This window comes from Nostoc sp. LEGE 06077 (assembly GCF_015207705.1).
Classification (GTDB): Bacteria; Cyanobacteriota; Cyanobacteriia; order Cyanobacteriales; family Nostocaceae; genus Nostoc_B.
The window spans coordinates 115,344-173,014 of record NZ_JADEWI010000006.1 but is presented as its reverse complement, the minus strand read 5'-3'; the positions used below and the strand labels follow the sequence as shown (position 1 = coordinate 173,014).

The window sequence follows — 57,671 nt, the reverse complement described above, 5'->3', positions numbered from 1 at the left end:
AAATAATGAATCTGGCTGTTCTTGAGCCAGTAAAGTTGGTGCAATATCTTTAAAATAAGGTGCAACTTTCGCCCATTGATGTATATTAATTCCTACATGAAATAAATTTTGACTGGAAATATTCTTATTAGAAATAAGCATATAGCCACGACACTTACCAGTTGCAGTATCAATGGGTTGTAGAGCATTCCATAAAACAGTTAGGGGAACCCAGTGAGGTGGGTATTTAAAACGAGCCACATCTAAAAGCAACACAAGGTCTCGTTCCGGATGGTATCCTCCCACTGGTGAAAAGTGTCCATCCCCAGTTTGTCCTACAACTTGTCGTGAATAAGAAACAACTAAATGTAAACCTTGAGGTAGAAAGGTGGCTTGCTTAACAGCTTCTCGGAACTCTTGTAGGTTGCTTTGGTCGTAACGATAGGGTTGTACTTTAGCTCCATTGCAACGCGCTAAACAGACAAATTCGTCAAAAGTAATGCCTTGATTTTTAACTGCACTCAGTGGTTGGCAACATTCGAGAAATTCTTCACCGTACCATCTCCATACACCTTTCCAAATTCGCCCAGGATCAATTGATAAGGCGTTGAGAATCATGACCAACGTACCTAACCCGCAAAAAGCTGGCTCTGATTGGGTATGAAATTGTTCGGCAAGGGGAAAATAACCCTCCATACCCCCTAATGCGATCGCTTCTTGAAAGATTTGTCGCCCATCAGGGGAAGCAAAAGAAATACTAGGAGGAGGTAAAGGACGACGATAAAATCCTTCAGTATCCATGAACAAAGAAAATCTCAACTATGATGGATTGAATTATTGCAGATATCAGATATATCATTGGTCAGTTATCTGCTTTGTTTAGCATCTAATTGTGTAAGTATAACTGCGGCTAATAAAAGCCCAGTTCCTAATAATCTGGGCGCACTGACGATATGACTCATAACCCCAAATAAACCAAACTGGTCAATGATCAGTGACATCAGCATCTGTCCAAATGCTACAGCCATTGTTGTGTTTGTCAAACCTAATTTAGGAATGCTGAGAGTATTGAGCGTTACGTAAGTTGCTCCCAAAGCACCGCCAAAGAAAGCCCACCAAGGAGCTTGAGACAATTGATTGAGGGATAGTGGGCCGATGACTCCCAGCACCATCAGTAGTGCTAAAGTTGTAAATCCAATAGTGAAATTAACAGTAGCAGCACCGATCGCGGAACGAATTACTTGCATTAATCGAACATTAGCAGCACTACCATAAGCAAGCAGTCCGCCAGCAGAACCAGCACCAGCGATCGCTAGCAAAATTTCCATACTAATACTCCAAACTAAAAATTGTTATTTCAAAGTGAGAAAAAAAACGGCTAAGAGTAATAATGCTCCAGCAATGCGTCGGTTAGGCGTGAGACGACGAGGCTGCACTGAGAGCCATCCAAAATGATCTACCAGCATCCCCATGAAAGATTGACCACTGACAATCAACGCAATTGTGAGCGTAGTTCCCAAGTTAGTTGTCAAGTATGCACTTGAGGTTATGTACCAAGCACCCACCAATCCGCCACAAAAAGCCCACCAAGGTGCTTTGGGTAACGCAGACCAATTTGGTCGTCCGAATTTGCCAGTTAATAGAAGACTTACGAGAACTATAGTGCCTACGAAGTAGGAAATATCTCCAGCTAGAGGGAAAGAACCTATTGACCGAGCTAACTGAGCATTAATTGCTGCTTGAATAGGCAGTACGGCTCCATTAAAGAAAGCAATTAACAGAAAAGGTGAAGGGGGACGAGTTAAGGTTGAAACAGTGGGAGATTTTGAAACAGTGGTTTTTGTTGAGGGTAGATGGATGATGCTCATAGCTGTTAGTCCAGTGAATTACAAGTCCGACGCTGAACTATGCCAGAACAGCTGAAATGGTATAACCATAGGCAAATTTTGCCAATAGCGCATTCCAAAAGCTTTCCGAACTTTAAATCAAGCTGGTTATTGTTTGCTGGAGTTTATCTTCAAATATCTAGTTCACTGGAGAGTCAAGAGACTTGAGCAGAAATTTTTCCCCAGTTCAGTTAATGTATGGGAAATAGCTGCAAAGCTAGTTGAGAAAGGACTTTTTGCCTAGTTCCAATTTTTTTCTTCTACCCCCTTGACACTCCAGTTCACTGGAGCATTCAAGATGAAATCAGTCTTGAACACGACTTGATAATTGGAGCTTTGAAATGGAGAATGCCACACTTAAACTACGCGGTATGAGTTGCGCTTCCTGCGCCAGAAGTATTGAAGATGCGATTAGTTCTGTCCCTGGTGTAAATGAATGTAGTGTGAATTTTGGGGCAGAACAGGCAACAGTTGATTATGACCCCAGAAAAACAGATTTACAAGCTATACAAGAGGCAGTAGATGCAGCAGGTTATTCTGCCTATCCCCTCCAAGAACAAAATCTGATGGCGGGAGAAGATGATGAAGAGAAAAGATATCGCCTGAAAGAATCCCGTGATTTACAACAAAAAGTAACAGTAGGGGGCATCATTAGCATAGTGCTGGTGATTGGCTCACTACCAATGATGACAGGGTTAAACTTGCCCTTCATTCCCACATGGTTGCATAACCCTTGGGTGCAATTAGTTCTGACAACTCCTGTACAGTTCTGGTGTGGTTACTCCTTTTACGTCAATACCTGGAAAGCTTTTAAGCGTCATGCCGCGACAATGGATACCTTAATAGCTTTGGGTACAAGTGCAGCATATTTCTATTCCCTATTCGCTACCTTATTTCCTGGCTTTTTTATTGCTCAGGGATTGATGCCAGATGTGTATTATGAAACTTGTGCTGTCGTCATTACCTTGATTTTACTAGGGCGGCTGTTTGAAAATCGTGCCAAAGGACAAACCTCAGAAGCTATCCGTAAGTTGATTGGTTTGCAGGCGAAAACAGCACGGTTGATTCGGAACGGACGAGAAGTAGATGTACCGATTGAGCAAGTAGAAATTGGTGATGTGGTGCTGGTGCGTCCTGGGGAGAAAATTCCTGTTGATGGCGAAGTAGTTGACGGGACATCTACAGTTGATGAAGCGATGGTGACTGGCGAAAGTGTACCCACCAAAAAGCAACCAGGGGATGAAGTCATCGGCGCAACTATCAACAAAACTGGAAGTTTTAAGTTTCGGGCAACAAGAGTTGGTAAAGATACTGTACTGGCACAAATTGTGCAATTAGTACAACAAGCTCAAGGCTCAAAAGCTCCGATTCAAAGACTAGCAGACCAAGTTACTGGGTGGTTTGTACCTGCGGTAATTGCGATCGCCATTCTTACCTTTATCATTTGGTACAACATCATGGGCAATGTCACCCTAGCGTTGATAACCACAGTTGGGGTGTTAATTATCGCTTGTCCTTGTGCATTGGGTTTAGCTACACCAACTTCCGTTATGGTGGGTACGGGTAAAGGTGCAGAAAACGGCATCTTAATTAAAGGTGCGGAAAGTCTAGAAATAGCACACCAGATTCAAACCATTGTCTTAGACAAAACAGGCACAATTACTCAAGGTAAACCCACAGTTACAGATTTTCTGACAGTTAACGGTACGCTCAACGGTAACGAAATTAAGCTGATACAACTAGCAGCATCCTTAGAACGCAATTCTGAACACCCCTTGGCAGAAGCAGTTGTTCGATATGCCGAATTTCAGCAAGTGCCATTAGCAGATGTCAGAGATTTTGAAGCTGTAGCAGGTAGTGGTGTCCAAGGTATCGTTGCTAACCGACTTGTGCAAATTGGTACACAACGCTGGATGGAAGAATTGAGTATTAACACTCAAGCCTTGCAACAAGACAAAGAACGCTTAGAATACCTGGGTAAAACAGCAGTTTGGTTAGCAATTGACGGCGAAATCAAAGGATTGATGGGGATTGCTGATGCCATTAAACCCACTTCTACCCAGGCTGTGAAAGCATTGCAAAGACTCGGTTTAGAAGTTGTCATGCTCACAGGTGATAACCGCCGCACCGCAGAAAGTATTGCCCGTGAAGTTGGTATTAAAAGAGTCATGGCAGAAGTGCGCCCCGACCAAAAAGCCGCGACAGTGCAAGCAATACAAGCAGAAGGCAAGATTGTAGCGATGGTTGGTGATGGTATCAATGATGCACCAGCTTTAGCTCAAGCCGATGTCGGAATTGCCATTGGCACTGGTACAGATGTGGCGATCGCCGCTAGTGACATCACCTTAATTTCTGGCGATTTACAAGGCATAGTTACAGCAATTCAACTCAGCCGCGCCACAATTCGCAACATTCGCCAAAACTTATTCTTCGCCTTCATCTACAACGTTGCTGGTATTCCCATCGCCGCCGGGATTCTCTTCCCCTTTTTCGGTTGGTTACTCAACCCCATCATCGCCGGTGCAGCAATGGCCTTTAGTTCAGTTTCTGTAGTCACTAATGCACTGCGTTTACGCAACTTCCAACCTAAAACACTTGCATAGAGGAAATAACAATGTTCAATCAAACCATATTTTTCGGAACTTTAGCAGGATTTGGATTTCTGCTGGGAGTGATTTCAGGAATTTTAGTGTAGCTAACAACTTACCCACATGCACTTCGGAGATTTTTCAATGGTAAACAAAACAGCACTCATCGGTAGTATAGCCAGTTTAGGAATTGTATTCTCAATTGTATCTAGTGAAGCAGTCGCACAAAAATCCCACCAAACGCACTCATCGGCAACAGTCCAAACTAATCAATTTCAACGTATCGATCAGCCACTAGGGAACAAAATAGCCGTCACTCTCGGCGGATTAGGACTAATCGGCTTACAACTTTGGTGGTTTTTACTCAGTAAACCTAAGTCTCAAAAAGCAGTTGCAACAGGTGGAAGCGTTCAGGAAGTAAGTGTCATTGTTGATGGGGGATACGATCCCAGTCGAATTGTAGTGCAAGTAGGGAAACCAGTAAGACTGAAATTTGAACGCAAAGATCCCAGCAGTTGCTTAGAAAAAGTCGTGATTCCAGACTTTCACATTGCCGCAGATTTACCGCTTAATCAAGTAACCACTGTGGAATTTACACCCAAACAAGCCGGAACTTATCTCTTTACCTGTGGCATGAATATGTTTCGTGGTGAAATTCAAGCCGAAGCTTCAGACATTCAATCAACAGTCATAAAGGAAGAAAAAACGATGAAAGAACCACAACCCAAATCCTTCAGTTCAATCGATGAGCATGAAACAACTGTAGAGCAAAGAATTCAGAAAACCACCATCAATGTAGATAAGGGATATGCACCGAATCATGTTGTTGTTAAAGTGGGGCAAAGAGTAAAGCTCAACTTTCTGCGCGAAAATCCCAGTAATTGCCTTGCGAAAGTGCTAATTCCTGATTTTGGTATTGCTGCTGATTTACCACTCAATCAATTAACCTCAATTGAGTTCACTCCAGAAAAACCAGGTGAATATGCTTTCACCTGCGGCATGAAGATGTTTCGAGGTGCAATTTCCGTCCAAGCCGCAGACGCTAGTGAAGAAAAGGTGTCCACTCAAATTCATTTCTCATAAAAATGACGGAATGATACTGCTCATGCTTGACTCTCCAGCTAACTGGAGAGTTTAGTATATGATCGGTAATCATATTTCACTAAAGATTTGCTAAGTATGTTAGCTCAAGCAGAAGCAAAACAGATTGGTGTAGTTGCCAAAGACAGCGGAGTACCAATTAAAACTATTCGCTACTATGAAGAACTTGGTCTACTCAAATCATCCGGAAGAACAGAAGGAGGATTTAGATTATTTAACTCTGATGTTTTGGAACGACTACACTTTATTAAACGCGCTCAAAGTTTAGGGTTAAGCTTATCAGAGATTAAGGATTTTTTAAATGTTCATGATAGTGGAGAATTACCTTGTGAGCATATCAAAATTAAACTAGAAGATAAGGTAAAAGCTATTGATGAACAAATTCAGCAATTACTGATTTTGAGACAAGAATTATCAGGGTTGCTTTCTGGTTGGGAAATAAAGCCTGATAATGACCATTCAACAATTTGTCCGATTATTGAACATGAATAAATTTTACAAAAAACAATATGAGTGAAACTATAGTTCGTAACCAGTATGACCAGTTAGCTTCTGTTTACGATCTACGTTGGAAAAGTTATATAACTAATACACTATCTTTTCTGAAAGCCTGGGCAGAGATATCACAAACAGATACTATACTTGATGTTGCCTGTGGTACTGGTGAGTTTGAACGTTTACTTCTAGCTGAGTATTTATCACAACGAATTGTTGGGGTAGATATTTCAGAGAAGATGCTGGCGATCGCCAAACAGAAATGTAGTGCTTATCCTCAAGTCTCATTTCAGATTGCAAGTGCATCAACTTTGCCATTTGACAATGATAGTTTCGATGTGATTGTGTCTGCTAATTCGTTTCACTACTTTGATGATCCACTTGCTGCATTAAAGGAAATGAGACGTGTTCTTAAGCCTGATGGTAAAGTCATTATCCTGGATTAGTGTAGAGATTATTTAACTTGTAAAATCTGTGACGCAATCCTGAAAGTTTTTGATCCGGCTCATAAGCAGTGTTATACCCAAAATGAATTTCACCACTTTCTTGAAGATGCAAATTTTGTGGTTTCTCGTGCAACTAAAATTCGCTTTGGTGTTGTGTGGGGATTGATGGTAGCTACTGCAATCCTAAAGGCTTAAGCCAATTTTATGTTTGATTGTTGCTTACTAACTTATAAAAGTTCCTAAAATTAATAGTGATGGAATATTACCACTAAATACAATAATATAAAGTCATCTTGTATATAAAAATACAGATATAGACAGACACATAATTTGTGTTTATCTGTATGTATCTATCTTGAAAAGTTCTGAGTGGAGTCAGCATCCGCCCAGAACTTTTTGTTTGATTTATTTGTGGTTGATTTTTTATTCTTTTTTGATTTTCCTCTTGACTCTCCAGGCAGATGGAGAATTTAAGCTAATTCCAAGTTGAGTAAAACAATTAAAACACTACTCAAACAACCATTTAGTAGGAAAAATCAGGAGTTTCCAGAGATGACAATACAACTTACTGTCCCTAAATTAGCTTGTTCAGCTTGTGTAAATACTATCAATACTGCAATTCTAAAAATTGATGCTGATGCCACTGTAAAAGCTGACACAAAAACTAAAACTGTCAGTGTAGAAACTCAAGCATCAGAGACAGCTATTAAAGAAGCGATCGCCTCTGTTGGTTATCCATCAATCTAGGGTTTTTCAAAAAAATATCAACAGTTAGCTTTTGCTAACTGTTGATAAAAATCTATTAATTAGGAATTATTTCGACTCAATTGAAATTACAGGAAATTGCTCAAACATGAACCCGTTGGAAAACCAAACTCCTATTCTAGATTTAGATGATGATTTGGAAAATCAGACTCCCATTCTAGATGACGATGATTTAGAGGCTGAATCACCATCACCGCGATCGCGGCGACCTTGGCTTTGGCTATTGCTCACTCTACTATTAGCAGGTGGAGGTATTGCAGTTTGGCGTGTCTCTACTCCCAGTGCAAAACCCCCAGTAGCTACAGCTGCTGCACCTCCTGGCGTACAAGTAAAATTATCCTCCCTAAAAGCAAGCACAATTGAACAAAGTTCCAATTTTATTGCTAACCTGCAATCTCGGCGTTCAGTTACTCTGCGTCCGAGAATCCAAGGACAAATCACCCAGATTTTTGTACAAGCAGGGGATGAAGTAAAAGCAGGTACACCCATTCTGCAAATAGATGCAGAAGAACAAAAAGCAGCAGTTAGCGGTGTAGATGCAGCTGCAATGGCGGCGCGATCGCAACTCGAAAATGCAAAAGCGACTCTCAAATCTATAGAAGCTGAACGTTTATCTAAGCAAGCTGATGTGAAGCTAAACGAGTTGGACTACCAAAGGTACTCTTACCTGGCTGCGGAAGGTGCGATATCTCGTCAAACTCAGGATCAATACGCTAACAAACTAGCTACAGCTAAAGCCAGTTTGAATGCAATTGATGCCCAAATTCAAGCCCAAAAAGCAGCTATCTCTCAAGCCGAAAAAGCCGTACAACAAGCTCAAGCAGCTACCAAACAACAACAAGTCCAGTTGAAATACTACAAAATTACCGCACCCTTTGCTGGCAAAGTAGGCGATATACCCATCAAAATTGGTGATTTTGTCGATACCTCTACTCAATTGGCAACTATTACCGAAAATCAAACTCTAGAAGTCAATATTTCCGTACCAGTTCAACAAGCAACCCGATTGCGTCCCGGAATGACATTGCAGTTAATTGACGAACGAGGTAAAAATCTCGGAAACAGTCGCATATTTTTCATAGCTCCCAACACAGCCAATGATACTCAGTCAGTCTTAGTCAAATCATTGTTTGATAATTCCCGCAGACAGTTGCGAGCCGACCAATTTGTTAGAGCGAAAGTGATTTGGGACAAACGCCCAGGCGTATTAATTCCTACTTCAACTGTCATCCGTTTGGGTGCAGAAACCTTTGTTTATGTCGCTGAATCATCACCCAAGCGATCGCAGTTAGTAGCACGGCTCAAACCCGTAGAGCTAGGTAGTATCCAGGGTAATCAGTATCAAGTGCTGAAAGGTTTAACCGTAGGCGAGAAAATTGTTGTTTCCGGTTTACTCAACTTAAGAGATGGTACTCCCATTCTCCCTGAACAGTAGTTACTTACAACTGGTTTTAGTTTCGATTACACTCTTGCCTCTTCTCTGCGCCTCTGCGTCTCTGCGTGAGACAAAAAAGTGTAGTTAATCTAACCAACAATTCCTGTACAACCAGATTTTTACCTACAAAGAAATAAGTCTATGTTTGCGAATTTTTTTATCAAGCGACCTGTATTTGCGATCGCCTGTGCTTTAGTAATGCTCATGGTAGGGATAATCAGCATTCCCCTACTACCAGTAGAACAGTACCCAGATATCAGCCCCGTACAAATCAATGTCACCGCTAATTACATTGGTGCGAGCGCGCAAGTTGTAGAAGAGACAGTCACAACAGTTTTAGAACGACAAATTAATGGTGTTGAAGGTTTGAAATATATCACTTCAACCAGCAGCAGTGACGGTACTAGCAACATCATCGTCACTTTTGACCAAGGCTACGACATTGATACTGCTGCGGCTGATGTGCAGAATCGCGTCTTGCTTGCAGAACCAAAACTGCCAGAAGTTGTCCGACAAACAGGCGTTTCTGTTACTAAGCAATCGAGTGGAATCGTCTTAGCGATGGCTTTATATAGTGAAGGCGATAAGTACGATGATACTTTTATTAGTAACTACGCCGACCTTTATGTTTTAGACCGTCTCAGACGCATCAAAGGTGTAGGTAACATTGCGACTTTTGGCGATCGCCGCTATGCGATGCGGTTGTGGCTTGACCCGACTCAACTTGCTAATCGTAAACTTACCACTGAGGATGTAATTAACGCACTTCACCAACAAAATTTACAGTTAGGTATTGGGAGTATTGGACAGCCACCCGCACCCGATGGGCAAATGTATCAAATTGAGTTGCAAACTCAAGGGCGGTTAAAAGAAGCTGACGAATTTGAAAACATGGTCATCAAAGCGGCTACAGATGGCACATTAGTGAAACTTAAAGATGTTGGTCGTGCTGAACTCGGGGCAGAAAATTACAGTTCCTTTGCTCGCTATAGTGGTCACGTTGCTGTTGGCTATCAAATTCTGCAAATTCCTGGGAGCAATGCTTTAAATATTGCCAAAGCTGTAAAAGTGGAAATGGCGAGAATTGCAGAGGATTTTCCACCTGGTTTGAAATATGAATTTCCCTATGATTCTTCACTATTTGTCGAAGCGTCGCGCAAGGAAGTTGTCAAAACTTTATTAGAAGCCATTGTGCTGGTTGTCATCGTAATTTTTATTTTCTTGCAAGACTGGCGCACTACGATCATTCCTGCAATTACAATTCCGGTTTCATTAATTGGAACGTTTGCTTTTGTTAAGGTTTTCGATTTTTCGCTTAACAGCTTGACTCTGTTTGGTTTAACCTTAGCAAGTGGCATGGTTGTAGATGATGCGATCGTTGTTGTTGAAGATATAACTCGGTTGATTCAAGAAAAGGGTTTAAGCCCCCATAAAGCTGCATCCCAATCAATGCACGAACTATTTGGGGCGGTAATTGCTACATCCCTTGTACTCTTGGCTGTATTTGTTCCTGTGGGATTCTTCCCTGGAACAACGGGACAACTATATAAACAATTTGCACTGACGATCGCATTCTCAATTGTACTTTCAACTTTTAACGCGATTACCCTCACGCCTGCTCTAGCGGCTATGTTGTTGCGGAAAACTCAAAAACCACGCGGTTTACCAGGCTGGATTTTTGCGGCGATTAATTGGTTACTTGACTGGGTGCAAAAAGGATATCAACAAATTCTGCGGTTGCTCATCAACTTCAAAATCGTTGTTGTGATACTGTTTATTGCATCTTTAGTGTGGACAGGCTGGCTTTACCTGCGCGTCCCGACAGCATTTTTACCAGAAGAAGACCAAGGCTATTTTATTAACTTAATGCAGGGGCCAGATGGCACTTCACTCAACTACACCCGTGAAGTTGCCATGCAAGCAGAAAAAACACTGCTGAAGATACCAGAGATTCAAGGTACTTTTGCAATGGGTGGTGTTGGTTTTAGTGGTAATACTCCCAACAGAGGCTTGATATTTGCACCGCTAAAATCTTGGGATGTGCGAAAAACAGCCCAACAAACAGCATCAGCAATTGTAAATCGAGCTAGAGGCGGGCTGTCAGCAATCAAAGACGCAGCCGTGTTTGCGGTGAATCCTCCTACTATCCAAAGTTTAGGTAGTGTGGGTGGTTTTGTGTTTCAACTGCAAGATAGAGGAGACAGAAATAATAGTGATATCAATAATTTAGTCAAAATCAGCCACGATTTGATCGGCAAAGCAAATCAAACACCAGGACTACAAGGAGTATTCAGTACCTACACAGCTAATGCACCACAGTTACTTATCGGCGAAAATAGAAGGTTCGTGTCATCAAGTGCAGCCTGTGGCTAGAACACTTGATATATATGGATTCTAGCCTTTGAATAACTTTTTTCTCTTAGCCCCCTTTTTACCTCTAATTCATAAGTTTTCTAAATATATTTTTTTTAAATAGTTGACAAATAGTCTAAAATCTGTGTCGTTGATTGATTTCTTATAGTGCAACAATCTTTTCTCATATACTCGCTTGAGAAATACTCAGGCTTTCAAATGATGGGAAGAAGATGAATGGTCAAGCCAAATTGGGATACAGAAGAATTAATTGAAAACTGGACACTTCTGCCAACGGAATTAGAATTAGTCAGAAACAAAGTCGGCGGTAATCAGATTGGGTTTGCTTTGTTCTTAAAACATTTTCAGATTTTTACCTATTTTCCTGATGAAAAATCGTCTATTCCTCAAATTATTATCTCTTACATAGCAAATCAACTTAAAATTCCTGAAAGCTCATACTCAGATTATGATTGGCAAGGACGAACCGCAAAAGTTTATCGTGTTGAAATTCGTCGTTTATTTAATTTTAGAGTAGCTACCGTCCAAGATTCAGTAGAAATGAGCGACTGGCTAATTAAAGAAGTATTACCTCATGAACAAAAGTTTGAATCACTAGTTGAAAGTGTCTATCAAAGATGGAGAGAATTGCAAATCGAACCGCCCACATCAGGAAGAATTGAGCGTTTGATTCGTAGTGCTATCAGTCAGTATGAAAGTGACTTCTGCTATCATACACTTTCTGTGTTATCAAAAGAAAACCTGGCTGAAATTGATATTCTCTTAATCACAGAACATTCTCTGAATGCAGAAGAAAAACAGGATTCTCTGAAACTAAAAACTTCTGAGTTTGCCTTTCTCAAAACAGATCCGGGGCCTGTTGGCTTAGAAAGTTTCCTAACTGAAATCGAAAAACTCAAACGGATTCACGGTATTGGTTTACCCCTTGACTTATTTGAAGGAATATCACCCAAACTAATTAAAACCTACCGTCATCGGGCGGCTACAGAAACTCCTTACCTTTTACGGCAACATCCCCCGGCGATTCGCTATACTCTGATGGCAGCGTTTTGTGTTCAACGCGCTCAAGAGATTACTGATAATCTCATCGAATTACTAATGTCAATTATTCAACGAATTGGGACAAGAGCGGAAAGGCGGATCAACAAAGAATTAGTCTCGGACTTTAAAGAAGTAACCGGAAAAACTAATATTTTATTTCGCATTGCAGAAGTAGCTGTAGCTGAACCTTCGGGAGTTATTGAAAAAGTTATATATCCTGTAGTTTCTCAGAAAACTCTTAGAGATTTAGTGGCTGAATATAAAGCAACTGGTACAGCTTATCGTCAAAGAGTACATACTGTAATGCGTTCTTCTTTTGCTAGTCACTATCGACGGCTGATTCCTCAACTATTAGAAGTCTTAGAATTTTGTTCTAATAATGATATTCATCGCCCTGTAATTCAGGCATTAGAACTACTAAAAAAATATGCTCAAAGTAAATCCCGATATTATGACAACGGAGAAACTATACCGATTGATGGAGTTCTCAAAAGTGGTTGGAAAGAAATTCTCTTAGAAAAAGATTCTGATGGCAAAGATAGAATTAACCGGATTAACTACGAAATTAGCGTGTTACAAGCTCTGAGAGAAAGACTCAGTTGTAAAGAAATTTGGGTAGTAGGAGCATCTCGTTATGGTAATCCAGATCATGATTTACCTACTGATTTTGAACAACACCGTCAAGTCTACTATCAGGCTTTAAGTCTTCCATTAGATGTAGAAACCTTTATCTCAAACTTACAAGCACAAATGGCACAGGGGCTAGAAAAATTAGATAAAGGAATGCCCAAGAACCAAGATGTTACTATTATCGGAAAGAAAGGTCAAAGTTTTATTAGACTTAGCCCTATAGACTCTGCACCTGAACCCATTAATCTTAAACAACTCAAGGGAGAAATTAACAAAATTTGGGAGCATACCAGTCTTTTAGACATTCTCAAGGAAACGGATTTAAGAGTAGATTTTACCCGTAACTTCACAAGTATGGGTGCGAGAGAGATTATAGACAGAGAAACACTACAAAAGCGATTATTACTGTGTCTTTATGGCATGGGAACTAATACTGGATTAAAGAGAATTAATACAGGTATTAATGGCGAAAACTATCAAGATTTACTTTATGTACGTCGTCGGTATATTCACAAAGACCAGTTACGCAGTGCAATTGGTGATGTTATTAATGCTATCTTCTCTATTCGCTTACCTCATATTTGGGGAGAAGGAACTACTACCTGCGCCAGTGATAGCAAACATTTTGGCGCATGGGATCAGAATCTTCTAACCCAGTATCATCTCCGTTATGGGGGTCGAGGAGTGATGATTTATTGGCACGTCGAGAAAAAATCTACCTGTATTTATTCCCAACTCAAAACTTGTTCTAGTAGTGAGGTGGCGGCGATGATTGAAGGGGTTTTACGCCACTGTACTAATATGAATGTGCAGAAAAATTATGTTGATAGTCATGGTCAAAGTGAAGTGGCGTTTGCCTTTACTCACTTATTGGGATTTCAGTTAATGCCCAGATTGAAACGGATTAAGGTGCAAAAGTTATATCGTCCTCACGTTGGACAAAGTGATGCTTACCCTAATCTACAACCGATTCTGACTCGCCCAATCAACTGGGATTTGATTCGTCAACAGTATGACCAGATGGTGAAGTTTACTACTGCTTTAAAGTTGGGAACAGCTGAAACAGAGTCAATTCTCAAACGTTTTAGCAAAAATCCCTTTAAACATCCTACTTATCTGGCATTATTGGAATTAGGTCGGGTGATAAAAACGATTTTTCTGTGTCAGTACCTTGACTCAACAGAGGTACGGCGAGAAGTTAATGAAGGATTAAATGTAGTAGAAAGATGGAATGGGGTTAATGATTTTATCTTCTACGGTAAGGGTGGAGAGTTTGCTTCTAATCGCTTGGAAAGTCAGGAGTTATCAGTTTTATCTTTGCACCTATTGCAGATATGTTTAGTCTATGTGAATACTTTGATGATTCAGAGTGTTCTGGAGCAGAAGCATTGGCAGCAAAAGTTAACTGAAGTCGATAAAAGAGCAATTACTCCTTTGATTTTCAGTCATGTCAATCCTTATGGTACATTTAAGCTGGATCTCAACGAGAGAATTGCTGGTTTGACACAACAACTGGTTGCTTAATCCCTCCAGAACTTTTCAAATCTTTGAGGTGACATTTGAGTATAACGAACTGTGTGGTGTATATTCTTATGTCCTAAATAGTCTTGAATCGCTCTGGTATCATGACCAAGGGATGCTAAATAGTAGCCACAAGCATGACGTAGTTGATGAGGATGAACTGTCCAAGCGATTTTAGCAATTTCTCCCGCTCTGGCTATGATATGACGGATTGAACGAGTTGATAGAGGTGCTTTGCGTTCAGATACGAAAACGTAACTCGAATCGGGGTAATCTCTTTGAATTTGACGCAAAGCTCTTAATTCGGGAGAACGTAGAGGATGTATGCTGTCATGACCATTTTTGACACGATGTATCTCTATATAACCTCCTACTAAATCCATTTGCGACCATTTCAAAGCCACTAATTCGGCAGTTCTTAGTCCGTGACGAAACATCAATAAAATGATTGCTCCATCTCTAACACCATGACGACCTACTTTTTGAGCAGCACCAATCATGGCGTTGACTTCTGATGGCCGCAGATATTCTCTTTCCCTCTGAGATGATTTTTTGGACGGGGGAGTATTTTGAGAAAATATCTTTGCCGAAAATGGATGTTGGATAGTGATAGATAGCATGGGTCAAGTCCTCATGCTGAGGTCTATATTTTCATTGTACTTTGCCTATAAGGAGACAAACTAGGCAATGTTCTCATTTGTATTTCTTATCAATTAACCCTGAAAAATCGGTCATTTTTACATAACTTTACAAGGCTGCACCTGGTGACACGAACCTTCTATTTACGCCTTATCGAAGTAGACCGAGAAAAAGCCGAAGCCTTACAAGTCCCTGTCAGAGACATTTTCAGCACCTTGCAGACTTTCATCGGTTCCCGCTACGTCAATGACTTTAATGCTTTTGGTCGCACATACCGAGTCTATGTCCAAGCAGATCAACAGTTTCGCTCTAACCCAGAAGATATTGGACAACTATATGTGCGTTCTGGACGGGGTGAGATGATTTCCCTAAGTAGTTTGGTGAAGGTTACACCAACCACCGGGCCGCAAACAATTAATCACTATAACCTCTATCGGTCAATAGAAATTAATGGTGCAGCTGCTCCTGGTTTTAGCTCTGGACAAGCAATAGAAGCGATGAAAAATTTAGCGGCTACTGTCTTACCGAAAAACATGGGTTACGAATGGTCAGGTATTTCTTTAGAAGAATTAGAATCTGGTGGACAAGCACCAATTATTTTTGGTCTAGGGATTTTCTTCGTTTTCTTAGTGCTAGCTGCTCAATACAATAACTTCGTAGACCCTTTGATTATTTTATTATCAGTTCCCTTAGCCGTTTTAGGAGCATTGTTAGCTCAATCATGGCGTGGCTTGTATAACGATGTTTACTGTCAGGTTGGATTAGTCATGTTAATTGGTTTAGCCAGCAAGAATGCAATTTTAATTGTCGAATTTGCTAACCAATTACGCGAACAAGGTTTTTCGATTACCAAAGCCGCCGTGAAAGCTTCTGGCGAACGCTTACGACCAATTCTCATGACTGCTATTTCAACTCTACTAGGAATTTGGCCGCTCGCTGTGGCGACAGGTGCAGGTTCAGCTAGTCGTCAATCTCTCGGTACGGCTGTCTTTGGTGGAATGTTCGTTGCAACTTTCTTGAGTTTGTTTGTAGTACCTATCCTGTATATCGTTATTAGCCAGATTCGTCTGCAATTTGCAGGTGTACCAAAGTCAAGGAATCAAGCAGGTAAGTTAACAAAACAATCAGGAATTGACGTACTCCGTTGAAAATAACCGAGAATTCTTAACTTGGCGTACATCCCCTGGCTTGAGCTTAGGGGGTTTTCACTTTACCCCATTATTTTTAATCGAATTGATACTTGACTCTCCATCTGACTGGAGAATCTAGGATAAAGTAGACGATTAAATTTAAGAGAAGTAATTATGCTAGTTCAAGAAAAGTCAAAACAGATTGGTGTAGTTGCTAAAGAAAGTGGCGTACCAATTAAAACTATTCGCTACTATGAAGAACTTGGTCTACTCAAATCATCAGGCAGAACTGAGGGTGGATTCAGATTATTTAATACTGATATTTTAGCTCGCCTGCACTTTATTAAACGCGCCCAAAGTCTGGGGTTAACTTTAGGCGAAATCAAAGAATTTTTGAATGTTCATGATCAGGGAGAATTACCGTGTGAACATATAAAAACCAAGCTTGAGGATAAGGTACAAGCTATTGATGATCAGATCCAGCAATTACTTATTTTGAGACAAGATTTGTCAGGGATGCTGTCTGGCTGGGAAATTCAATCCGAAACATATTATCCAACAATTTGCCCCATTATTAATTAAAAATTAGGTTTAATCTAAAAAAAAATTTTAACAATACGTTCACTAGAAAATGAACGTATTTTTTATTAATTCAAATCAAAAAACTAAGAATTTCTTGATTTTTCCTATTGACTCTCCACTCAACTAGACAATTTAAACTCACTTTATGTTGAGTAGATGATTCATAAATCACTCGCTCATCTTCAAAAATCAGTCATGTTCGATGAGGGTTAAACATTATGAGCATACAATTTACTATTCTTGAGCTAGTTTGTTCTGTTTATGTGAATACTGTTACCACAGCAATTAAATTTATCGATTCTATAATCACATTTCCAGCTAAACCAACCACAAAACTTGTAAGTATAGCAATTCAAACATCTGAGACACAGATTAAATAACTAATCAATAGCTGATGTTGGCTATCTATTTAGTTTTTGAGTTTTGTCTAGTCTCAGTAATTATCAAAATGTTAATTACTGATAGTAGACAAAGCTCAATTCAGAAAAGCCCTTTTGCTTTTAGTAAAAGAAGTAATTTCTATGGGCTTACTTTTTCTGATTCCGCTAATGATTGCTTTAGGAGTTAGTTATCTGTTTAAAAATTCTACTGATGAACTAGTAGAATTAACAGGTTTATTTACAATTGGTTGCCTAATTGTCAGTGTAATCTTAACACCTTGGCAACTAAAGATTTTGATTTTAATACTTGTCATCTTCAAGGCATAGCCCAAGACAAGATTAGGAAATTATCTATTTCTAATCAACAAAACTCTTGCTTCTCGTATAGCTTTACTACTCAATTTGAGTCTTTTGAATAACTTAGTCCGTCACAAAAAGGAGAAAATCAATGAATAGATTTCTAAATGCGATCGCTATCACTACTACTTTGGTACTAGTTCAAGCTTGCTCATCATTACCTAAAGCTGAAGAAAAAGCAATGTCTGTTAGTACACATCAGCATGAGGAGCGTTCAATGAGCGAGAGCCATCATGGAGAACATTCAACAAGTAGCACAGTTCATGGTGAGAAGAAAGCGTTGACTCAAGCAAAACTTAAAGTTTCCAGTAACATCACCCCAAATAAAAATATTTCGCTATTGATTGATGTTCAAGATTTAGAAGGAAAGGCGATCGCCAAGTTTGACAATTTCCAAGAAAAGCTCATGCACTTAATTATTGTCAGTGACGATCTTCAGTTTTTCAGCCATCTTCATCCCACATATAAAGATAATGGTCAGTTTCAAGTAGAAGCTAGTTTTCCAAAAGCAGGTGGTTACACATTCTTTAGTGACTACAAACCTGCTGGTCAGTCAGAACAAATTTCAGTATTAAAAACACAAGTTCCAGGAATCACTATTGCTGCTCCAGAAATTGACATTAAGCGTAGTAAAACTTTCAATGATACTCAAGTCAATCTCGCTCTTTCTGAACCCACTGTAAAAGCAGGTAAAGAAGTCACTTTAATGTTTAAATTACAAGATGCTTCTAATAATCAACCACTTACAGACTTACAGCCTTACTTGGGAGAAAAAGGACATTTAGTTATCTTGCGACAGTCAAGCTCATTAACAGCAGCAGATTACATCCATGCTCACGCACTCAACAATACTCCAACTGGACAGGTTCATTTTATGACTAGCTTTCCGCAAGCAGGAAAGTATAAACTTTGGGGACAATTCAATCGCAACGGTAAAATTATTACCGCTGATTTTTGGATTAATGTGGTTTAATTTAGCTGATGTTTTCTTAATAAAACAAGAAGGGCAAAACTTCCTGCCTTCCAACTTTGGATGTACATAGTACCTATGTGAATTCACCACCTAAATAGGTGGTGAATTCTTGTTTCTGACTATCTCTAATTTAGGAGTTGACCTATGCTAACAACTAGCAATTGCGTTAAATTCGGTTTCTCAGTTCAGACAAGTTATCCATTGATGCGATCTCTTCACTACATTTACTCCAAAATGTTGAGCTTTTTTCTGCTCTTATTTGATGCTTTATATCAATTTGCTAGTTCTAAACTAGATTTAAATCTCCAGTCAAGCAGAAGAGTAAGTGGTTAATCTGTATTATTTGGATCAAGGATAAGTCTGAATCTGAGCTAAACCAAGTGGAATTTCTTGCGTCAATCCAACTTTTTTAGCATAAACTTGGTACTGCCAAGTTGCACCATAGCCTGATTCATACGCTTGAGTATTGACTCCTCTCATTAAAACTGAGAGCTTTGTTTCAGGAGCTATTGGTTGTGAAAAAGCTACTGTAGCTTTTTGTCCATTAATAGAAACTGTCGTAGAAATTTCCTCCCCTGATTGATTTTTAACTTCAATTCCCTTATCAATTCTTACTCCGTCAGGTAAATTAATTGCGAGTTCTGCCAAAGGTTTACCTTGTACATGAACTTCAAATTTATGAGTAGCATCTGTGACATAAGTAGTATTAGGAATGGCAGCACCTCTGAGCAGATGAGAAGTTCTAAAATCACCTGGTTTTCCACTTGCCCATACAGCAGGAACTGAAAAAGATGTCACTGCTAAAGTAAATGCAGTCAGATAAATCAATCTTTTCATTTTGTTTCTCCTCAAAAATTACGTAAATTTTGTTCCTATTATCAGTTTCACATCCATAAATGAAATCTCCATGAAATTCCTTAATTTGTTATTAGAAAAAGATTCGATTAGTAAATACGAAACCAAGCAACACCTATAGGGATTTCTGCATCAATACCAACCTCTCTAACTGAGAAACTGTAAACAGAACCATTACCAAGATTTTGTCTTTTTATCTTGTTAAGGTCAATATCAAACTTAGTATTAGGGGCAACTGGTTCAGCAAAAGCTAGTAGTATTGTTTTACCGTTGACAGATACATTAGTATTAATTTTCTGTCCCTTTTCATCCACAACATCGATATCCTGAATGTCATTACTTATAGTTACATTGTCTGGAACTTTGATAAGTAGTTGAGTAACAGCTTTACTATTTTGGGGAACGTGCAACTGGAAAGTATGTCTAAAACTTCCCCAACGTGTAGGGGGAAATTGTGTATTTCTATCAATATGGGGAACCTTACCATTGTCTGTTCTAGGACTTGCTTAGCTGGGAAAAATAATAGCTGTGCTACTCAGAGTAAACACAACAGCGTAAATCAATGATCTCTTCATATTTACCTCCAAAATAATCAAATACATCAGCTAGCAGAGCATTATTTATGAGTTAATCTGTTCTTAATAGATACATCAAACTTGGCAAAGCTATATTTAACTACCTCATTGATACTCTGATCAATCACGAGAAGTAGCCTGTTAAGTTGCCCTTATTACGTTAAAATTATTGGTAATTTTTCGCTGACGATCTATATTAACTCTATCTACTAGCATGACAAGTCATAATGAAATCAAGATGAAATTTCAGTAGTTATCATTAAAATTTACAAATAGATTAATATGAAGAAACTTGAACTTCATCAAAAGAAATTTTTACGTCACGGCTAACGACTTTAGCCGAAAGATGATAGGTGAAATTATAACTAATACTTGGTTATAGTAATGTGTTTAAGCTTATTCGCAAGTAGCTAGTGCTAGAAATAACTGCATAGCACTATTAATTTTAAGAATACTATTACAACATAAGGATTAAATTACTGGATTTGGTTTTGAAATGCAATAATTTAGTTTTAATTTAGTGAAAAAATATAATTATTTTTTGTAGCAAGTAACTTAATTTCTCAAGAAAATAATCTATTTAATAAAATTACTTATAAAATAACAAATCTTTTAATTAATAAGAAATCAAGCTTTTTAGTCATGTTGAAAGTGGCATGACTAAAAAGCTTGGTGGGGTGTAAACATGAGGAGCATGTTTCTATTTAGATTATACAAAGTATAGATGAAATCAAGATGAAATTAGGATTTATCAATGTATTTAAATAACGGTTACCCAAAAATCAGCAGTAATAATTTTCCCGTTTCGATTAAATTGTCCCCACATTTTATATTTTCCCGGTTTTGGAAAACGGGTGATAAAATGAACCTCATAATCTGGAGTATTTTTCATAGCATGAGCATGGATATAGTCTGCTTGCGTTAACGGTGATGATTGCTTAAGAATAACTAAATGTCCCCTTTCTCCTAAATAAGGTTTTAAATCTGTAGGTGGTTTTTTAGTTGCAGCATCCTGTAAATTGAAAATTAAATGCACCTCTTGTCCAGCTTTAATGGTGGATTGAGATAAGTTGAGATTAACTTGAGTATTATCAAAAGTTTTAATAGTAGCTAAATCAATTTTTGGTTTAGCTGGTGATTGACCTGGAACTGGTGCTTTGAGGACTGACACTTGTTCTGCTTTTCCTGCTACTTTGTAATCACTGAAAAGAGTGTAATTAGAAGAATAGGGAAAATAAACTTGAACTTCAAAGCGTCCATTTCCTTTATATTCAGGATGAATATGTTGGAAAGATTGTAAATCATCACTAACGACAATTAAGTGCATTAATTCTTCTTGAAATTTGTCAAAATTAGCAATGGCTTTACCATTTTTGTCTTTTATTTCAATCGCTATAGGAACAGGAGTGTTAGGAGTTATTTTGCTGGGAAGGATAAGCTTTGCGGTAGCGTTCGCAGGTTCTAACTGGGAATGACCATGCTCATCATGGGAGTCCCCCATATTATGTCCGTCATGAGGATTATCTTTTTCTTTTGGTTTTTTAGAATTCTCCATATTGTGACCAGTATGGGGATTCGCATTACTTATGCTGGTGGGATTAGTGTCTGAAATTTCCCCAGATTTAACTTGTGAAGCACAACCTTGAGTCAATGCAAGAGTTGAAGTGATAGCCAGTGCAGTCAAAAAACTTTTCATTTTGATGAAAATAGTATTTGTATGTAAAAATGTACGGTTGAAAAGTGAGATTGCCCCGAAAACTAGAATAATCAGCGTCGAAATCAAAGCATGATAAATACTAGTTAGCGATTAAAGTTAAAACGCCCGGTTGCTTTTTCGTCTTTAATATCTGCCGTAATTTTCACTTGATACTGACCAGATGCTTTTTCATTCAGTAGACCAGTATAGTGTTTGTCTTTAGCATCATAAGTAAAAGGAATCGTCTTTTGTTGACCATCAGGTAGCTGAACTTGGGCCGTTACTTTTGCATTAGGTACTGCTGCGTGGTTATCACCTGTTTGCAAATATAAATCCATGTGAGTTCCATTTGCTTCTTTATCAGGCACAAATTCTAAATGATAGCTTCCTGTCTCTACAACTTGGCCTCCATGAGATGCACCATGCCCGCTATCTGTTTTAGTTGCTGGTGAGGCAGAAACAGAGGGTGCTTGAGTGGTTAAGGTAGAAGCAGTTGGACTATTTTCTGTATTAGCTGTTTGATTAGCATTACTGCAAGATCCTAAAAATAGTAGTCCCACACTTCCAAGAATAATTAAGCCAGATTTAAGTGATTTCATTGGTTTATTCCTATCTGTAGATATGTGTAGAAGTTTTCAGTAGCTACATGTGCATAAAAAATTTCTCGTCTTTTTCTTTAGTCTCCTCTGTTTTTTTCGGAAATAAATGTTTACCAAACTTGGCATATAAAGCAGGTAAAACCAATAAAGTTATAGCTGTCGAAGTAAACAATCCACCAAAAACAACAATAGAAAGTGGCTGCAAAAGTTCTTGTCCTGGGCCACCTTGTAGTACCATTGGTGCCAGACCTAATGCAGAAGTCAAAGCCGTCATTAAAATAGCATTAAGTCGTTCCATTGAACCTTTAACAATAATCTCTTTTAACGGCATTCCTTCTGAAAATTTACTGTTATAGTTATCTACTAATAACAAACCATTGCGAGTTGCTACGCCAAACAAGGAAACAAATCCAACCAAAGACGCAACAGAAATCACGCCTCCAGTTAAAGCTACCGCGATTACACCTCCTACCAAACCAATTGGTAAATTAATCATAATCATGATGGTAGAAGGTATAGATTTCACTGAAATATACATGAGAACTGTAATTGCCACAAATGCGATCGCACTGAACACCAGGATATTTTGGGTAGCGCGTTCTTCTGCTTCAAATTGACCTGCGTATTGTATAAAATAACCCGCAGGCACTTGAACATTACTTTTGACTTTGGCTTCAATCTCATTGACAATCGAGCGTAAATCCCTACCTTTAGCGTTAGCTGAAACTACAATCAAACGGGAAACATTTTCACGATTGATTGTATTCGGGCCAGTACCGTTGTCAATTATTGCCACATTACCTAAAGGAATTTTCTGTCCATTGGGGGTATCAATTAATAAATCCCGAATGGTGGACAAATCTTGTCGTGCTTCCGGCTTTAACCACACTAAAAGGTCAAAGGATTGTTGGTTTTCTAAAACTTGAGAAACTACTTGCCCGTTGAGTGCGGTTTCAATAATGCTAGAAATTTCTCCGACTGATAAACCGTAACGGCTAGCTGCATCTCGATCAAATTTGATTTGAATTTGCGGTATGGGAATTTGTGGTTCTAGCAATAAATCTACAACCCCGTCAATGGTTTTCATTTGTGCTTCTACTTGTTCCCCAATCTGACGGAGTTGTGTTAAGTCTGAACCAAAAATTTTAACTGCGATCGCACTTCTTACCCCGGACAAAACTTCATCCATGCGGTGGGAGATGAATCCGCCCACATTCGGTGCAGCTCCCGGTATCTTATCAAACTCTTGACGCAGCTTTTCTAAAGTTTTCGCGCGGTCTTTCATTCCCTCATCACTGAGTTCGATATCAACGTGTGCAATATTCACACCTGCCGCATCTGCATCTCCCTCAGCACGTCCAGCTCGTGTTTGAATAAATTTGAAGCGGTTGTCATTTTTGAGCGCATCTTCCACTACATAACCGGCTTTTGTTGTCGCTTCTAAAGACACCCCAGGATATAAAGTTAAAGTATTTACCATCGTTTGCTCTTGGAACTCTGGTAAAAAAGCTCTACCAAATGAAGGAATAACTGCGATCGCTGTTACTGTTAAAGCTAATGCAACACCAATGATTGGTAAAGAATTCCGAAAAGAAAAGTTGAGACAGTAACTATAAATTGTCTTACATAATCTCGCCAACCAAGGTTCTCTTTTTGTCACTTTGACATTAGGTAATAAAATCGCACACAAAGCAGGAGAGACTAACAGCGATTCTAAACTAGAAATAACAACTATGACTAAATAAGAAATTCCCATTGGTGTAAAAATTCTTCCTTCTACACCTGGCAGAGTAAAAATTGGTGAAAAAACAATAATACCAATAACAGTTGCACCAATCAATGATTCTCGTACTTCGGCTGAACCTTCAAAAATAATTTCTAATGGCGGTAATGGATTGTCAGAAATTTTATTTTCTCGCAATTTTCTATAAGTATTTTCTCCATAAACAATAGCATCATCAATTGCCGTACCAATCGCTACTGCTAAACCTCCTAAAGTCATTGTATTCAGACCTATACCTAGCCAAGAAAGAGCTAGCAATCCAAACAGTAAAGTTAAGAAAAAATCTAGTAAACATACGGCAAGAGTCCGCCAATTCATCAAAAAGGGAATAAGAATTATTGCCGCAATAATGCTACCTTGAATTAATGATGAACTAACATTTTGAACTGAGGAATCAATATAACTATCTTGGCGAAATGTCGTTGTGACTTTAATCTCTGGGGGTAAACCAGCTTGAATTTCTTTCATCGCCACTTCTATTGCACGGGAAACAGTAGGAGTGTCTGCAAGCGGCTGTTTATTAACCATTAAAATAATTGCTGGTTTGCCATTGAAACTACCATCTCCCCGTTTAATTGCGCCACCAATTTTTACTTCTGCTACATCTTGCAGTCTAACAGGTACTCCATTACGTGCAGTAATAGTTGATTTTTGCAAATCTGCAACTGATTCAATGCGTCCGATACCTCGAATTAATGTTTCTTTATCTGGTGTGATTAAATAACCGCCCGGTGCATTACCATTGGCAGATTTCGTGGCATTAGTAACTTGCTCTAAAGAAATATTAAAGGCTGCTAATTTTGCTGGATCTACTAAAACTTGATATTGACGTGCATCACCACCAAAAACTACTACTTGGCTCACACCTGGAACAGCTAAAAGGCGATTTGTGACTTGCCAATCAACAATTCGTCTAGCTCCCATCAAGTCTATTTTGGCTTGAGAATTATTATTTTCTGATTCGACTGTAAAAGCGTATTGAACCACTAAACCAACAGGCGAAGTAGTAGGAGAAATTTGCGGCGTTTCCACTCCTGGGGGAAGTTTGCTGGCAGCTTGTTGCAGTCGTTCAGTAACTAGCTGACGTGCTTGATAAATTTCTGTCCCCCAATTAAAAATTACCCTCACAGCAGAAATTCCTGCTGCCGAAGATGAACGGACTGCGGTTACTCCTGGTGTACCATTAATTGCACTCTCAATTGGTAAAGTTACTAAAGATTCAACTTCTTCCGGCGCGAGTCCCGGTGCTTCGGTTTGAATTTCTACTTGGGGCGGTGCAAAGGGTGGTAGCACATCTAATGGCATTTGGGGAATGACGTAGAATGTCCACAATGCAGCGATCGCTGTAGCTAAAACAACGAGCCAACGTCGGTCAATCACCCACCTGACGATGTTATTGAGCATTTTAGATTTGAAATTTGAAATTACTAAATGTTATTGTCTGGTTGATCAAAGACAGCAGCAGAATTTGATGTGGTTGGTTTTTTATGGTTATCAATATGAGTTTCAGTTTCATAATTAAAGCCATCATATTCGGGATGACCAACTGCTACAAAACGCTGACGTATGCGACGACTTGACCAAAGACTACCTGCTGCAAAAGCAGCAATACCAAAAAGTGTTACTCCTCCTGTTCCCAATAGCCACAAAGGTATAGGTAAGTTTGTTTTTGCTTGGGTTACTTCTGTGTTGGTATGCGTTTCATTTTTGTCTCCGCTTGCAGATTTGCTACCACCCCGCAATGATTGGGCATAAAGTTGTGGTGCGCGTTGAGTCACAATCGTATCTCCCTCAAACAAACCACTTTTGACCTCAACCATATCTCCAGAAGTTTGCCCTAAAGTTACTTCAGTGGACTGAAAAGCATTACCATTTTGCAAATAGACGAATTTTTTAGCATTTGCCTCAACCACTGCTGAGGTAGGGATAGCTAAAACAGCAGAGGACGTTTGGTTTGTCAAAACTTCCAGTTGAGCAAACATTCCGGGTTTGAGTTGACGAAGAGAGTTATTCACCTGGGCTTGTACTGGTACAACTCGTGTTTCTCCTTCTACCGATGTCCCAATGCGGGAAATTCGTCCTGAAAATGTACTTTCAGGTAGACTAGCAACTCGTAAATTAATTCTTTGACCAGTTCTTAGCTTGCTTAAATCTTTTTCATAAATATTAGCTGTAGCAAATACCTGAGTGTCGTTGACAATCGTCATCAATTTGCCACCTGCATCTTCAAAGGTTTGACCAAGGGTAACTTCTCGATCTGCCACTTTGCCGGAGATAGGAGCAGTTACTATAACCAATCCCTTAGCATTAGCAAGAGTCCCCAATTGAGCAAGTCGGGTTTGATAAATATTATTACTGCGACTAATATTTGACTTTGCTAACTGGACTGCTGCTTGAGCGCGTTTGAGTTGATTTTCTGCCTCAATCACCTCTCTTTGGCTATTGGCTTTAGTAAGTTCGGCTTTTGCTTGTGCTAACTGCGTTTGTGATTCTAAAGCATTGCGACGTGGTAAAGCACCATCATCAGCCAACTGCTTATCTTTATTGTATTTTTCTTGAGCAAAGTCAACTTGACTTTGTGCTTGGGCGATTTCCGAGGTAGCTATTTGTTGGTATTTTTGGTAATTCTGTTGAGCCAGTCTTAAGTCTGCTTGGGCCTGTTGTAAATCAGCTTGACCTTGTGCTAATTTTTCCTGAGATTCTACGCGCAATGTTACTAGGTCTGGACTAGTTACAACAGCAACAGGCTGACCTTTCTTGACTGATGCACCAGGTTCTACCAATAATTCCACCACTTTCGCCCCTGGTATGGGGGTAGTTACTTCAACTTTTTGGCTAGGAAGAGTTTCGATTTGTCCAGTGGTTTTAATGCCGATGGCTAACTGCTGACGTTTGACTGACTCGACTTTAATTCCTAGTCGTTTAGCTGTGTCAGCATCAACCTGGATGGAATTACCAGTCTGAGTAGCTTCACTTTCTTGGTGAAATTCGTTTCCATGTCCGGCATGAGCCATAACAAGTGTGGGACTTGCTAATAACAGCAGGCTGAGGAATGTGCTAGACACACAACAAATTTTTGTAGGTATTTGGGAACGCTCTGAGTTAGACATTGCGCTTGTTAGGTTTGTGAGTATGAAGCATCAGGACTTGGGAACGGTTAAAAGTGCTTTTAGGTTTAAGAAATACACTCTGATCACTAGTGTTTCATGTAGAGATGAAATCAGGATGAAATTGAGTTTGGAGCATTCCAAACTTAGAGAAATTTCATCAAAATCTGCCAGGAAACTCCCACCTACCCTAACAAGGGGACTTTGCATAATTAACAAATACCTTATACAGCCATATTGCTTTTGACAATTGGTGATGGGTAGCTTGTAAGATTACATCCCTGATGCCACGACTAAAGCAGCAATGTCGGCAGGACTTAAAACCACTTGCTTGCAGAGGAAGCCAGCACGTTGGGGAAACACTGGGTTTCACGATTTTCCCACGTTGAAGTAAGTTTCATCAAATGTGCCAACTTTTAGACACGCTCTGTGCAGCTGGTCGCAGATTAGCAACTGATGTGGTCTCCCCCATAAGCGACTAGATTTACTTGTTGTACCAAATTTTTCGCCACTGCTTCATTTGGTTGATCTCTGCTTGCTGTGAATCAATAATACTCTGAGCCAATTTCTTGATTTCAGGACGCTGAGACTTACTCAATGCGTCTTTAGCCATTGTGATAGCACTTTCATGGTGTGGAATCATCGCATTGATAAACCGCAAATCAAATTCAGGATCAGCAGATCCTAAATTCATATTCATCATCATGCCTTGCATCTGCTCGTGAGGCATGGAGACTGTCTTACCTGTTTTCGCATCATAAGCTACTGGGGTACTACTTGCAGAGGGATACCATGCTTTACGCCATTGCTTTAGCTGGGCGATTTCTTGGTCTTGAGCTTTAATGATTTCCGAAGCCAGCTTTTTGATTTCAGGACGTGTTGATTTCTCCAGTGCTTGTTTTGCCATATCAACCGCCCCTTGATGGTGCGGAATCATCGCGTCAATAAAGCGTAAATCATAATTAGCATCGGCTGAACCTAAATCCATTGTCATGCTGTGGTTCATCGTGCCAGCACCATGATTCATCATGCCACCGTCATGATTCATCGGTTGCTTGTCACTAGTATCAGTAGCAGTGGTAGTAGGGTTTGATGTTTGGTTTTGGGAAGTGGTAGTAGAACAGGCCGTTAGAACGCTAGTAGCAAAAGGGGCGATCGCTACTAAAGCCAACGACAAAAAGCTGTTTTTTAAATTAAACATTTGCAAAATAACTAACTATTGAGAATCTAACTATTGCCACTATATAGTTTGACAGATAAAAATGAAATCAAGATGAAATCTAATGTTGTTTATGGTATACAGCAGCTACAAGAAATTAGAAATTTGTACTAAAGTTTTTAATTACAAAACTACTTATACATACTTAAATGAAATTAGGATGAAATAGTTCTAGCTAATTAGTAATAAATATTCTTTATATCACGAGACAGAGGCAAGCATATTAGTAATTTTTTAACTTAAGGGCGAAGAGGTACGAATACTACCTCTTGTGAAATTGATAACTTGAAATCGGAGGTCTAACTATGACGACAACTCAATCTCACCAATCCTTGCTTGAAACTTGCATAGAGGCTTGCTTTACTTGCCTACGCGACTGTGAAAACTGTGCCGATGCTTGCTTAAATAGCAATATGGTACAGATGATGGCTCAATGTATTAAGCTATGCCGAGACTGTGCTGATACCTGCGCTCTCTGCGCCCGTTTCATGTCGCGCAATTCGGATCTCCATACTCAAATGTGTGGAGTATGTGCGGAAGCTTGCGATCGCTGTGCTAGCGAATGTGAAAAACATGATAGTGACCATTGTAAACGCTGTGCTGCATCTTGTCGTCGCTGCGCCGAGTCTTGTCGCCAAATGGCAACAGCTATGGTGTAAGTATGTATAATTGCTGACTGCTGCGTTGCAATTTATTTATGCTGTGGTCAGCGATCGCAGCATAAATAAAAGTACTAAACAGCATTATTATATTTTTTACTGCTTATGCTTTTAAAATACAAATATTTTATATTTAAACAAATACTTTTTATTTTTTAAATAAATTTAGATATATTGAAATTTACTCAAATAGAATATGTAATTAAATTTCTTGTTAGAAGCTGTAACTAGCTATCATAAATTACTATAAAAAAGTCGTGATAATAGAAACTACGACTTTAACTAACGCCTATTTGCTAAAACAGCAAGTAGGTATCTTTTTATGAACCAGCCTGAATGGTTAGAAGCAAACAAGCAGGTTTATTCCAAAGAACATGGTGTTATCCATATCGCCGCCATCATAGAGAAAAACCTTTACTTTAAAAAGGGTAGTTTAAACCAAATTATTTTCGACTGGGAGCATGAGGTAAATAGCGGTAATTTATTACCTCTAAACCAAGCACCAACAGGTAAAAGCATTCTCTACCAAGAAATTGCTGCTATCCTTGATGGATCTGGAAAACTACAAAGCTGCGAAGTAATTCCTGCTCAAGAAGCTAAACTTTATCCCATCCCAGATGATATTCATCCTCTAGTTAAACTGGCTTTAAGTAAGTCAGGAATCACCCAACTATACTCTCATCAAGTCGAGGCATGGCAAGCTTACAAAAGAGGAGAAGATATAATTCTCCAAACTCCTACCAGCAGTGGTAAAAGTATCTCTTTTCTCATTCCAATCATTCATGAGTGCCTAAAGGGTAAATCAGCTTTAGTATTCTTTAACTTGAAAGCATTGGCATTTGACCAGGTAGAGAAAATACGTTCCTTTGTTAGCCACTTAGATGAAAATATTCGCCCCCAAATTCTCAATATTAATGGAGATATTCCTCCCCAAGAGCGCAAACAACTTTACAGCAATCAACCCTCAATTTTATGCGTGACTCCTGATGTATGGAACCACGAGCTAAACAACTACCAATTCGATTCAAACTGGGGATTTAGAGAAACAATCAGAAAATTTTCAATCATTGTCTGTGACGAAATGCACTTTTATCAAGGCATATTTGGTTCGCATTTTGCACTACTTAATCGGCGAACTCAACTCATGATAGAATCTGTCGGCAATGATATTTCAAAATTACAGTACATCTTCGCTTCTGCAACAATTAGTAACAGCAGCGAAATTGCCCAGAAGATATCTAATCGAGAAGAACAAAGTAATCTTGCTATTATTGACCAAAGTGGGGCAAAACGCTCGGAGATTACTTTTATTAGCCTCAAACCACGGAACAATACATTTTACCAAACTGCCCAAGTCGCAGCTATGCTCGTAAGTAAAGGCATCGTCGGGATTTGTTTTTGCGATAGTAGAGAATTGGTTAAGGTTTTAACTAATGCCATACGTAAAGCTTTAATCGAGATGCAACTGCCCCACCTGGGAGAAACCATCTCAGCATTTTATGGGAGCATGAAGGCAAATCAGCGTAACAAAATTATTGCAGATATACAAAGCGGGAAGGTCAAGTTCATTATATCCACGAGTGCTTTAGAAGCGGGTCTAGATATTGGGTGTATTGATGCAACTATCGTACATAGTTACCCTGGCTCAATTCTTGCCTTTCGCCAAAGGGCAGGACGCGCGGGGAGGCAGGAAGCAGGACTATTGGTGTTTATTCCGTCGAAAAGGTCGATTATGGATTCTTACTACGCCAATTACCCAGAACGCCTTTTATCTGATCCTCCAGAAATTATCAACTTTAACCACAATTATGAAACAACTTTGGAGCAGCATATTCTCGCTTGTTGCAAAGAAAGTAAACCGACACAAGCTCAAATTGCCCGACATTTTGGTAGTTCTGGTGATGCGATCGCCCGACAGTTAATCGGTGATAATCAACTGATATTCAGCTACAATCAAAGACTGACAACTAATCGAAACCTCGGTTATGTCCACTCAAAAATTAAAGTTAGAGGCAACACTGACCAAAACATCAGTTATATCAATCAAGATAGCGCAGAAGAGTTTGAGGAAAGTTCGGCATCTTCTGCACTAAGAGAAGTTTATCCTGGTGCAATATATCTTGCTCAAGATTTCGACGGCAACCCCGTACAGTATAAATCACAAGAGCTAAATCTAACCGAAGGGAAAGCAATTCTCAAGCCAATAGAGGCAACCAACCTATTTAGTCGTCCTGAAGGAAGCCTAAATTTCGAGGAAATTAAAATTGTAGGGGAAGCCAAAATTATCAATCTTCCCCAAGGGGCTGCTAGATTTACACCTATTTCAGCCAAAATCAAAGAAGAAATTTATGGCTACAACTTGTACAGGCTGGAACAAAAATGGACTTGCACTAATAACAGATGTCGCAATTTCAATTTGAATTTACCTGGACATTTACAAACTTGCCCTGCTTGTAAAACCCAACTGATTGAACGAGAATTTGTCGAACTATTGGAGGAAAATAAATACGAAGAATCACTTGCTCTTAACTACAATACATTCTGCGTTAGGGTTGAAATTAACGCTGATGCCAGAAAATATTTTTCAGTTGTGGTCAAAAATCACAGAAAAGAGATACTTAATAAACAGAAATATATTAGCAATGAGGAGAAACAACTATTTGCAAGCAATGAAACCCAAATTTGCGTTCATACTCTCGCTCATCACCTTATACTCAGTTTACCACTTGTCGAACATGGAGCAAACAGTAGAGATATAGATTTCATGTTAGTAGAAGTGCCGTCTAATACTAAGATAGTTGGCTATTTCTTTGATACTTGTGAACATGGTACAGGTATGTGCGATACCCTCATCAAGTATTTAGAGACTGCCTTTATTAAGGCAAAGTTTCTAGTCGATAATTGTCCTTGTAAATACGGCTGCTCTTCTTGTACAACAATTCAACGCTGCCCTGATGATAACGAAGCACTGTTTAAATCAGTTGGGTTATCTCTACTAAAGGAAATAATCAATCCAACAGAGACAAGAACTATTAATCAATAGTTAAGATAATCCTATCCAGCTTGGGTAGGATTATTTTTTTAGTAATTCAACCACATACATCGCTTACGCACAAGATTGATGAAAGTTTTGAGAATAAGCGATGTACGTCGAACTATTAGCTGATTCAAATCCAAACCCTAAAAGGTTTCAAATTATTCACGCACCATCATATTTACTTACAGAAACCAATTTTCAAATAGGAGATTTCGTCGAGTCTAACAATATTGATTTTATTATTAATCATGCTGTAAATCTAGGGTATCAGGTGAAAATAACCCATCCTGAAACCCAACAATATAATAAATATCCTCTTCCCAAAATCAGTGATGAACTAGCTGATTTGATAATTAATTATCCATCAGACTTAAAACTGCGAACTAATGGGATGGTTTTTGAACAAAGGGCATATTTAATGTCTAAGGTTTACGATGAAGTGTGCCAAAATATTGAATCAAAAGCTCTTTTAAGAGAAGCAGAGTATTGGCTGATAAATTACGCACGAGAAGTAATTGCCAAACAATGTCATTACTTACCAGATATCCTAATGAAATTAGATAACCCAACTGTGAGAGCAATGGCAATAGATACACTCATGCTCTGGCAACCAGATTGGAACAATGCTATCTCTCAATATAGAGGAAGTAGATTTGAGGCTGGCAATAATGAGTTTGAGGTTATTAGCTACTATCACAATCAAAAAAATAAGGGTAGGGAGGGGATAATGGTACTGTGCAAGGTAACAAAAACTATGAATAAATATCTTGAATTTCCTACCTTTCCTTGCAATGCAAACTGTACTCTTGGGACTTACCAAGTCGAAAATGCACTTAACCAAAGGTTAGCTTAAAACATAATCACCTTCTGAAATATTAATCATGGACGAGCAACAAATCAACTATTTCATAACAGGTATTTGTAAGTTTCACTGGAATGCTGATTTTCATAAATTCTGTCAAGTCTGCAACTTTGACCCTAACCACACCTATTCAAAAGAGAAATGGCAGCAGTGGCAACAATTTGTATCCGGTATTAAAGCGTTTGACCACAATACACCTAAATAGTAAGGGAAAGGTGGTAGCCACGTTCGCGTTAGCGTCCCGAAGGGAAGTTGGTAGTTCAAGAAATTAAATGAATTGAACTACCAACATTATTTATATCGTGGCGGAAACCTGACTTATACAACTTTAGTTGCAGTGTTTTTAGAAGTTAATGAAATTGTTGATAATCAGCTAATTTCATGAGATTATTATTAGTAATCAAGGAGGTGATTAAATAATGGCTAAAAGCAAAACTCCATCTTTTGTAACCACAATTCCCTTATTGGTTGATAGCAAGCGAGAATCAGAGTTGTTAGCTCGTTTTCAAGCAAGTAGACAGTTATATAATGCTTGCCTAAATGAAGCAATGACTAGGATGGAGTTGGTTAAAAAATCTGATGTCTATCAAGCAGCCAAAAAGCTGCCCATAGAGCTTCATAAACAGCGTTCTACCATGTTCTCTGAAGCTAGAAAGCTATATAGATATTCGGATTATGACTTACAAGCTTATGCCACATTAGTTAGCAATAAATCAAAATGGATTGCTGAAAAATTAGACTCTAATACCCAACAGACAATAGCTACTCGTGCTTTTAGAGCTAGTGAAAAAATTTTGTTCGGATTAGCCAAAAAAGTTAGGTTTAAAACCTCTAACAGATTCAGGTCTGTTGAAGGTAAATCTAACAAACAAGGTTTACGTTGGAAAGATGGTCAATTGGTATGGGGAAAACTCAAGCTCAATCCTATGATCGATGAATCTAATCCAGTAATACATCATGGATTAAATTCACCTGTTAAATATGTTCGTCTGTTGTGGAAAGAGATTAATGGTAAATGCAGATGGTTTGTCCAGTTAATTAATGAAGGAGTCCCATATCAAAAACCACAAAACTATGTTTCAGAAGGTATTGTTGGCTTAGACCTCAATATCTCTAACATTGCTTTTGTAGGTGACAATCATGCTGGTTTATTGCCTTTTGCTGATAAAGTTCCTAACTTCCAGAAGGAAATAACGCGACTACAAAGAAAGATGCAGCGTTCTCAACGGGCTAATAATTCTGACAATTATGAGCCAGATTTTTTAGCCAAAAAGGGACGAAAAACAGTTGTTAAAAAAGGCAAATTCAAAAAAGGTAGTCGCAAATGGAACAAGTCTAAGACATACAAAAAGACTGCTCAAAAGAAGCGTGAATTAGAAAAACGTAAAAATGCTTATACCAAGTCCCAAAATTGTAAAATAGTTAATGAGATTTTAAGACATGGCAACATAATTAAAGCTGAGAAAGTCTCAGTCAAGGGATGGCAGAAACGCTATGGCAAAGCTATTTCTGCTAAGTCACCTGGATTTGTGCAATCTGAATTGAAACGCAAAGCTGAAAATGCTGGTGGTCAATTCATAACTTTTTCTACCCAGAAAACTGCACTCTCTCAAACTCATTTAGATGGTAGTCGTATCAAGAAATCGCTATCCCAAAGGGTTCATAGAGATGTGACAGGAATTGTTATGCACCGTGATATTTTCAGTGCATTTCTGAGTAGATACATTAATGAGGATGATACGTTGTCATTGCAGGATGCTCAATGTGAGTATCCGAGGTTGGAGCAAACCTTATGGTTGGCATGGCAACAATATCAAACAAACTGTGAACAAGTAGGCGAGTCCGAAAGTAGGCTGACTCATTCATCCTTAGAACAGTTCAACCATGAGGGCAAAAGCGTTAACCAGATAGCGATAAGGCGCGAAAAGTTAGCGTGATCTTTGCCTGAATCTACGAACTAGAAGTTCGTAGAGTGGCTCAATTGTTAAGCTAGTTGAAGCTGACAATCAATTAGCACGACAGTCATAATCTCAAACCACTACGGTTACTAACGCACTTGTGCATGAATTATCGAAATAATTAGCCACATGAATTCATGCACGCCCAAATCCGTCATTTGGTATCTTCGCTTGACAACTTACCCGAAGAATGGCGAATCGTTCCTACCTTTGGTAAACGTCCTTTAGGGAAAGAATGGGAAAAAAATACTTACTCTCCCAAAGAACTACAAACTGAACTCGTTCGCCGCCGATTAAAATTTTGGACAAATAACAGATTTATCACCCCCACTGGTGTAGCCTTGGTTTGCGGTTTCAATCATCCTCAAGGGTACTTAGTAGCTATTGACTGCGATGGGGAAACATCCTGGCGACAAATCATCCAAATTAACGAACACCCAGAACCAAAAGAATTTAATCAGCTAACACCCATCAACGATACTCCTATGGAGTCGTTACACGATCGCGCTCAACAATATCTCCCTCCCACAATTGCATTTACCTCTGGGAGGAAATATCGCAGCCAACGCCTATACCTCATTCCCAAGTCAAAAGCTTGCGATGTTAAATCTCGCAAAATCAAAACTGGGAAGGACGAACACCTGGAATTTCGAGGCAAAAACCTAGCTTCAATCCTCCCCCCGTCCTTTCACCCAGAAGGTAGAAATTACAGATGGCTTCCCGGCTGTAGTCCATCTGAACGCCAAATAGAAATAGCTCCCGATTGGGTAATTGCCCAAATGCTTGCCAAACAGGAGAAAACAAGAAAGTTTAACCTACCCAAAGAAAAATATAACCGCAGATATGGGGTAGACAGGTACGCTCATTTAATTCCCTCAATGGAAACCAATATTCAAACCGCACTTGTACTACTCGAAGTCATCCACCCTCGGTTTGCAGATGACTACCATTCGTGGATTCAAGTCGGGATGGCACTCAAGAGTGTTAGTCCCATTTTATTTAAGGCATGGGACACCTGGAGCCAACTTTCTCCTAAGTACAAACCAGGCGAATGCGCCTACAAATGGCAGTCTTTTAACAAGACAGGTATTACTATCCGCACCTTATTTAGATTAGCTAATCTCTCTTAATCATGAGTAATCAAACATCACCTGACGAGAATGCAACTGGCTTTGAAAATAGCTATAGCAGTAAAGATTTTAATCCTGATATTCAGGATAATAGCAATTTAGAAGAGACATTAGATGAATCAGTAAATACTGAAGTTATAAGTCAAGATTCATCTAGCGGGATAGTTTTTACAAAAACCGCCATAATAACAATTCAGTTAACACCAAATTCTGAAAAAGCAATTGTCACAATTGGAATCCAAGATGCACCTCCGATTATTAAGATAATTAACTTAACTGAGATAACATCTCAGCCTGTCATAAATAACTGGCTACAGGATTTAGAAAAATCTCTCCCAGAAATGCTAAATATTTGCAAACAAAGGATGGAAAAGCAGACTAAAGTTCAGAATCAACAAGAACAATCCAGACAAGTACAAAAGCGTAATCTACCTGAAGATAAAGATAAAAAACCTGCGCCTAACAACCAACTGTCACTATTTTAATTACCATGAAGTACATTGCTATTATTGAAGGACAAGAAATTCCTCTGGATGAGGCGATCGCCCAGGATGACAATACCCTCAAAACAGCCATCAGCGTCTACTTTCCAGAGTATGCTAATGCCGAAATTGAACGGCAAACAACTGATGATACAGTTTCAATTCGTTTAGTAAAAACAGCAGGTACTAAAGGAAGTCAATTTAGAGAATTGAAAAACAGTTTTGAAGAAATAAATCCTGCACTAAAGTTAGGATGGCAGATAAAGCTTCTAGAGATAAACAGTCAAATGAATCTCGAAAGTTTAATTACCTTACAACCTGAGATAGATAAAGCTATCAAGCTCGGTCAATCATGGGAAACCTATAGCGAAAAAGTTGCTCAAAGCCTTAAACAGCAACCTGCTATTACGAGTAAATATCCTGTACTGTAATCACATATAGCCGCTATAACTCGTAGCGGCTGATTAGTTATGCTTTGCAATATCCACTCATTCAAAATACCCATTACTTGTCTAACAGCAGTTAGTTACCTAGAAAATCTTTCCGAACGAGTTAATTTCTTAAGCCTGTATCAAAAATTATTTCCAGAAAAATGGTTAGAATCAACCATACCTATTAATAAACAATCACATCCAACAAGTGCTTATCTAGATAGAGAAATTGAATTTATTAACCTAGTGAATGCAAATCTATTCCCAGTAGAATATATCGATGAAATCGAGTTTAATCCCGAACGTGATAGTATTCTAGTTTCACCACAAAGACTTGAGTGGTGGAATGAAGATTTTGAGGAACTGGTATACTCAGAAAAGTTCCTACTGTCATTGATGGGGCAAGGGTACAATATCAGCCAATGGAAACTAAATTTTGGTTTTACTCCTGACTACATTGCTCCAGCAGAAGAAATTTATTTCGAGAAATTCGTAAAGCTGTGTCGTCGTTACAAAAGTCCCCTGCAATATTTAGATATAGCCATACGAATTATAGATTACTCAACTGAAAATATTTGGCTAGATATTACGTGTGAAACAAGCGATTGGCTGGAATGGACTTATGAGAATATCATATTTCTCGCTCAAAAGTGGCAAGAAGCCGTCTTGATGTTGGAGAAATCAAATGAGGTTAGTCATTTGTTAGAAACATCTCTTTCTGCTCGAAAAGCAGCAGTGAAAATTTGGAACCAAGCATCAAAAGCATGAATATAGACACAAATATATTACCGATAATTAACTTAGAAAATGTCTCCCAAATCCTGCTTGCCAATATTCCCCAAGATGATTTACTAGGGCAGTTAATTATCCTCAAAGGACAGTTTATTCTACTCGAACGCGAAGGCAAAGAATCTAAATATAAATTCTTGTCTCCTGAAGCAGTAGAGAAAGCCTTCACAAGTAAAACTGCCGCATCTGGATGGCTTTCTAGCAATACGATTTGGTGGGGTAAAAATCCAGAGGGAGAGGCCATTATTCAGTTTTACTCTCCCCAAAAATATCAAATTCAAATTATGGGACAGGAACCTGAAGTAATTACTGTCCCTATGCCTGCATTCCTATTTGCTGGATGCGGTAGTAGATACTACCTGTGGGCAGTTAAAGGGAGGGTATTTAAACCAGACACACAACTGTACAAGCCCCCTTTACCTAATATTTGGGACGACTCTAGTATTTGCTTTGGGGGAAATTCTCTCAGTATGTGCAGTGCTGCAACCATAAGCCAAGTTTGGGATCTGTTCTGGAAATCACCTTTTAACAAGGATTTGTCTCAAGGCAAGTCAAAAACTCATCTCGATAATATCTGCAATCAGCTAATCAAATTACACGAATCTAAAGCTAAATCCTACCCTTCAAGTGACCTTGTTCCCGTTCATAGCTGGAAAGTCACAACCCCAGAAGACATTATCAATCATTTGTTCAGTTAACCATGAATCCCTTTATCAGCTATCACCTCGCTACAAGTAATAACTTTCCTCCCTACAGTCAAAAACTCCAGGAATACTGGCTGGCAGCAAATGGGCTTTTCTTGCGATCGCATCGTCGCGAGTTAGAGGTTTGCTTGCAACTAACTCAAACTCAAGTTGCTGGACTCCAACCCCTTGAACCCTACTTTCGTCTGAAAGTCCCAAAAGTCCCCAGCCAAGCGATCGCCGAGATTATCAATGCTGCCAGTATCAACCCCCAACAGGAAATCCTATTCTACTTGGGAGTGACAAACAACCAATGGTGGTGTCACACACCACTGCAAACCGCGTCCTCTACTCACGTCTTATCTTTAGAAAGCGCACTCAATAAAAACTATACAGAAAGCTTGGTGGAAATGCACAGTCATGGAACTCTAGCTGCTTATCCTTCAAGTGCAGACAATCAGGAAGAAAAAGGCAAATTTCGAGTGTTTGCGATTATTGGCACACTGAATACCATTCCCACAATTTATACCCGTATCGGGATATACAATCACTTTTTCGACATCAGCCCCAATCAAATATTTGAACTGCCGCCACAGGTAAAATGCTCGAATTAACTACTTACCAACAAGCTTTACCCGTCTTACCTCGCAATCATACTCGCATCAACTTCGTCTTAGTAGGAGTAGGAGGAACAGGCGGGTTTCTTGCAGAAGATTTATGTCGAATTATTCTGCAACTCCAGCGCACTAGGAAAGAAATTAACTTTGCGATCGTCGATGGTGATACTGTCGAACTCAAAAATATCAGCCGCCAAAATTATCAACAAGCTGAAATTGGACTACCAAAGGCAGAAACACTGGCTGCAAGATGCAGTGCCAAGTATGGAATAGAGATTACAGCCGTTTGCGACTGGTTTGAAGAAGACATGATTCGCACGGCCAGTTGGTGGAATACCCTAACGATAATCATTGGCTGTGTAGATAACAGCACAGCTAGAAGCAAAATTCACTCTGTTCTTAAAATAAACAGTGCAAATGAGCCAGCATCGCTATTTTGGCTGGATTGTGGAAACAGCAACTACTCTGGACAAGTAGTAATTGGAACGCACTCTAATTTTGATATAGTCCAAGCTTCCAATAACCCAGACAAACCTCAATTCTGGTTGCATCTTCCCTCCCCGGTGCTGGTTCACCCAGAACTGCTAGTTCCTCAACCAGAAGAACTCACTGACAACAACCTTTCATGTGCAGAAATTCAAACACGGAATTATCAATCACTATTCGTCAATAAAATGACGAGTGCGATCGCAGCCCAGTATTTACTTGAATTAACCATCACTGGGGGGTTGAAAAAGTTCGCCAGTTATTTTGACCTCAAAGCAATGTCAACTAGAAGTTTATATACAAGCACCGAGCAACTCAAAAAATACTATATTCCACAGCCAAATTACCACAAATAGCTTACGCAAATGTATCCCAAAAACTAAATTTGGGATATATTTTTATGAATCGATTTAATCACAAAACACTTGAACTAGTTGAACAGAATCCAGAATGTTTATCAACGATAAATTATCGTAATATAACTACCAAAAGTGAATCTGAAGTTGCTGGCGGTCAGTTTCACCTCATTATGCAACAAATTGGGTTAGGGCTACCAGTCGAAGCTTTATTGAAGGCATATCCCCAAATTAATAACTGGGTCGATAAGGTAAAACCTTTTCTAAATATTCCTGGCAACAAACAATGGAACGCCCAACTTCAATATTTATACCACGATGTTCTTCTCTACAGCGAGTGCGACCTCATTATCTATGGTGAAAATCAAGTAGTTGGGTTTGACTGGACAATTGAAAAACCTCCTAAATTTGAAATTCTTGATAGCAAATGGCACACTCAACTGAGGTTATTTCTCCTATACGAACAAACAGGAATGCCATTGGAGCAAATTAGCCTGGTTTGCTTGTTCGTTAACACTGATAGTATTTACCAGTTTACTTACTCTGAAGATAAACATTTAAATTTCAAAGCCCGGCTAGAAGAAACACTCGCTCCTTTTGTAGAAGATGATAAGGAGAAAAAACTTTTAGCCCACAAAATGACTCCTCAAGAAGCACATGATAAATGGCTAACAAAAGAAATATCAACTATGGAATATTTAGCAGCAATTCCTGAAGTTGAAATATGAATCCAACAGAATTAAATATCACGAAAATCGAACTCACTCCTAACAGTGGTTGGACGCTCAATATTCTCTCGCGTCGGGTAGCAACCATTACCGACCCCTTGGGAAATAGAAAAACCAGCTACTTCGGGTTCGATACCAAGAAACAAGCCGAAAAGTTTAGAAATTGGCTTGTCAGAAAAAACAAATGTAGTAGTGCAGTTATCCGTCATTCAGAACGATTAGCTACTGAATGGGAGGTAAAAGCTTGGAATGTTCCAACCTCCCTAATTCTTGAATGCGCCGTCAAAGATTTAAAGGAATCAAGTAATGCAACTATCTCTACTCAATCTACCCTACAACGAGGATAATTCACCTATAGCAGATATTTTCAATATTCCTAATTTAGAAAAAGCAGAATTCCTCCGTAATTTAGCTGCTTCCATGCAGCCAACAATCGACCAAAAGAAAAATCCTACTATTGGAAATCAAAGGGTAACAAAGCGTCGTAAAACTATAGCTCAAGGAATAATCCAAGAAGGGATTGAACTTGAGATTATCCAGTCTTGGTTATTTGCGATCGCACAAATGTGGGAAGTAGGAAATATCCCACCAATACTACGCGGTATATCTCACAAATCGCAAGTAGAAGCCCTATTTAGGATTTCCCAAATGGGAGAAACAATTCAGAAAGCCCAAGAAAAATTGGTAGGCGAATATTGCCAAGACTGGGTAAAGTCTTTAAGTCGCGCCGGATTACATACACCAAGCCAAATCATATCCGCCATAACAGAAATTCAACAGGTAGTAAAACCTGAAGCAATTGATACTACCAAGGAACGACTCAATAAGCTTGAGTTAGAAATCATTGGGATGAAAGATGGAGATTTCTTCCCTACTCCTAAACCAGTCTGTCAACGGCTTGTTCAACTGGCAGATATTCAACCAAATTGGCAAATTTTAGAGCCTAGTGCTGGTAGTGGAAATATTGCTGAGTATATCACTAATACCTACCCTAATGTTCAACTAGAGGTGGTTGAGATTAATTACGATTTACGACAAATTCTAGAACTCAAAGGATTTAATCTCGTAGGGAAAAACTTTCTGGAGTTTAACCCCAATCATTTATACAATGCCTGTATCATGAATCCTCCATTTTGTGAACTTGTCCAACATATCTATCAGGCTTGGAAGTTACTCGTAACGGGTGGTGTATTAGTTTCAGTTATACCTGAATCAGTTTTCTTCAATCGTAAGTACAAAACCTTCAAAGGCTGGCTACAAACAAATAATAGCTATGTAGAAATGGTAGATAAAGATGCCTTCTTGAGTTCAAATAACCCTACAAACGTAGCTACTAGAATCATTAAACTCATTAAACCATAGTGTACTACAAACGCATGGCATACTGCCAAATTGATAAAACTAAATATGCCACGTATATTTTCCCTATATGGGGACAATACATGAGATACAAAATCCTTACACAGCAAGAGTTAGAAGTAGCACTTAATAAGTGCAAGCTTGCTGGTTGGAAGGTCAGTAATATCACCAAACTTAGTAATAAAATGCTTGAAATTAAACCCCAACGAACAAGGAGATAAATATGGCAATTGAAACTATTGCTTCTTATAGATTTATTCCTGGTAAAGACAGTCAAATAACCAGTTATGGATCTCCTGAAGAACAAACAGTCGCAATTCATAATTCAAGCATGGCATCTGTGTCACTGACTTTCACAACTGAAAACACATCTGTTATTAGACAAATTATCATCAGTCTTCAGCAAATATACCAGACACTTATAAATACTAAAACTGAAATTATTCAGGAAGATACTTGCATTGACAGCTTTACAGGCTTAAGGGGAGAGTGTGATGAAAAGTTTATCTAAATAACTAAGTATCAATCAATCTTTTAAGTCGTCTTAATAACAGACGACTTTGATTTTTTACAACGACTTTTTGCTTTACGCATTAAATATTGATTTCCATTAATTAAAATTATGGCAAGAAATCAAACAAAGCCTACTAATTCTGCTACTGAAGAAAGCACAGTATCCCAGTCTGAACCCCCTGAACAAACAGTTCAGAATAATACAAACATACAAAAGCGTAAATTAGCTATTTCTAAATTTGCAAATCCTGAGTACAATGCGCCGATTAGTAATATCTGCATCTGCCAAGTCATCAATCACATGGAAGCAGAAAAAGTCGGGTTGTTTATCAAAGATAAATACTTAGCAGCAATTAACTGGCAAGGACAAGAACCTACACACAAGCACACCTTCTCTAGTGGCACGCCAGAAATGGGAGTGTTGTTGCAATCGCCCAGGATGCACATTCTTGACGTTTCTCCCAGATACATTGAACAGCGCGATGACGGCAAGATTGTAGGAGTGTACGAATCACCTGATGGGTACGAAATGTACCAAGCACTTGGCAAAGATGCCGCAGTATTGAGACGGTTTTATTTGTTGCAACTTGTTGACGAAAATAATAATAACCTGCACTCAGTACCAATTGTCTTATCAATCAAAGGCGTTGCATCATCAAAATTTGGCGAGGCTTATAAACAGTTCCAACGTGAACTAGAGGTTGCATTCGCCCGATTTACTGATACAACTGTCGCTGAAAAACGTGCAGAGTTTCATCGTCTTGGTGTATTTCAACCCACTTTTACACCATCTCTGGAACCTAAAGAAGCAGTCAACCAAAGAGATAAATCTTGGGTAGCAGTTGTCACTTCCTACAAATCACCAAACCCTGATGGCAGCGATTTTCTCGAATTCTTCTCAGAAGGCAAAGAAATCGATATCCAAACAACAATGCAGGCAAATCCCGAATTCTCTCACCGCATCGGTAAAACATCAACTGTTGTAGCAGAACATAATCGCCTGGTAGGTGCAGCTGATATGCCAGTAGCAGCACTTCCTCCTAGTACAGCAGGCCAGGCTTATACAGCATACAGTACTGAGATGGAAGAATTGCCCTACTAAAACAACTATCTCATTTAACCGAAAAGGGTGCTAGAAATAGCACCCGTTAAAACATTATTTACTAAAAGCAAAGTAACAAATGAAACTAACCATTGAACAATCTAAACTCGCAGAAATTCTAGAAACCGCTTATTTGGCAATTAGTCCTAAGCCCACTGACCCAATTTTAGGAAATATCTTACTGATAGCAAATGAAGATGGGATAGTATCAGCAACAGGAACAAACCTTAACCTCACAATTCATACTACAACGACCACTAATGTAGAAACGTCAGGTCAGGTAGCACTACCAGCCAAACTATTAACTGACACTATTAACAATGTCAGAGGAGAAATTACCTTAGAGGTAGAAAACCAAGCCTGCATAATTACTCACAATAGCGGTAAATGCCGTCTAATTGGCGGAAAACCTGACGAGTTTCCAACTCTTCCGAAGGGAGAAAATCCAATAGAAGTAAATTTAAGTGCCAAGAAACTCCAAGCTGCACTTGAAGGGACACTCTATTGCACCAATGGTGACGAAACAAAGTTAGTTTTAACTGGTGTCAATTTCAAAATTGATACCAATAAGTGGCAAGCTGCTAGTACAAATGGTCACAAATTAGCACTAGTCACAGGAATACTTGATAGCGAATATTCTGACCCAATTGAGTTTACTGTTCCAGGTAAGTCACTTAGCGAGTTAAACAAAATTCTCTCTCAAAGCGCCGATACAAGCGTGTGCAATATTCTTCTATCAAATAAAACTATTGAGTTTAGTCTTCCTAATACGAAGGTCATTTCCCGACTTTTAGAGGGAGAGTACCCCAAAATCAATAGCTTGATTCCTAGAACATTTGAGTATGAATTTACATTAGAACGCAAGGGATTTGAGAGCGCACTGAAGCGGGTAAGTTATCTAGCCGAACGCAAGCAAAAGGTTGTCAAAATTCTCTGGGAATTGGAAGCTACACAGGCAACACTTTACACCGAAGCTACTGATATCGGGGATGCAGTTGACTCGGTACTGATGAAACCAGCAACTAGTCATTCAGAAAACATCAGTATTGGATTAAATATCGACTACCTTCTCGAAGGATTAAAGCACATCAGTACTGATGAGATCGTGGTGCGGTGTAACAAACCTACGCAACCAGTCATTATCTGCCCAATGGGAGGACTGCTCAATCAGTTGTATCTGGTAATGCCTGTAGAAATTAAGCAGGGGTTTGAAAATAAATCCACCCCAAGCAAAACGACAACAGCAGAGAAAACTCCTGAAGCATTGGAAACAACAGAAACTACTGTAGTAGCCGAACTAAAAGAAGCCATAAATAATACTCAGACTTCTCAAACGGAAAGCAATGGTGAAACCTCTGAAGTAGAGACATCAACAGCTGAGGCCAAAGCTAGTAACAAAAGTAAGCCAAGTTCGCGTACACGAGCCAAGAAAGAGGCTGCTTCTGTATAAAAGTAAACTCCCCTACCAGATAACTGGTAGGAGGAATTTCAAATAAATTATTGGAAAGAACTTATGTACCAACCACTTCATCTAAAATACCGCCCTCAAATCTTAAGCGAAGTCATCGGACAAAGGCATATAATTGATACCCTGACGAATGCGATCGCACTCCAAAAGATTGCACCCGCTTACCTATTTAGTGGCCCCAAAGGCACAGGTAAAACCAGTACCGCCCGCATCATCGCTAAATCCCTCAACTGTCAGTCAAGCCAGGAGCCGACAACCAAGCCCTGTGGAGAATGCAATTCATGCAAGGGAATTACAGCCTCTTCTGCCCTTGATGTAACCGAACTGGATGCAGCAAGCAATAGTGGGGTGGAACTGATACGAGAGCTGATATCCACTACCCAGTTTGCACCAGTTGAGGGTAGATTCAAAATTTTCATTATTGATGAATGTCATGCCCTAAGCAGTCAATCGTGGCAAGCACTCCTCAAAACAATTGAAAGCCCTCCCCGTCATGTAGTATTTATCTTCTGCACGACCGAATTACACAAAGTTCCAGAAACCATTGTCTCCCGTTGTCAAAAGTTTGACTTTAAGAGAGTTCCCGTCTCGCTGGTTGTAAACTACCTTGAACAAATATCTCACCAAGAAAGTATCAACATCACGCCATCAGCAGTTACCGCCGTAGCTAAAACAAACAAGGGACATCTGCGCGACTCACTCAAACTTCTAGATCAGCTAACTTTAGTAGGCGAAGAGGAAATTACCTCTAACTGGGTTTGGGAACTATCAGGAACTATTCCCGAATACGATCTACTCACTGTCTGTGAAAATATCATCAAAGGAGAAATTACGGGCAATTTAGGCATCCTTCAAGATTGGATTGAATCTGGTAAACAGCCAACTGCCATTCATACAAGTCTTGTCAGTTTCCTCAAAGACTTACTTGTGTGCAAAACTAATCCTAATGGCAGACATCTTACACAGCTAGAAGAGGACACCTGGGAGGAATTAGTAAATATCTCGCAGTTGTGGAATATCGACCAGATCAGAAACGCGATCGCACTTTTAATGGCACGCCAAAATCTCATGCGGGATGAAGACGCGCACCTTTGGTTGGAAGCTACACTTATCGAGATAGTGCCAACCAACAAGGGTAGTCACCAATCACAACCCTGGAAAGATTGGAAAACTGCTCAAGATGCAATTAACTGGGGCAAGGAACAGTTACCCCACTTCACACAAGCGCAGTTACAAGAACACTGGCAAAAGCTGACACCTATTAATGGTAAAAAAGCACCTGCTTGGGTAGAAGCTGTCCAAAAGCTGCAACAAAAACAATTACAGCAAGCTTAACTTTAAGGAGGGTTATAACTATAGTTATAACCCTATATTTCTTTCTTTATTTAATTAAATAACCAAATAAATTAACATTTACTACCACAGCAGCATACGCATTTAAGTTGATAGTTAAAAATTAATATCAACATGAATTAGGAAAATCTCTAATTAATGAATTATAACCACAGAGATTTTGTGAAAAAATCTAGAGGGATAATCGTTGTCGATGAAGACAAACTAAACATTTATTGGAAAGACCCCTCTCCAATAAAACCTTGGCAGCCCAAAATACAACTCAAGCCGTATCAGGAACTTTCACAAATATTTGTTGATATCGAAACAGCAGGAATAAACCCATTTGAAAGCCGTATTTATGCTATTGGTTGTATGGATTCAAGGGGATATTCTACTATTTTCATGGATATCTCAGAAGCTAAAATACTGACCAAATTTATCAACCATCTCAGTAAAAGAAATCCAGATGTAATTTTCACATATAACGGGATGGCATTTGATATTCCATTTATTATTACTCGATGCAACTTGCATGGTATAAAACACCCATTTCAAGTTGCATCCAAATCTCGGACTATTCGTACCGCCCAAGTACGGGGTGAGCCACTAAAAATCCAGGAGGTGTTCATCCGAAATAGCCAACACGTAGACATCTATATCTGCGTTCTGAGGTGGGATTTCATAGCCAAAAAGCTAACTAACGGCAGATCGCTCAAAAAGGTTGTATTGGACATGGGACTACGCCAGAACACTAGGCTGGTTCTTCCCTATGAGGAAATCCTCGCTTGTTGGAAAGATGGCCCCAACAGTAAGGGATGGAAACGCCTAAAAGAGTATCTTGTCTACGACCTCGAAGACACCCGGCTAATTGCGAATAGACTTGTACCCTCATACTATTACGAAGCACTAATTGTACCGGAAATGAACCTCCAGCAGCTAACACTTGCTGGTAATGGTACTAAATGGGAGCGAATATTTGAGCATCATTATCCAGGTTATAAACCAAAACCCGATCGCAAGTACAAATTCCAAGGAGGGATGGCTTACTCTATTCCTGGACTGTATAGAAGGGTTGGATATGCAGATATTAGCTCAATGCACCCTTGGGCAATGCTAGACAAGGGTATTTGCTCAATTAAAGATACAGAACGTATTGGGCTAAGTATTCTGCAATATTTGGTGAATGAAAAATCTAGGCTGGAACAACTTGCATCTGCTGGAGATATTGCTGCTAAGGAAAAAAGAGAATCCGTCAAGGTTTTAGCTAACTCTGAGTTTGGATTCTTCGGCACGTCTGAACTCGCCTTCAATGATATGGAGGCTGCTGCATTAGTTACAGCCTACAGTCGGAAAGTACTCAAGCTAATGATTGAAATTATCACTCGGCAAGGTGGTACTCCTGTGGAAGTTGACACCGACGGAGTATTCTTCACACATCCCAATCCAGAAGAAGTACGTAGTTTACTTCAATCTCAATTGCCTAAAGGGATAACTGTCAAGCTAGAGTTTATCGCTGACGCTATGTTTATCCCTGAACGGGGAACCAAAAATTACCTTTTATGGCTTCCAGACGGGAAAATCATCACTAAAGGCAACTGGCGCAACCGCGATCGCTCTCAATTGGAGAAAGAGTTTTCTATTGAGTATTTAACCCTGCTAATTCAAAATGTATCAGCAGCAGAAGATTATTATGCACACATCAAATCCCAGATTTTATCAAGGGAATATCCAAAAGAAAAACTTGCAATCACACGCAAAATTAAAGAGGGCGAAAAAGAAATCCTCAAACTAGGGAAACCTGGAGATGTAGTCACTTACTATTACGGAATTAGCGGCATAACTAATATCAGTAGTAATGAGAATTATTCACGTCAATACTATCTTCACTTGATTGAGAAAAGGCGAGAAGAAATTCTCAAAATAGCTGCTCCTGCAACACTAGAAAGTAACAAGCGTCAGTTATCTCTTTTTTAAATGAACAAAGTTGAGATTTTACATAAATCTCAAAGCTAATAAATATGAAGGTTTTTCAAATTCATACATTCTGATTTGTCTGTAACTAATGAAAAATAAATCCTCTTCTCGCAAGCCCAGGCTTAATAAAAAGCAAAGGGCTTGGGTCAACTCATTCCTTTTGTCTCATCCTAATGCCAGAGTTAGAACTATCTACGAACTAGATGGCGATCGCGTAGTTCAAATTGAGTGGTGGGAAAACACAAACCTAGTAATATTAGACCCAAAAACTTACATCCAAGGAATTATCAGCTACAACATGTGGGTCAAACTAAGAAAGTTTGGCGACCCCAGGAAAACAGCTGAGTTTTCTTATCGCATTACCCCACCAGAAAAACGAAGTGCATCATGGCACTTAACAGGTCAACTCTCTCTAGAACTCCCCCAATGTTACGAAGTTGCAGAACCAAACAACCCAGTTATCATTAAACCAAAAAGGAGAAATACTAAAACCAAAAAAGTTAAAAAATTTATTCAATATACTCTTCCTTTATCAGAGATTAGTGTTCAACTTCATACTACAAATATAAAAGATGATGGTGTTACTCTATATGGACAAGAAATATTACTAGAAAACACACCACACCTAAATTTAGTTCCTGGTAAAGACACTAAACTTCCCGAAGCTATAGTCAAAATTCTCTCAGAGAAACAAGCCAGCTTAAAGGAATGGGAAACAGCTATTACACTATACGAGGTAACTGGTTCTAGTGGAGTGATAGAGTATCTTCAACAGTTAGATTCTTGGCGCAAATACTTGGGTAATAAACGAGTAGATAACCATATTGATAAAGACTCAATTCAAAATTTCGTATAACCAGCACAAACTTAAGTAAGGTATTTACTGGTTAGTACATAATAAATACCAAGCAAGCAGAAAGAGTTAATACTAACTCTTCTTTTTTTAACCACTGCTCATAACTAACGCATGGTAATTAGATGTTTATCTAATCTGTGATGCCAGTATACCTATACTACGGCGAAGATACCTATTCGCTCAATCAAAAGATTAACCATTTAGTGACTCAAAATGTTCATACTGAATGGAAAGCTTTTAACTACATCAAGTTATCTGGAAATGAGAAAAATATTGCTGCCAAGGTTTTTACTGAGGTTATGACTTTACCCTTTGGAGAGGGTAATAAAATTGTTCATACAGACAGCGAGCATTTAATTGGAAGTTTATCAAATGAGGATAATAACCAAGAATTTGAAAATCAACTTTCTCGAATACCTGCAAGTAACATTCTTTTAATTACTAGTAACAAAAAGCCAGATTCTCGTAGAACAGTAGTAAAAACTATCCTAAAATATGCTCAACAAGAAGAGTTTCCTCTCGTTCCTTGTTGGGATAAAAAGGGGATAGTTAATTTGATAGGGAAGTATGCAGCTATCCATCAAGTTAGACTTACACCAGATGTGACTAATTATTTAGTTGAAGCAATTGGTAATAACACTGCACGAGCCGATAGCGAATTTGCTAAACTTGCTGTCTATGCAAGTAAAAAAATTATTTCCCTTGAGGAGATAAAACAATTAGTTAGTAATCACAATACTGACTACCAAAAGCTTACTATGGCTATGTTAAGGAATCATTCAAACTTGGCAATAGCGCAGGTGGATAAACTACTAGATAGTAATGAACATCCACTCAAAATAGTAGCAACGCTTACGTCAGTTTTTCGCACTTGGCTAATAACTAAAGCTGGCGTAGAAACTAAATTATCTGAGATGAAGATTGCAGAAATAGCCGAATTGAAAAACCCTAAAAGATTGTATTACCTCAAAGATGAAGTCAAGTCTGTAGGCGTTCAAAAACTGAAAAACAGCCTTACCTTACTTTTACAACTCGAAACGGAACTCAAAAGCGGCACTAACAATTTAACTAGCCGAATTATCGAAATTTGCACGATATGAAAAACGACTTATTTACAGAAATCATCGGACAGCATACCGCCAAACTTCTACTAACTGAAGCAATCGAACGTAATCAAATTGCTCCCGCATACCTATTTAGCAGCGAAGTTGAGGGAGTGGGCAAAGGAAAAACTGCTCTGGCATTTGCAAATGCAATACTCTCAAGAGGAAGTCGCTCCGCGATCGCAGGAGAATCTAAACATCTAGACATCTTACAAATCAAACCAACCTATACCGAAAACACCTCCCAGCAGAAAAGTGTCCCTGCTATCCGAGTAGAACAAATGCGCGAGGTAATTGAATTTCTTTCAACTAGTGCAGTCGAGGGCAAGCAAAAGGTAGTAATTATTCATGAAGCAGATATGCTTAACCCTACTGCCGCTAACAAACTTCTCAAGACGCTGGAAGAACCCAAAACTGGAACGTTTATTCTGATATCATCCTATCCTCAAAAGCTATTACCCACTATCAAGAGTAGGTGTCAAATCATACCTTTCCAAAGGTTAACTTACGAGGAGGTTATTTCTGTCCTTAAAGACCAACAAATTGAGGTAACAGAAAAAATACTAGCTATCAGTTCTGGCAGTCCTGGTCAAGCGATCGCCAATATTAAAATGTTAGCTTCCATCTCACAAGAAATCACAAAGGAACTGGAAGTGCCTCCTGACGATATCCTCAAGGCACTCAGTTTGAGTAACTCCATCTCAAGCTGGAATCACCAGACGCAGTTATGGTTGCTTACCTACCTGCAATACAACTGGTGGCAGAAATTAAAAAGCACTAAGCTACTAGCTAAATTCACCCAAGCAAGAAAGCAATTGCTGCATCACGTTACGCCCAGAAGTGTTTGGGATAGCCTACTTCTGCCATAACAAAACCCACTCATTATCAAAAAGCACTGCCAGTTAGAAGTATTTCTAGCTGGCAGTATTTGTTTACACATAAAAGATATGAACCAGCAACACAGTTTATTCGATGTCGAAGAAACCATCCGCAACAGTAAAAACCAAAAAACCAGCGAAATATTAAACCCTAGCACTAGAAAGATACTTCAGTTACTAACCAGCCAAGGGATTAATAAAGCTGTTACAGCCAGCCTACTCGATCTAGCAGGAGCAGGTCGTGAAATTGTTCAATACATCGCCGGGCCAATTGTCACTCAGCAGAACGGCTGGCAACAGACAGTTCCGTCCTGGGTTTGGCGCGCGATCGCAGTTGATAGATTAGATGCAGCTTTACAAGAGATAGACAAGGGAGAAGTAGGTAAACTTGCCTCTAGTAGTGAAGTTGTTGCTTTAATGATGCCAATTGCTTTTGAAGTGCCGCTATCATCCGAATGGACAGATGTTTACCTCTGGGCAAGTTATAATGCCCTTGTCAGGCACAGACCTTTCAAGAATTTCAACTACGAAAACCTCTGGGAGAAGATTGGTACCACTCCGATTTCGTATGACAAAATCCGCTCTGATTATGAAACCCTGGCTGCTGATATCCGTTCTCGTGTAGTCAAACACGCGGCGAAAGAGGGATGGGGTAAAAAGTCGTCAAATAACAACAAACACCCTGTTACAGCAAATTCAACTGAAAGTAATACTAAGATGGAGCAATTGTCACTGTTTTAATAACTAATTGTTAGTACTTTTTTCAACACTCCTCCCAAATTCCTTCCTCTCTTTGTCCGTGCTACGGTGTACACACAAGTAGACCCAGAGCGAGTTTCCAGCCAAAAAAGGTAGACTCAAATTGCTCAAGACCGCGAACCAAAGTAGTAATACCGGGAGGTTTTTGAGACTTGTAGCCAGACCAACCGCCAAGTCGAGTAATAATCCAAGTAGCCCAAGCCAGAGAGTCAGGGGGATAGGGATTTTGTTGCAGTCGAGTTTTGCCTTCCAAGGTAGGAGCAAGAATAGATAAGCATTGCTGTTGCTCATGGGAAAAAGCAATATTTGCAGGTAAATCAGGGTTATCTCGTCCCTGAATCAGTTGTAAAATTCGCACGGCGACGGACAAAGCTAATACAGTCAGTCGTTGAATAGCAGCAATCGATTCGAGCTGAGTGGCTTCGAGATTTAAACCAGCAGTTTTGAGGGTGGCAAAAATTTGTTCAATTCGCCATCGCCATGTGTACCATCGAATCACCTGTAGAGCTTGTTCTAAACAAACAACTTGGTGGCTGGTGAGCAATCGCCAATGAATCGGTGCTTGACCTGGAGGTGGGTTGACTTCCACTGCTTCCACGGCATAAAGTGTCACACTGGCGGGATAATCTTGTCCATTCAATTTATCCGGACGTTGAATTTTCACCATTGCACGACGAACAATTAATAATGCCTCTCTTGCGGTTCTACTAATGCGTGCATCTGCTGGGACATCTACTGTGTAAGTCCCCTCGCTCGGCTGTTGATTTAAGTATGTATAAAGTGATGAAGTCTTTCCCACTAAGCGACGGTCAATGCGCGCTCTGACCAATACATGATTGTCTTGATTTGCGACTGTCACAAATTCCTCATACATATCGCTTTCGCGGTCGCCGATATGGGTAATCATTTTGGCTTCACCAACACTGATGCACCGTTGAGTTTCATCAGCCGAACGCAGCCATTTGTATGATTCTTTCTCCTCTATTGGCAATTGGCTATAGTTTCGTTCGTGCTTATCTTGATGGTTGATATCTCTAGTCCACAGTTGTACTGTACTTATCCCCAAGGGAAATCCATTTGCTGCATCTAATACTAGTGTCGGATGAATATAAAATCCTATATCTGTGTTGTTTCCTACTACACCTAGACCGGTGGCTTTCAATCTTCCTACATGAGACTGCAAGTTAATTTCGCTGGTATCACTGATAGCTAATATATGCTTTCCTTCTACATGAGATACGCAGTGGTCTGATAGGCTTCGCACTAATTCCCCTACTGTCACATTCTCATTCTCCAAAAACCGATAGTATCCTATTTGTTCGGCTCTATTTTTACTTATTCGGCGAATACTTACTGATTGATGTTTCCCCATTGCTTTGTACAATGCGGCCCCCTTTTAGAGAGTCGCGGGTCTCCAAATGCTTTTCCCCCTACTGCTTGCGCGTGTATTCTGATTGGATTTTCCACTGCCTTTTTCTCCCCACAACTCCTGCTCTTATTACTTTACTTGGACTTGTGTGTACACCGTAGCTTTGTCCGTGAGAGGAGGAAGTTCTTCCTTGTAATAAAAATTGCCTAAATTTTGACACTGATTGACATAAATTCGTCTTGCTGAATCACTTGCCCCCAAGTCCTGACGCAAAAGTAATTTAAATGATTTTTCACGCTCCTTCAATTCTTTTACTGCTACAAGAATTTCTGGTGATATGGCAGGATTTTCATAAGTAGAAGAAAGTTCCTCACTTGATGAATAAACGCTTAGTCTATTGCCAGCAGGTTGAGTTAGAAGACGCTGAGTATTATACGAACGCCATAGACCTAACTTTTCGCGCTGTAGTGACTCAATTTCAACCTCACCAACTCGGTCTGGAGTACTACGCCGCACGTAGATAAAACAAGCTTTATCAGCCGCTACAGTCAAACTCACTTTTACACCATTACCATCAAAATAAAACGAGTCAATTAAGTCGTTCTCTGCACTAACTTCTCCAAGCTTCTCTTTATTCGATAAATCAGGTAACACTTCTGAATTTAGTGACGGCGTAGCATTATTAACATTAGTTGAGGATAATGAAGGCGTAGGAGAAGGATTTGATTCTATAGCTGAAACTTTATTTTCTTTTTCTGGAGATGAACATCCAACCAGTAAGAATAATCCTATAAATAAATATTTTTTCATAAAAATAAATTTGTCTTTATTAACCCAACAGCAGAATATTAATTATTGTTTTCCATTCAAACGACCTGTTTGATAAAACTCAAGCAGGTTAGGGAAAGCTTTTTGTAGCAACCAGTTCCGCCCAATTTCTGATTCGGGAATATTTGAAGCAGCCATGTAATAACCACTTCTGTAAGCAGCTACACCTAAACAAGCTTGTAGGCTGGATATAGCCCGTGAAGAAGCTGGAATATTCATCAAATCTTGTATATGACTGGGACGATAATTTTGTCCTGCCACCAAAAAATAAACTAAAGTATGAACCAACCGGGATAAAATTACTGTTCGGTCTTGCCAACGTTCTAAATGAGACTTGATACAGAAATAATCAGGTAAATCAGCTGCTTGAGATTGATCAAGGAATAAATCGCTTTGGCTTTCGATAAAACTAGAATCCAGACCTATAAACTGTTTTAGAAAAACAAGCGTTTTACCCCAACATTCGTGTTCCTTAGTTTCAGGAGAGAACGCACCTTCTGAATACTGTGAACCATACTTTTCTTGAAGCTGTGCAACAGCCTCTTGATTGATATCACCCTGCCAGTCAGATTCAACAAAAAACTCTTTTACAATATCTTGCAAGTAGATGGATGAAAACTCACAAATATCCGGTGCCTCATCATCAAAATCGTCTTCATAAGTATCAATAAGAAATTTCTCTAACTCGATTTCTAGCTCCTGCTTTCTATGAACTGGCAGTAATGATTTAGCGTCTTCTAATGATAAAGGAAAATCTAAATAAGGATGTCCTTTAGCTAAGTAAGAATCACCCAAATCAGCTAAACTTTCAAGCGCAATAGTCCGGGCAAAAAACTCATCTTGTGGGTGTACGCATATACCCTCTAATTCCTTATCCACCAACATCATAGTAATTGCCAGTAGAGCAAACCATGAAGCATCATGCAAACAAGTCGGTAAATCAGCAATTAAATCTACTAACTTCAGTTCTAGAATTTCTCTCCAAACGCCTATCCTAGCGGTATTGGAAACATCACAAAAATGCTCAACCTCTTCTCCAACAGATGTTTCTCCTAACCACGTAAGATTTTCTACTTGCAAAGGTGAAGAGTAGTCAGGAGTTAGCTGATTTTGGCTGTCTTCATCGAACTGTATCCACATCAAAGCCAAGAGCATCAGCTTACAAATACTTACTCGCTTTAGGAGAAGATATTCAAGCATAATTCATTACTTATAATTTTTAGATACATACCACAATATTTGCGATCCCACCATAGCACAGGATAAATTGTCGTTCCTTAGTAAAAACCACAATGCTATGAGAAACAGGAATAAAAAATAACTCATAAGTATGAAGCAAAAAGTGTGCTTTAAATAAAACAATTCGTCAAAATAATAAATCCTAAAAGAACTAATGCTGACGCAGCAATAAGAGAAATATATCAATTCTCGCGTTATGAACTATATCAACAAAGTCATGCTAGTTGGCAGATGTGGACAAGAACCTGACCTAAAATATTTCGAGTCGGGAGCAGTTAAAGCTTCAATCTCTATTGCAGTAAGACCGCCCTACAGAAGTGAACAAGCCCTTTGGTTTGATTTAGTCGCTTGGGGAAATCAAGCAGAAGTGATTGGAAATTACGTTCGTAAAGGAACTCAGATTGCAATTACTGGTGAGTTTGGATTTGATCGTTGGGCTGATAAAAATTCTGGCACTATGCGGCAAAAACCTGTAATCACAATCAACGCCATCGAATTATTAGGTTCACCCCGTAAGGAAGAATCTACATCTACTTCTGTAACAAACGAAACACAGGCTGTAGCTAACGCAAATTTCTAGAAAATTACAAGTCGCCTATACAGTGTAAATCATAGGCGATTAACTATCTAATCAATCTACAAATTAAACGACCATGATTCATAATACTGCAACTATTAATCTTAAATCAGTGAACACAACCCACGACAAAGAAGGTTCCTTGATTGCTTTTGGAATTGCTGAGTTCTACTACCGTTCCAAGGAAGGAGTCGTTACTGACGAGATACCATTCCGTTCCAAAGGCGCACCTGCTGTCGTCATCAACGAACAGGGGGAAGGCGTACATGGTACAGCAGAAGGATATCTTGATTTAGTAGTAGATAACAGGGGTGAGTACAAAGAAAAGATTGCCACATTCGTAATTAGAAACTTTATCTCAGCACAACCGATTAACGAACTCACCCAAGTTAGCAAAAACTCTCACTCGCCTGAAACTCCTGATTTTGCCAAGGAACTACTCGAAGATAACGTTACTTCGACAAATGAAGACCTAGATGAAGAACCTCCATTTTAGAACCAATTAACTGAATAATGCTAGTCCAGACAGGTTTACTGGTTTGAACTAGCGTTATTTTTTTTCAAAAATCCAAAATAAAAATCCACTGTTTGGTAGAATCGCTGACATGGGTTCACAAAATCGCTTCATTAATATATGTCATCAACCAAAATAATTGCCACTTTCAATCAGTCAGGTGGTGCAGCTAAGACGACTATTACACACAATCTTGGATACCATCTTGCTAAAAAACACCGTGTACTGCTTGTGGATATGGACCCACAAGCATCGCTAACAGCTTTTATGGGATTAGGGGAAGTCAAGCTGCAAACTGAACAAACTATTTATGGTGCGATCGCTGAAGAAACTCCCCTGTATATATGGGAAAAACCCATTTACGGGATGCACCTTGTGCCTACAAATATCCAATTGGCAGGTACGGAGCAAAAAATTTTCCATGACCTGACCATCGACAACCGCCAACGGCTCAAATTTGCGCTTTCAAATGTACTTGACCAGTATGATTATATTTTGATTGATTGTCCGCCTTCTCTAGGAATTCTAAGCATTATGAGCTTAGTCGCTGCTTCACACGTTATTATTCCTGTTGAAACGCAATATAAGTGCTATCTTGGCACCAACCAACTGCTAGAAACAATTGCCCGGCTCAAAAAAGGAGGACACCAGAAATTACAAATTGCTTGTATAATTCCAACCAAATACGATAATCGTAATCTTCAAGACACAGGAATACTGGAAGAAATTAAACAACAGGTTGAAGGACGGATACACGTTACTGCCCCCATTCCTAAATCAACAGCTTTTCCTGACGCAACCCAGGCACATCTACCACTTGCACTCCACAAAAAAAACCACCCCGCAGTTAGCATACTCGAAGAAATTACAAAATACATCATTCAACTATGAGCCAAAGACGTGAACTAGAAAAACTAACCGGACTGGATAATTTATTTGGAGATGACGAAGAAAAATCTTTATCCGATTCCACTTTACCCTTATCTAAAATTATCCTTCCGCCAAGTCAGCCCCGTCGCTATTTTGACCCCATAAAACTCAAATCACTCGCTGACAGCATTAAGGAAGTGGGGTTACTAGAACCCATCGTCGTTAGAAAGATTCAGGAAGACAAGTACGAGCTGGTCGCTGGCGAACGCCGTCTCAAAGCTTGTGAAATCGTAAAACTTGAGGAAATACCCGTAGTCATTATTGAGTGCGACGAGAAAAAAGCTCGTAAACTCCGCTTAGTTGAAAACCTCCAAAGGGAAGACCTCAACGCTTACGAGGAAACTATCGGAATTCTCGAATTACTAGCCGAAGAACTCGATATTGACCAAGAGACAGTGGTCAAACTGCTCTATGAGATGAATAACGAAAGCAAAGGTAATTCTAACCATAACGTTATGGTTAGTGAAGAAGGACGAATCATACAAGATGTATTC

49 protein-coding genes and 4 pseudogenes (2 of these 53 cut by a window edge) are annotated in these 57,671 nt (G+C 39.2%); 39 read left to right on the top strand and 14 right to left on the bottom strand.

Going from position 1 to position 57,671, the window contains the following annotated elements; genetic code table 11:
- The 3 genes from IQ244_RS06700 to IQ244_RS06690 all read right to left on the bottom strand — a co-directional run.
- Positions 1–780 carry the 5' portion of a phytochelatin synthase family protein gene (locus tag IQ244_RS06700; RefSeq protein WP_096560763.1) on the bottom strand. The gene continues 414 nt to the left of window position 1, outside the view, so 780 of the gene's 1,194 nt are visible here — the first part of the coding sequence; its start codon is at positions 778–780; its stop codon lies beyond the left edge, outside the window.
- Positions 781–845: 65 nt separating this feature from the next.
- The gene (locus IQ244_RS06695) at positions 846–1,307 is read right to left on the bottom strand and encodes a DMT family transporter (protein ID WP_096560764.1); all 462 of its coding nucleotides are present in this window, start codon (positions 1,305–1,307) and stop codon (positions 846–848) included.
- Between the two features lie 24 nt (positions 1,308–1,331).
- Positions 1,332–1,847, bottom strand: coding sequence for a DMT family transporter (locus tag IQ244_RS06690; protein ID WP_193891078.1), 516 nt, complete (start codon positions 1,845–1,847; stop codon positions 1,332–1,334).
- Between the two features lie 359 nt (positions 1,848–2,206).
- On the opposite strand from IQ244_RS06690, the gene IQ244_RS06685 reads away from it, so the two are divergent.
- From IQ244_RS06685 to IQ244_RS06650, 8 genes and pseudogenes are all read left to right on the top strand, one after another.
- A complete protein-coding gene (locus tag IQ244_RS06685) occupies positions 2,207–4,468 on the top strand; it encodes a heavy metal translocating P-type ATPase (RefSeq protein ID WP_193891074.1) in 2,262 nt (753 codons plus the stop codon).
- A 129-nt stretch (positions 4,469–4,597) separates the two neighbouring features.
- The gene (locus IQ244_RS06680; protein ID WP_193891071.1) at positions 4,598–5,536 is read left to right on the top strand and encodes a cupredoxin domain-containing protein; all 939 of its coding nucleotides are present in this window, start codon (positions 4,598–4,600) and stop codon (positions 5,534–5,536) included.
- A 96-nt stretch (positions 5,537–5,632) separates the two neighbouring features.
- Complete coding sequence (locus tag IQ244_RS06675) at positions 5,633–6,046, top strand: heavy metal-responsive transcriptional regulator (protein ID WP_096560766.1); 414 nt, start codon at positions 5,633–5,635, stop codon at positions 6,044–6,046.
- A 17-nt stretch (positions 6,047–6,063) separates the two neighbouring features.
- Positions 6,064–6,690, top strand: a pseudogene (locus tag IQ244_RS06670) (class I SAM-dependent methyltransferase).
- A 357-nt stretch (positions 6,691–7,047) separates the two neighbouring features.
- Complete coding sequence (locus tag IQ244_RS06665) at positions 7,048–7,242, top strand: heavy-metal-associated domain-containing protein (protein WP_096614727.1); 195 nt, start codon at positions 7,048–7,050, stop codon at positions 7,240–7,242.
- Positions 7,243–7,348: 106 nt separating this feature from the next.
- Positions 7,349–8,695 carry an efflux RND transporter periplasmic adaptor subunit gene (locus tag IQ244_RS06660; protein WP_193891068.1) on the top strand — a complete coding sequence of 449 codons (1,347 nt, stop codon included), beginning with the start codon at positions 7,349–7,351 and terminating at the stop codon, positions 8,693–8,695.
- 141 nt (positions 8,696–8,836) lie between these two features.
- Positions 8,837–11,035 (top strand): annotated as a pseudogene (locus IQ244_RS06655) (efflux RND transporter permease subunit); the annotation flags it as partial.
- 249 nt (positions 11,036–11,284) lie between these two features.
- On the top strand, positions 11,285–14,263 hold the full coding sequence (locus IQ244_RS06650) for a Tn3 family transposase (protein ID WP_193891065.1): 2,979 nt from the start codon (positions 11,285–11,287) through the stop codon (positions 14,261–14,263).
- Here the strand turns inward: IQ244_RS06650 and IQ244_RS06645 are convergent.
- On the bottom strand, positions 14,260–14,880 hold the full coding sequence (locus IQ244_RS06645; RefSeq protein ID WP_193891063.1) for a tyrosine-type recombinase/integrase: 621 nt from the start codon (positions 14,878–14,880) through the stop codon (positions 14,260–14,262). The two genes, IQ244_RS06650 and IQ244_RS06645, sit on opposite strands and share 4 nt — an antisense overlap.
- Positions 14,881–15,048: 168 nt before the next feature.
- On the opposite strand from IQ244_RS06645, the pseudogene IQ244_RS06640 reads away from it, so the two are divergent.
- The 3 genes and pseudogenes from IQ244_RS06640 to IQ244_RS06630 form a co-directional block, all read left to right on the top strand.
- Positions 15,049–16,047, top strand: a pseudogene (locus tag IQ244_RS06640) (efflux RND transporter permease subunit); the annotation flags it as partial.
- Positions 16,048–16,203: 156 nt separating this feature from the next.
- Positions 16,204–16,611 carry a heavy metal-responsive transcriptional regulator gene (locus tag IQ244_RS06635; RefSeq protein ID WP_193891060.1) on the top strand — a complete coding sequence of 136 codons (408 nt, stop codon included), beginning with the start codon at positions 16,204–16,206 and terminating at the stop codon, positions 16,609–16,611.
- An 828-nt stretch (positions 16,612–17,439) separates the two neighbouring features.
- Entirely contained in the window at positions 17,440–18,321 is an 882-nt protein-coding gene (locus IQ244_RS06630) for a hypothetical protein (RefSeq protein WP_193891057.1), read from the top strand.
- Between the two features lie 348 nt (positions 18,322–18,669).
- Here IQ244_RS06630 and IQ244_RS06625 read toward each other — a convergent pair whose 3' ends face one another.
- From IQ244_RS06625 to IQ244_RS06595, 7 genes and pseudogenes are all read right to left on the bottom strand, one after another.
- Positions 18,670–19,158 (bottom strand): DUF2808 domain-containing protein, encoded by a 489-nt coding sequence (locus IQ244_RS06625; protein ID WP_096560772.1) that lies wholly within the window; start codon positions 19,156–19,158, stop codon positions 18,670–18,672.
- A gap of 107 nt (positions 19,159–19,265) precedes the next feature.
- Positions 19,266–19,751 (bottom strand): annotated as a pseudogene (locus tag IQ244_RS06620) (DUF2808 domain-containing protein).
- A gap of 760 nt (positions 19,752–20,511) precedes the next feature.
- A complete protein-coding gene (locus IQ244_RS06615) occupies positions 20,512–21,447 on the bottom strand; it encodes a hypothetical protein (protein ID WP_193891054.1) in 936 nt (311 codons plus the stop codon).
- A 104-nt stretch (positions 21,448–21,551) separates the two neighbouring features.
- A complete protein-coding gene (locus IQ244_RS06610; RefSeq protein WP_193891051.1) occupies positions 21,552–22,046 on the bottom strand; it encodes a hypothetical protein in 495 nt (164 codons plus the stop codon).
- 43 nt (positions 22,047–22,089) lie between these two features.
- A complete protein-coding gene (locus IQ244_RS06605) occupies positions 22,090–25,233 on the bottom strand; it encodes an efflux RND transporter permease subunit (RefSeq protein WP_193891048.1) in 3,144 nt (1,047 codons plus the stop codon).
- Between the two features lie 23 nt (positions 25,234–25,256).
- Entirely contained in the window at positions 25,257–26,939 is a 1,683-nt protein-coding gene (locus IQ244_RS06600) for an efflux RND transporter periplasmic adaptor subunit (protein WP_193891045.1), read from the bottom strand.
- A gap of 481 nt (positions 26,940–27,420) precedes the next feature.
- Positions 27,421–28,137, bottom strand: a complete 717-nt coding sequence (locus IQ244_RS06595; RefSeq protein ID WP_193891042.1) for a DUF305 domain-containing protein — start codon at positions 28,135–28,137, stop codon at positions 27,421–27,423.
- A gap of 323 nt (positions 28,138–28,460) precedes the next feature.
- Here IQ244_RS06595 and IQ244_RS06590 point away from each other — a divergent pair, with 323 nt between their 5' ends.
- From IQ244_RS06590 to IQ244_RS06475, 24 genes are all read left to right on the top strand, one after another.
- Positions 28,461–28,814, top strand: coding sequence for a four-helix bundle copper-binding protein (locus IQ244_RS06590; RefSeq protein WP_096560779.1), 354 nt, complete (start codon positions 28,461–28,463; stop codon positions 28,812–28,814).
- A gap of 322 nt (positions 28,815–29,136) precedes the next feature.
- A complete protein-coding gene (locus tag IQ244_RS06585) occupies positions 29,137–31,857 on the top strand; it encodes a DEAD/DEAH box helicase (RefSeq protein WP_096560780.1) in 2,721 nt (906 codons plus the stop codon).
- Between the two features lie 100 nt (positions 31,858–31,957).
- Positions 31,958–32,704 carry a hypothetical protein gene (locus tag IQ244_RS06580; RefSeq protein WP_096560781.1) on the top strand — a complete coding sequence of 249 codons (747 nt, stop codon included), beginning with the start codon at positions 31,958–31,960 and terminating at the stop codon, positions 32,702–32,704.
- A 28-nt stretch (positions 32,705–32,732) separates the two neighbouring features.
- On the top strand, positions 32,733–32,918 hold the full coding sequence (locus tag IQ244_RS06575) for a hypothetical protein (RefSeq protein WP_096560782.1): 186 nt from the start codon (positions 32,733–32,735) through the stop codon (positions 32,916–32,918).
- A gap of 214 nt (positions 32,919–33,132) precedes the next feature.
- Positions 33,133–34,650 carry a transposase gene (locus tag IQ244_RS06570; protein ID WP_096560783.1) on the top strand — a complete coding sequence of 506 codons (1,518 nt, stop codon included), beginning with the start codon at positions 33,133–33,135 and terminating at the stop codon, positions 34,648–34,650.
- Positions 34,651–34,808: 158 nt separating this feature from the next.
- Positions 34,809–35,801, top strand: a complete 993-nt coding sequence (locus IQ244_RS06565) for a bifunctional DNA primase/polymerase (RefSeq protein WP_096560784.1) — start codon at positions 34,809–34,811, stop codon at positions 35,799–35,801.
- A 2-nt stretch (positions 35,802–35,803) separates the two neighbouring features.
- Positions 35,804–36,286 (top strand): hypothetical protein, encoded by a 483-nt coding sequence (locus IQ244_RS06560; protein WP_096560785.1) that lies wholly within the window; start codon positions 35,804–35,806, stop codon positions 36,284–36,286.
- 5 nt (positions 36,287–36,291) lie between these two features.
- Entirely contained in the window at positions 36,292–36,714 is a 423-nt protein-coding gene (locus tag IQ244_RS06555; protein ID WP_096560786.1) for a hypothetical protein, read from the top strand.
- Positions 36,715–36,753: 39 nt separating this feature from the next.
- Positions 36,754–37,482, top strand: coding sequence for a hypothetical protein (locus IQ244_RS06550; RefSeq protein WP_096560787.1), 729 nt, complete (start codon positions 36,754–36,756; stop codon positions 37,480–37,482).
- Entirely contained in the window at positions 37,479–38,201 is a 723-nt protein-coding gene (locus IQ244_RS06545) for a prokaryotic E2 ligase family D protein (RefSeq protein WP_096560788.1), read from the top strand. Before IQ244_RS06550 ends, IQ244_RS06545 begins: the two co-directional genes overlap by 4 nt.
- Positions 38,202–38,203: 2 nt before the next feature.
- Complete coding sequence (locus IQ244_RS06540) at positions 38,204–38,800, top strand: Mov34/MPN/PAD-1 family protein (RefSeq protein ID WP_096560789.1); 597 nt, start codon at positions 38,204–38,206, stop codon at positions 38,798–38,800.
- Positions 38,788–39,645 (top strand): ThiF family adenylyltransferase, encoded by an 858-nt coding sequence (locus IQ244_RS06535; protein WP_193891039.1) that lies wholly within the window; start codon positions 38,788–38,790, stop codon positions 39,643–39,645. The genes IQ244_RS06540 and IQ244_RS06535 overlap by 13 nt, the downstream gene beginning before the upstream one ends.
- Before the next feature lie 44 nt (positions 39,646–39,689).
- Complete coding sequence (locus IQ244_RS06530; protein ID WP_193891036.1) at positions 39,690–40,373, top strand: hypothetical protein; 684 nt, start codon at positions 39,690–39,692, stop codon at positions 40,371–40,373.
- Positions 40,370–40,720 (top strand): hypothetical protein, encoded by a 351-nt coding sequence (locus tag IQ244_RS06525; RefSeq protein ID WP_096560792.1) that lies wholly within the window; start codon positions 40,370–40,372, stop codon positions 40,718–40,720. The genes IQ244_RS06530 and IQ244_RS06525 overlap by 4 nt, the downstream gene beginning before the upstream one ends.
- Positions 40,680–41,735 carry an SAM-dependent DNA methyltransferase gene (locus IQ244_RS06520; protein WP_228058773.1) on the top strand — a complete coding sequence of 352 codons (1,056 nt, stop codon included), beginning with the start codon at positions 40,680–40,682 and terminating at the stop codon, positions 41,733–41,735. The genes IQ244_RS06525 and IQ244_RS06520 overlap by 41 nt, the downstream gene beginning before the upstream one ends.
- Before the next feature lie 220 nt (positions 41,736–41,955).
- Complete coding sequence (locus tag IQ244_RS06515; protein ID WP_193891033.1) at positions 41,956–42,243, top strand: hypothetical protein; 288 nt, start codon at positions 41,956–41,958, stop codon at positions 42,241–42,243.
- Positions 42,244–42,354: 111 nt separating this feature from the next.
- On the top strand, positions 42,355–43,347 hold the full coding sequence (locus tag IQ244_RS06510) for a DUF5895 domain-containing protein (protein ID WP_193891030.1): 993 nt from the start codon (positions 42,355–42,357) through the stop codon (positions 43,345–43,347).
- Between the two features lie 79 nt (positions 43,348–43,426).
- Entirely contained in the window at positions 43,427–44,797 is a 1,371-nt protein-coding gene (gene dnaN, locus IQ244_RS06505; RefSeq protein WP_096560795.1) for a DNA polymerase III subunit beta, read from the top strand.
- A gap of 63 nt (positions 44,798–44,860) precedes the next feature.
- Positions 44,861–46,150 (top strand): DNA polymerase III subunit gamma/tau, encoded by a 1,290-nt coding sequence (gene dnaX, locus IQ244_RS06500; RefSeq protein WP_193891027.1) that lies wholly within the window; start codon positions 44,861–44,863, stop codon positions 46,148–46,150.
- A 156-nt stretch (positions 46,151–46,306) separates the two neighbouring features.
- Entirely contained in the window at positions 46,307–48,124 is a 1,818-nt protein-coding gene (locus tag IQ244_RS06495) for a 3'-5' exonuclease (protein ID WP_096560797.1), read from the top strand.
- Positions 48,125–48,284: 160 nt separating this feature from the next.
- Complete coding sequence (locus IQ244_RS06490; RefSeq protein ID WP_228058772.1) at positions 48,285–48,980, top strand: hypothetical protein; 696 nt, start codon at positions 48,285–48,287, stop codon at positions 48,978–48,980.
- A gap of 140 nt (positions 48,981–49,120) precedes the next feature.
- On the top strand, positions 49,121–50,080 hold the full coding sequence (holA, locus tag IQ244_RS06485; RefSeq protein WP_096560799.1) for a DNA polymerase III subunit delta: 960 nt from the start codon (positions 49,121–49,123) through the stop codon (positions 50,078–50,080).
- A complete protein-coding gene (locus tag IQ244_RS06480) occupies positions 50,077–50,952 on the top strand; it encodes a DNA polymerase III subunit delta' (protein WP_096560800.1) in 876 nt (291 codons plus the stop codon). Before holA ends, IQ244_RS06480 begins: the two co-directional genes overlap by 4 nt.
- A 78-nt stretch (positions 50,953–51,030) precedes the next feature.
- Positions 51,031–51,702: a hypothetical protein gene (locus tag IQ244_RS06475; RefSeq protein WP_096560801.1), complete on the top strand. Its 672-nt coding sequence runs from the start codon at positions 51,031–51,033 to the stop codon at positions 51,700–51,702.
- Positions 51,703–51,763: 61 nt separating this feature from the next.
- Here IQ244_RS06475 and IQ244_RS06470 read toward each other — a convergent pair whose 3' ends face one another.
- From IQ244_RS06470 to IQ244_RS06460, 3 genes are all read right to left on the bottom strand, one after another.
- Positions 51,764–53,092: an IS4 family transposase gene (locus tag IQ244_RS06470; protein WP_193891024.1), complete on the bottom strand. Its 1,329-nt coding sequence runs from the start codon at positions 53,090–53,092 to the stop codon at positions 51,764–51,766.
- A gap of 126 nt (positions 53,093–53,218) precedes the next feature.
- Complete coding sequence (locus IQ244_RS06465) at positions 53,219–53,899, bottom strand: hypothetical protein (protein ID WP_193891021.1); 681 nt, start codon at positions 53,897–53,899, stop codon at positions 53,219–53,221.
- 42 nt (positions 53,900–53,941) lie between these two features.
- Positions 53,942–55,117, bottom strand: coding sequence for a hypothetical protein (locus IQ244_RS06460; RefSeq protein WP_096560803.1), 1,176 nt, complete (start codon positions 55,115–55,117; stop codon positions 53,942–53,944).
- A gap of 235 nt (positions 55,118–55,352) precedes the next feature.
- On the opposite strand from IQ244_RS06460, the gene ssb reads away from it, so the two are divergent.
- From ssb to IQ244_RS06440, 4 genes are all read left to right on the top strand, one after another.
- Positions 55,353–55,736, top strand: a complete 384-nt coding sequence (ssb, locus tag IQ244_RS06455) for a single-stranded DNA-binding protein (protein ID WP_096560804.1) — start codon at positions 55,353–55,355, stop codon at positions 55,734–55,736.
- A gap of 73 nt (positions 55,737–55,809) precedes the next feature.
- On the top strand, positions 55,810–56,229 hold the full coding sequence (locus IQ244_RS06450) for a hypothetical protein (RefSeq protein WP_053458066.1): 420 nt from the start codon (positions 55,810–55,812) through the stop codon (positions 56,227–56,229).
- Positions 56,230–56,367: 138 nt separating this feature from the next.
- Positions 56,368–57,138, top strand: a complete 771-nt coding sequence (locus IQ244_RS06445) for a ParA family protein (RefSeq protein ID WP_096560805.1) — start codon at positions 56,368–56,370, stop codon at positions 57,136–57,138.
- Positions 57,135–57,671, top strand: the 5' portion of a protein-coding gene (locus IQ244_RS06440; protein WP_096560806.1) for a ParB/RepB/Spo0J family partition protein. 450 nt of this gene lie beyond the right edge of the window; only the first 537 of its 987 coding nucleotides appear in the window; it begins with the start codon at positions 57,135–57,137; the stop codon falls past the right edge of the window. Before IQ244_RS06445 ends, IQ244_RS06440 begins: the two co-directional genes overlap by 4 nt.

Bases quoted from the DNA above. Each gene is read 5' to 3' on its own strand.
- IQ244_RS06695 (WP_096560764.1), bottom strand. From the start codon at position 1,307: ATGGAAATTTTGCTAGCGATCGCTGGTGCTGGTTCTGCTGGCGGACTG.
- IQ244_RS06690 (WP_193891078.1), bottom strand. From the start codon at position 1,847: ATGAGCATCATCCATCTACCCTCAACAAAAACCACTGTTTCAAAATCT.
- IQ244_RS06685 (WP_193891074.1), top strand. From the start codon at position 2,207: ATGGAGAATGCCACACTTAAACTACGCGGTATGAGTTGCGCTTCCTGC.
- IQ244_RS06680 (WP_193891071.1), top strand. From the start codon at position 4,598: ATGGTAAACAAAACAGCACTCATCGGTAGTATAGCCAGTTTAGGAATT.
- IQ244_RS06675 (WP_096560766.1), top strand. From the start codon at position 5,633: ATGTTAGCTCAAGCAGAAGCAAAACAGATTGGTGTAGTTGCCAAAGAC.
- IQ244_RS06665 (WP_096614727.1), top strand. From the start codon at position 7,048: ATGACAATACAACTTACTGTCCCTAAATTAGCTTGTTCAGCTTGTGTA.
- IQ244_RS06660 (WP_193891068.1), top strand. From the start codon at position 7,349: ATGAACCCGTTGGAAAACCAAACTCCTATTCTAGATTTAGATGATGAT.
- IQ244_RS06650 (WP_193891065.1), top strand. From the start codon at position 11,285: ATGGTCAAGCCAAATTGGGATACAGAAGAATTAATTGAAAACTGGACA.
- IQ244_RS06645 (WP_193891063.1), bottom strand. From the start codon at position 14,880: ATGCTATCTATCACTATCCAACATCCATTTTCGGCAAAGATATTTTCT.
- IQ244_RS06635 (WP_193891060.1), top strand. From the start codon at position 16,204: ATGCTAGTTCAAGAAAAGTCAAAACAGATTGGTGTAGTTGCTAAAGAA.
- IQ244_RS06630 (WP_193891057.1), top strand. From the start codon at position 17,440: ATGAATAGATTTCTAAATGCGATCGCTATCACTACTACTTTGGTACTA.
- IQ244_RS06625 (WP_096560772.1), bottom strand. From the start codon at position 19,158: ATGAAAAGATTGATTTATCTGACTGCATTTACTTTAGCAGTGACATCT.
- IQ244_RS06615 (WP_193891054.1), bottom strand. From the start codon at position 21,447: ATGAAAAGTTTTTTGACTGCACTGGCTATCACTTCAACTCTTGCATTG.
- IQ244_RS06610 (WP_193891051.1), bottom strand. From the start codon at position 22,046: ATGAAATCACTTAAATCTGGCTTAATTATTCTTGGAAGTGTGGGACTA.
- IQ244_RS06605 (WP_193891048.1), bottom strand. From the start codon at position 25,233: ATGCTCAATAACATCGTCAGGTGGGTGATTGACCGACGTTGGCTCGTT.
- IQ244_RS06600 (WP_193891045.1), bottom strand. From the start codon at position 26,939: ATGTCTAACTCAGAGCGTTCCCAAATACCTACAAAAATTTGTTGTGTG.
- IQ244_RS06595 (WP_193891042.1), bottom strand. From the start codon at position 28,137: ATGTTTAATTTAAAAAACAGCTTTTTGTCGTTGGCTTTAGTAGCGATC.
- IQ244_RS06590 (WP_096560779.1), top strand. From the start codon at position 28,461: ATGACGACAACTCAATCTCACCAATCCTTGCTTGAAACTTGCATAGAG.
- IQ244_RS06585 (WP_096560780.1), top strand. From the start codon at position 29,137: ATGAACCAGCCTGAATGGTTAGAAGCAAACAAGCAGGTTTATTCCAAA.
- IQ244_RS06580 (WP_096560781.1), top strand. From the start codon at position 31,958: ATGTACGTCGAACTATTAGCTGATTCAAATCCAAACCCTAAAAGGTTT.
- IQ244_RS06575 (WP_096560782.1), top strand. From the start codon at position 32,733: ATGGACGAGCAACAAATCAACTATTTCATAACAGGTATTTGTAAGTTT.
- IQ244_RS06570 (WP_096560783.1), top strand. From the start codon at position 33,133: ATGGCTAAAAGCAAAACTCCATCTTTTGTAACCACAATTCCCTTATTG.
- IQ244_RS06565 (WP_096560784.1), top strand. From the start codon at position 34,809: ATGCACGCCCAAATCCGTCATTTGGTATCTTCGCTTGACAACTTACCC.
- IQ244_RS06560 (WP_096560785.1), top strand. From the start codon at position 35,804: ATGAGTAATCAAACATCACCTGACGAGAATGCAACTGGCTTTGAAAAT.
- IQ244_RS06555 (WP_096560786.1), top strand. From the start codon at position 36,292: ATGAAGTACATTGCTATTATTGAAGGACAAGAAATTCCTCTGGATGAG.
- IQ244_RS06550 (WP_096560787.1), top strand. From the start codon at position 36,754: ATGCTTTGCAATATCCACTCATTCAAAATACCCATTACTTGTCTAACA.
- IQ244_RS06545 (WP_096560788.1), top strand. From the start codon at position 37,479: ATGAATATAGACACAAATATATTACCGATAATTAACTTAGAAAATGTC.
- IQ244_RS06540 (WP_096560789.1), top strand. From the start codon at position 38,204: ATGAATCCCTTTATCAGCTATCACCTCGCTACAAGTAATAACTTTCCT.
- IQ244_RS06535 (WP_193891039.1), top strand. From the start codon at position 38,788: ATGCTCGAATTAACTACTTACCAACAAGCTTTACCCGTCTTACCTCGC.
- IQ244_RS06530 (WP_193891036.1), top strand. From the start codon at position 39,690: ATGAATCGATTTAATCACAAAACACTTGAACTAGTTGAACAGAATCCA.
- IQ244_RS06525 (WP_096560792.1), top strand. From the start codon at position 40,370: ATGAATCCAACAGAATTAAATATCACGAAAATCGAACTCACTCCTAAC.
- IQ244_RS06520 (WP_228058773.1), top strand. From the start codon at position 40,680: ATGCAACTATCTCTACTCAATCTACCCTACAACGAGGATAATTCACCT.
- IQ244_RS06515 (WP_193891033.1), top strand. From the start codon at position 41,956: ATGGCAATTGAAACTATTGCTTCTTATAGATTTATTCCTGGTAAAGAC.
- IQ244_RS06510 (WP_193891030.1), top strand. From the start codon at position 42,355: ATGGCAAGAAATCAAACAAAGCCTACTAATTCTGCTACTGAAGAAAGC.
- dnaN (WP_096560795.1), top strand. From the start codon at position 43,427: ATGAAACTAACCATTGAACAATCTAAACTCGCAGAAATTCTAGAAACC.
- dnaX (WP_193891027.1), top strand. From the start codon at position 44,861: ATGTACCAACCACTTCATCTAAAATACCGCCCTCAAATCTTAAGCGAA.
- IQ244_RS06495 (WP_096560797.1), top strand. From the start codon at position 46,307: ATGAATTATAACCACAGAGATTTTGTGAAAAAATCTAGAGGGATAATC.
- holA (WP_096560799.1), top strand. From the start codon at position 49,121: ATGCCAGTATACCTATACTACGGCGAAGATACCTATTCGCTCAATCAA.
- IQ244_RS06480 (WP_096560800.1), top strand. From the start codon at position 50,077: ATGAAAAACGACTTATTTACAGAAATCATCGGACAGCATACCGCCAAA.
- IQ244_RS06475 (WP_096560801.1), top strand. From the start codon at position 51,031: ATGAACCAGCAACACAGTTTATTCGATGTCGAAGAAACCATCCGCAAC.
- IQ244_RS06470 (WP_193891024.1), bottom strand. From the start codon at position 53,092: ATGGGGAAACATCAATCAGTAAGTATTCGCCGAATAAGTAAAAATAGA.
- IQ244_RS06465 (WP_193891021.1), bottom strand. From the start codon at position 53,899: ATGAAAAAATATTTATTTATAGGATTATTCTTACTGGTTGGATGTTCA.
- IQ244_RS06460 (WP_096560803.1), bottom strand. From the start codon at position 55,117: ATGCTTGAATATCTTCTCCTAAAGCGAGTAAGTATTTGTAAGCTGATG.
- ssb (WP_096560804.1), top strand. From the start codon at position 55,353: ATGAACTATATCAACAAAGTCATGCTAGTTGGCAGATGTGGACAAGAA.
- IQ244_RS06450 (WP_053458066.1), top strand. From the start codon at position 55,810: ATGATTCATAATACTGCAACTATTAATCTTAAATCAGTGAACACAACC.
- IQ244_RS06445 (WP_096560805.1), top strand. From the start codon at position 56,368: ATGTCATCAACCAAAATAATTGCCACTTTCAATCAGTCAGGTGGTGCA.